Here is a 57671-nt window from a genome sequence, read left to right on the forward strand (position 1 = left end):
AATCTGTTGCTACCGCTGTTTCTGGCTTATCTTGGAAAATAGGATTCCCAATTCTATTCCTAATATATTTCTATTCTCATTACCTATTTGCGAGTAATACTGCCCATATCGGTGCAATGTATCCTGTATTTCTAGCTGTGTCAGTATCTTTAGGAACAAATCCTATTTTTGCAGTTCTCGTTTTAGCATTTTCCAGTAACCTATTTGGTGGTCTTACCCACTACGGTTCAGGTCCCGCCCCTCTGTACTTTGGCTCTCAATTAGTTTCTGTCAAAGAATGGTGGAGATCTGGATTTATTCTTAGTATTGTCAATATTGTCATCTGGGTAGGATTAGGAACTGTTTGGTGGAAAATCCTGGGAATTATCTAATACTATGCAATTGCAACGGGAAATCTTATTAAGATTTCCCGTTGTTTGGAAAATACAACGCAGTTATCCTGCAGTAATAAGTAGGTAGCGTGCGCCGATATGCATTCTCTTTATAAAGATTTGGACACTTTGGTTTCTCCCGATACCCCTCCTTTAGCAAGGGAGTTACAAAAATCTCCTGATATCTTTGCCACTCCTGATATTCGTCTTTGTTCTCGTTCAAAGAGCGAAGTTTCTAAACTATTTCCGAATACCTATAACAACCCCTATCTTAAATTCAGTCATGAAGAAAGAAAGTCTAGCCATCCTATAAAGGTAGGCGTAATGTTGTCTGGTGGGCCAGCGCCAGGGGGGCATAACGTAATCTGGGGATTATTACACAGTATAAAATCTTTTCATCCTGAAAGTACCCTCTTAGGGTTTCTAGATAACGGCACTGGTTTGATTAATAACCGTACAATAGAAATTTCAGATTCTCTGATGAAGCAATTTTGCAATTCAGGGGGCTTCAATTGCATAGGTACGGGAAGAACCAATATAATTACTGAAGATAATAAAGCAGCCTGTTTGAAAACAGTAAAAAAGTTAAATCTCGATGGTTTAGTGATTATTGGAGGAGATGGTTCAAATACAGCAACAGCTATTCTGGCTGAGTATTTTTCAACTCATTATCCCAAAATCAGCGTCGTTGGAGTTCCAAAAACCATAGATGGTGATCTCCAACATCTCTTCTTGGATATTACCTTTGGCTTTGATACAGCAACTAAGTTTTATTCTGCCATTATCAGCAATATTGCCCGGGATGTCTTATCCTGTAAGGCACAATATCATTTTATCAAGCTAATGGGGCGCTCAGCTTCTCATATTGCTTTCGAATGTGCCCTACAAACACACCCAAATATTACTTTGATTGGAGAGGAAATCGCAGATAAAAATATTCCCCTGAATCAGATCATTCATAAAATCTGCAAGATTATCGCAGATCGCGCTGCCATAGGAAAGTATTATGGTGTTGTGCTTATTCCAGAAGGGATAATTGAATTCATCCCCGAGATTAATAATTTAGTTAAAGAAATCGCAAAAATTTCAGGTGCCGATAACAAAATTTCTGCTCTCTCTCTTGAATCACAGAACTTATTGAAGGATTTTCCCGAATCTATTGTTTATCAGCTTTTAAATGACCGTGATGCACACGGTAATGTCTATGTGTCAAAGATCCCTGTCGATAAGCTTCTCATTCATCTTGTAAATAACTATTTAAAGAAACATTTCAAATCTGTACCGTTCAATGCAACATCACATTTTCTTGGCTATGAGGGCAGAACTGGGTTACCTACGAAATTTGATAATACTTACGGCTATAATTTAGGATATGGATCAGGAGTTTTAGTATACAACCGTTGTAATGGCTATCTGACAGCTCTTGAAGGGCTCACAAATATTGTAGAGAAGTGGAAATTACGAGCGATTCCTATTGTACAAATGTTCACTACTCAAGAAAAATCTGACGGAACCATCCAGCCACTCATTAGAAAACATCTAATTGATATCGGTAGCACAGCTTTTCGGAAATTTAAACTGTACAGAAAAATTTGGGCTTTAGAAGATTCCTATCGCTTCACAGGCCCTGTACAAACAGAAGTTCCCCCCGAAGTTCACGCTGACAACTTCCCACCGCTTATGTTTCTTCTCAACCATGAAGAATGGAAAAAACGTTGTTCTATTTGTCTAGAAATTCCTGATGGTAATTACTAAGTCAAATTAAGGGTATTTCTTTTCCACACGAATTCAAATAGTTTTTGCTCGACTATTTTCTTTTCAAAAATTACATTAAAACCTATAGGTCTCCTACATAGGGATAAGAATCAGATGGAAGCTGTCTGCTCAAAACATGAACGACGCACTATACTTAAGATAAATACCCTAAATAATATAACTACTTTCGGTGTTCTTCATACTCCTCTTACTAGATCTTCCTCTTACCCTCTTGTTATTATTCTACATGGCTTAGCTTCTGATAAAGTGGGCTCCTTACGGTCTCATGTAAGAATATCAGAAATGTTAACAAAGCAAGGCATTGCTTCTTTACGTGTTGATCTTCCAGGACATGGAGACTCTGAGGGGCAATTATTTGATTTTGCCTTTGACCAATATACAAGCAGTGTGCTTGATATTATTAATTACGCTTATAACCTTCCTAATATTGATACGGGTAAGATTGGTATTTTTGGATCTTCCTTAGGAGGCACTTTAGCACTTCTGAATATGCCCGCTCTTCCTTACATTAAAGCCTTAGCAGTTTGGGCTCCTACAATTCGTGGTTCATTATGGTTGCAAGAAAATGCAAATACAGCCAATAGTCGTATCTCTCAAAACACCGCCACAGAACAAATTTTCTATTCTGGGATTCCACTAAATAAAACTTTTTGCTCACAATTCATTGAAATGGACATAATCAAAGAGATCAAATTATTTTCGCAATCTCTGTCTATTTTATATATGCAAGGTCTTAATGATCCTGTTGTCTCTGTTCAACATCAGAAGATTTTTTCCGATGCTATGAAAGCAAGACGCCTTCTTCTCGACATTCATAATTACTCTGAAATCGGGCACTCTTTTGCTCAATTTCCTACAGTTTTTTCCGATCTTATTTCTTGGATAACACATCAACTTAACGTTTAGGAAAAATTGTGGAGCTTTTATCCGTAAACAAAAGTTATTTCGAATTACAACGATTACATTATCGTCCTGAGACTTTACAGTTTTTAAATTCTATTTCCTCTCTTCATATTCGGGAAACGTCATCAATATCTTCCATTTCTTCTGATTTAAAATCCCACATTCCTAATCTGTGCGATATTCCGGAAGTTACCATAGAACCTGGTCCGGCTGCATTGTCAGACCCCCTAAGAATTGGGGTCTTGTTATCTGGAGGTCAGGCACCTGGGGGGCACAATGTGGTGATAGGACTATTTGAAGGATTGAAAGCATTTAATGCAAAAACAAAATTATTTGGATTTATCCAAGGTCCCCTAGGCCTAACTAGAGGAATTTATAAGGATCTCGATATTTCCGTCATCTATGACTACTATAATGCTGGCGGATTTGACATGCTTTCCTCTAGCAGAGAAAAAATTAAAACAAAAGAACAAAAAAGCACTATTCTTTCTACTGTCAAAAAGTTACGCCTTAATGGATTGTTGATTATAGGTGGGAATAACTCAAATACAGATACAGCGATGCTGGCTGAGTATTTCCTAAAACATAATTGTAATATTCCCATTATTGGGGTCCCAAAAACAATAGATGGAGATTTAACCAATCGTTGGATAGAAACTTCTTTAGGTTTTCACACATCTTGCAGAGTATATTCTGAAATGATTGGTAATCTTGCAAAGGATACTCTCTCTATCAAAAAATACCATCATTTCATACGTCTCATGGGACAACAAGCATCGTATACAAGCTTAGAATGTGGGTTGCAGACTCTTCCAAATATTACTCTGATTAGCGAGCACATTGCACGAAAACAAATCACCCTGAATACACTTTGCAAAGAAATTGCCTCAGGATTAATACAAAGATACGAATTAGGGAAAAATTATAGCACAATTCTTATTCCAGAAGGCTTGATAGAGTACCTTATTGATACCAAAGCTCTAATATATGAACTGAACATCCTCCTAGCAAATCAATGTTCTCCAGACGAGAATGTACTCGATAAACTATCTCCTGCAGCAGCAACAACATTCCGTTCTTTACCCAGTGATATACAGAGGCAATTACTGATTTCTCGAGATTCTTATGGTAACGTGCGTGTTTCCAAAATTTCTACAGAAGAATTAATTTCCTCTTTAGTCAAGCAAGAGATTGCTGCAAGCGCTCCAAATATGGAATTTCACCCTATTACTCATTTCTTCGGATATGAATCACGCGCTGCATTTCCATCCAATTTTGATTCAAATTATGGTTTAGCCTTAGGGATCACAGCTGCACTATTTTTGGTCAGGAAAAAAACAGGTTATATGATTACAATTCAAAACTTAGCACAGCCCTATGCAATGTGGAAGGGTGCTGGAATACCATTGTACAAAATGATGTGCGTAGAAACTCGCCTAGGAGCAGCAACTCCCGTTATTAAAACGGATTCTGTAGATCCAGAATCAGCGGCAGCACAATACCTACTCAGACTTAAAGATACATGTCTGTATGAAGACGCTTATCAATTCCCTGGTCCACTACAGTACTTTCAGGATACCCGCCTCATAGATCAGAGGCCCCTTACGCTACTCTGGGAATGCAAAAAGAACGCTTAAAAAGAACGAAAAACTTAGACCAATATAGCGGTAGTCGGACTTGAACCAACGACACGCAGATTATGATTCTGCTGCTCTAACCACCTGAGCTATACCGCCACAAAAAAAGAAAATAGCGGGAGAAGGATTCGAACCTCCGACCTTTGGGTTATGAGCCCAACGAGATGACCACTACTCTATCCCGCGATAAGAGAGACAATTTAGCAAATCACTATATTTTTGTACAAGGAATATACGTTTTTAATTTTTCCCAAGTACGATAAAAAGACATTGATTCCTCAGACAAGAAAGCCTTCCCTTTATGGATATAGGCAGCTCTCTCTTCGGGATGATCTAAAAGAAATTCTACTGATTCTCTAATCCTATCTTCATGTAAACGATAACCAGCCCCATAATCTATTAAGCGCATGGCTAACTGAGATTGAGATTGTACATAAGGTCCAAAAAGCAAGGGCACTTCACACTGTAGAGGTTCAAGAAGATTATGCCCACCAACTTTAGGGTCAAAAGTCCCACCAACAAATGCAAGATCTGCTGCACAATATAGGTTTTTTAATAAACCAATCACATCAATGATCAATGAACTGGAATCTGAAAAGGTGTCGCCCTTACTCCATACGCCTGATTTGATATGTTTTTTAGATAAACGCACTAATAACTCTTTTGCTTTCTCTATATGACGAGGAACCCATAAAACCTTAAAATTTCGATTATTAATAGAACTAATAACAGAGGACCAGATATCCATTTCTCGTGGATGGATAGATCCTAAAACTAATAGCTGGTCTTCCGGATGCAACGATAAACGTGAACGCCAATTATTTCTTCTGTCTGTTAAAGATTCTGATTTGGTGAATGTTTTAATATTACCAGTGACAAATAACTTTTCTTTAGAAACACCTAAATGTAAAAAACGAGTCTTATACTTCTCATCTTGAAGCAAAAATCCATCTATAGGCTTGAAATAATTTCTTCCAAAGCGTTTTAAAATTGTGAACCATTTACAAGAAGTTTCAGAGACCTTACCGTTAATCACAACTGCGATTGCACCAATTCGTTTAACCTCTTCAAGAAAATTAAGCCAACAATCTCCTTCAGAGAACACTACTAACTTAGGAGAAATTAGACGAACTACTGGTTTAATAATAATACTTAAATCCAAAGGTAATATGAATGTTGTCGCACCTAAGGGCTGAAAAAGCCTTTTTGCGCTTTCAACACCTGATTCAGAGCACGCTGTAACTACAATATGCCAGTCCGGATACTCTTCATTAAACTTCTCGATAACAGGCTGTAATAAACATACTTCACCAACAGACGCACCATGAAACCAAACAATTGGTCTTGAACTACATATTTTAGGTTTGTCCAAACCAAAACGTACACGAGAAGTACGAATATATTTCCCATGCACGATTACCTTATAGGCTATCCGAGGAAGAGCGACAACAAATGCACAAACAAGAAAAGCATCATACAACCATGTATACAATTGCTTCAGACCTGATTTCCTCATAGCATCACCCAAATTCACTATTTCACTAGGCAATAATCTGAATAACTTTTGTAAAATTTTTACAAGGTTTTTCAAAACAACTTCTCAGGAAGATAAGGAATATTGCCTATTAAAGAACAAAATTCACTAACCTATTAGGGACAAACACTTCTTTTTTTATCTCACTGCTTCCCAGATGCTTAATAACAGATTGCCTGGCTAAGGATAGGATCTCATCCTTAGGAGTGTTCTTATCAACATCTAACTTAGCACGTAATTTACCATTCACTTGCACCACAAAGGTGACTATAGCATCTTCTAAATACTTAGCTTCTACTTTAGGCCAACCTGCCCGATCTATCCCAGGAGTGTGGCCTAATAGCATCCATAATTCTTCACTAATGTGAGGAGCTATCGGCGCTAATGCCCTTACAACAATACACAGAGCTTCTCTGGAGTATACGGGTAGTTTTGCAAAATCATTCAAAAATTCCATAAATGAAGACGGAATAGTATTCAAAGACATCTTTTCTAAATCCTGAGTTACTCTATTAACCAGCTTATATGCCAAAGACAAGGATGGGGTATCATTACTTTCTTGCACACGATTAGATGTGACTAGATCATAGAAGCGGTTCAAAAACCTACGGCAACCGGCAACTCCCTGATTTGACCAGACTTTATTCTTATCTAGCGGGCCAGAAAACATAGCATACATGCGAACTGCATCAGCACCATACTCATCTATTAGAATTTGAGGATCTACTCCATTAAGTTTAGATTTAGACATTTTTTCCTGCCGGACTTCCAAGGCTTCTCCAGTAGAAGCATACCATTCACCGTCTCTTTGCTGAGCATTTTCTGGACGCACATACCCCTTCCCTGGAATACGATAAGAAGTCGATAAAACTAGCCCTTGATTAATCAATTTCTTAAAAGGCTCTGGGGTCGATACTATTCCCGCATCATAAAAAACCCTATGCCAAAAACGGGAATAAAGAAGATGCAAAACTGCATGCTCAGCACCGCCAATATATAAATCCACTGGCATCCAATATCTCTCATTTTCTTCCGACCATGGAGCTTGAGAATTATGTGCATCACAAAAACGCAAATAATACCAACATGAACCTGCCCATTGGGGCATTGTATGCGTTTCACGTTTACCTTCTCGTCCAGTCTTAGAATCCATGATGTGAACCCATTCCTTTACGTGTGCCAAAGGCCCCTCACCAGCTCCTCTTGGACGATAATCTGTAATTTCTGGAGGCAGCAATGGTAGCTCATCATCTTCTAAAGGACGACATGTACCGTCATCAAAATGAATTATAGGAATTGGTTCCCCCCAATAGCGCTGACGAGAAAATAGCCAGTCTCTCAACTTGTAAGCAATCTTACCTTTCCCTAACCCTAAGTTTTCTAAGTAATTTATAACATATGAGGTAGCCTCCTTACCAGACAGCCCGTCTAATAAAAAATCATTATAATTACTGGCGATGCATACTCCAGCTTCGTCAATAACTTTACGAATAGGCAAAGAAAACATCTCGGCAAATTCTCTATCCCTTTCATCATGCCCTGGCACTCCCATAACTACACCAGTGCCATACCCCAAAAGAACATAGTCTGCTATCCAAACAGGAATCTTATCATCTGTGACAGGATGACGCACATAACTTCCTGTAAAGACACCACTTTTTACTCTAACCTCACTAATACGCTCTCGTTCACTCTTAGATAGACTCTCTTGAATATAAGCCTGAACCTCATCTTGTTGTTCTTTAGTAACAAGCCTATCTACTTCTGGATGTTCTGGAGCAATCACTAAAAAAGTCACACCGGCCAAAGTATCAGGGCGTGTGGTAAACACTTCAAGAAATGTGTCCTGATCAATAGGAAATCGAACCTGAGCTCCTTCTGACCTACCTATCCAATTTCTTTGAAGTTGTTTGATACTTTCTGGCCAATCTAGTTCTTCCAGCCCTTCTAAAAGTTTATCGGCATATGCTGTGATCTTAAGAACCCATTGGCGTAGCATGCGTCTTTCTACAGGATATCCTCCCTCTACAGAAAAACCGTTTTCAACCTCTTCATTGGATAATACTGTGCCTAATTCTGGGCAATAATTCACCGCCATATCAGCCATGTAAGCTAAGCCTCTTTCGTATAAATAGAGGAATAATTTTTGAGTCCAACGATAGTATTCAGGATCACTAGTAGCAAACTCCCTATTCTCATCATACGAAAAGCCCATCGCAGAAAGCTGCCTTTTGAAATTGTTTATATTGACTTGAGTGGTTTCTCTCGGATGTGTGCCAGTTTTAATTGCGTACTGCTCAGCGGGCAATCCGAAACTATCCCATCCCATGGGATGTAGAACAGAAAATCCTTTGGCACGCTTATAACGAGCGATAATGTCGGTCGCTGTATAGCCTATTAAGTGCCCAACATGTAAACCAGACCCGGAAGGATAGGGAAACATATCAAGTACGTAGTATTTTGGCTTATGTGAATCTTCTTCTGCTTTAAAACTTTGTTGTTGCTTCCAAAATTCCTGCCATTTCTTTTCTATTAAACTAGGATCGTAACGCATAACACTCTGAAGAATTTAACCAAGATTATAAAAACAAATAGAGAGTCTGACATACTTGCGAACCTAAAGGCAAGGAGTTAATCAAATCCACGAAAAATTCCAAGAAAATATACCCCGAGCAGTACACGAACTGCGTCCGACATGTAACAGGCTAAGAAAGTCATTCGCTCTAATGCGATCCTTGACCTTAGTGTAATAAGTTGATCTAAAAATCGGCTTATTAATTATTTTTTAATTAAATGCACCGAACCATCCAAAATATTGACAAAAAACGTGATTAATTTTAATTTTTCTCAATTGTTTGTATTTTAGGTTTTATAAAAATGCGCAAACTATCCGCATTTGCATTATTTTCTTTTTTACTATCTACTTCTGCAACAGTTGAAGCTTTAAAGGTTCCCGGATTCCCTGAGATTCCCGACTCCCTAATTACAATCAACACCCAAATTTCAGCTACGACTGAGACTCTAACAGCTATCAACCTACGCAGCGGTAACCATAATCTCCTGGGCGTCCTCCATTTACCCACAAGTACTATGCCGAAAGAAGGATTTCCTGCTGTGATCTTATTCCACGGTTTCCGTGGAAGCAAGTTCGGAATCTATAAAAGAATTAGTTCAGCCCTAGCAGCTGCCGGAATTGCTGTCATACGTTTTGATATGGCTGGCTGCGGAGATAGTGAAGGAATTCCAGAAGAAATTCCTATGCATACTTATCTGCAAAATGGAGAAGATATTGTCCATGCTGTTGCAAAGTATCCTGAAATCAATGCTAAACGTATTGGGCTTGCAGGTTTTTCCTTAGGATGCCATACCACTCTACACTTAGCTCGCTTCTATTCTCCTTCTAAATTTTCTTTGCGTGCAATTAGCCTTTGGGCTCCTGTTGCTGACGGAGCAATCTTATTTAAAGAGATATATAAAAATATAAATGGAAGTGTCGACCTAGCGAATAATTTCTTTGGAAAAGACTTTGGGTTTGGCTCTGCTCCCTTGGTTCTATGCTCTGAAGATGTTAGTTATTTCCTTTCTCTACAAGATCATATTGTATTAAACTCTCTCCCCATAAAAGTGCCTATTCTACATTTACAAGGATTGAATGATACTTTAGTCAGTCTTACCCATCAAAGCTTATTTCAGAATACAGCTCCTGGAAATGTTTGTTTTAAATCTTACGAACGAACTGGACACAGTATAGACGGTTCTCCTCATGTGGATACAATCATTCACGATATCGTAAAGCATTTCCAATCTTTTCTTTAATCAGAGAAACCTAGAAACCTTGTTTCAGAGAACATTTGTTGTCTACATTGAAGATTTTGATTGCTCTACACTCAAAGATTTATCTAACCTAGAACTATTATTTAAGCATTACTTTCTTGATTCATTCTGACAAATTCTCCTATACTAGCCTCATTCATGTATCTCACACACAGAGATCATTATGGCAGATGTTTTAGTCATAGGTGCCAATCCAACAGGTCTTATCGTAGCGAATATGCTAATCGATTATGGGATTTCTACCAAAGTGATAGACCATCGGGATAGTCTTGATAGCATATCAGGTACTTCTGTCCTCCCGGTCATATTGTCATCGTCATCTTTGGAACTTCTGGGTACCTCCGGTTTACTAGAAGGATTAGCAGAGAAAAGCCATAAGCTTTTTGGAGCACGCTATCATTGGAAAAAACGTACTCTTTTGTTCAAATTTAACCAGTCTTCTAACTCTAGGTCTCCTTTCTCTCTGGCAACTTCTTACCAAGATTTTAATCAGCATCTTATTACTAAGTTTGAGGAAAAAGGAGGGAGTATAGGTTGGGGGACTCGTCCAGTAACCTTAGTAGAAGATAGTATTTTCATTGAAAGTACATCTTCCTCATCTAATTTTGAAAATCGAGAAATTTATAAGCCTAAATGGATTATAGCCTGTGAACCAGATGCTAATCCAGAGATTAAAGATTTATTTAAGAATCAATTAAGATTAAAGAAAATTTGCAAAGAACTTCTTTTTATTGATTGCGACGAAGGAGAGCCTTTTGAGGAAGGTCATATCCATCTATTGCCCATAACAAAGAATTTTTTGAACTTTGTTTTCTATAATCATAATAAGGGTACAAAACAGTTATGCCTCACTAATACGAATTTCCCACTTTCTACTAAGCTTAAACAAAGGTTACTTTATAATTATAACATAGGCATTTCTGATGACCATTACCACATTAAAACAACCCTCTGCCAATACCCTGCCGATTATCATAATTTCCTTTTCATAGGCAGTATGGCTAATAATCTTACCTTCTCCTATTTAAATGGGATAAACAGCAATGTGCATTCAGCGTTTAATCTAGCTTGGAAATTAATTCCTGTCGTAAAACGAGCGGCTTCGAAGTATTTGATCACAGCAAAAGAAAAGGAGTGCGGAAATATTTTACCACACTTTAGCGAGACGGCACAGAAAAGAACGAGAAGTCTTTTATTTTCGCAATTCTATAAACCAGCACTGCTATATTATTATCTCAAAAATTGTCGTCAGCTTGACATGGAGGAAGGAGGCTATTATTACCCTCCTCATAAAGCTTTGAGATACCAAAGTAGTGATATTATCAAAATCTCGTCTCAAGACAGGGAGATTTCGGGTCCTGCTCCTGGTTCGCGTGCTATCGATGTTCAGTTAGAAGACGGTAGTTTCCTCCTGGATAATCTAAAAAGTGCGAAACACTTGCTACTATTTTTTAAGGATCGCTTAGATTTACAGGAAGCGCTAAAAGAAGAATATGGGGACTGGGTGGAAGTAGTGGTTAACAAAGAATCAAAAGTTCAAAAGTTGTACCATGCCAATCCTGAATCTCTATTCATCATACGCCCAGATCGATATATAGGGTATAGAACACACACATTTAAGCTACACGAGCTGATTTCCTATTTGCTTCGTATCTTTGCTAGCGAACGGATAAAATAATGCATCAGGATGACATAGAATACAGTGCGCGCTGCTATCCTAATGCGATCCTCTGTTTTTCTAGAAGAAGGCTCTCCTGTTCCTTTCCTATAGATTTCAGCCGTTCTTTAAGCTCACCTATACGATTGTCCCAATCAGTTTTATTCTCAGAAAACATCTTATCTTTTTCGTTAAGGATCTGGTCTAAAACTTGTAATTCTCTTTGTTTCTTTTCTAAATTTTGTATGTTCTGAGCATTTATTAAAAATTGAACTCTGCTATTCTGAAGTCGATCTAAAAGAACGTAACGCGGCAACTTCTTGATACTGTTATAGATCTCTTGGAAATCTTCTGTAGTAGAACAATTCGAAGAATCGCTATTATTATCTAAACAAGATCGTAGGTACATCATAAAATCTGAGCAAATCTTCGAATAAGAATGTTTTGCACACTTACGAGATATCCAACGGTCTATTCTCTTTAAAGCTAATTTACACAGATCTTTGCGATTTAAAGATATATTCAAGGAAACGATATTCGATAAGGCATGCTTCTCTCTTATTAAACTAGCAACATTTTGAAAATGCTGTCCTCCTAATACACCATCATAAGTAAGATGTTTTAGATTATCGTGTCGTTCTAGATACCTAGAAAGCAAATTATTGACCCTCTTATAATCATCAGGTGTAACTTCAGAATTCTCAATTTTTTCTAAAAGAAGCCCCGTTTCTTTGAGGATGCTTTCTGCCATCGTTCTCCCAGAATCAGAGAGTTGGGAAGAAGAAAATCTAAGAAATGGGACAACATGAGCCAGGGAATGCAATTTCAATAACTCCTCTGTATGTGATAACTTGCTCTCAATTGTTTGAGTCAAAACCCCACTTCTAGCCTTATCTTGTCGATATTGATTGTACTTTAAATCAGTACCCCCGGTACACATTCCTAATTCCAAAGAATTACGTAGAGCATCAAGTTCTCCTTTTGAAGACAAATCTTTTAACAGATGAGAAAAAGCTTCCTTTGCACTGTCTTTTTCTGTTTTTGAACCGCTATTGTGATAAATTTGACTAGTTAACGTCAAAACTTGTTCAAGAGATGTCGGGTCAACTGATTTTAGTTCTTCAGCTTTTTCAGAAAGAGCTTGGGATAAAATTTCTACAGATCGCTGATTCTCAACAACACTATTTTGCCAATTAGGAAGCGATGAGGACAGGATATCGTCAATACTACTCTTCAAACTAGCTTGATAGTGTTTCTGCTTATAGTATTTAGTTACTTCCTTATTGTAGCTTATAAGTTGTTGAATTATTTTGTGTTCGGAAATAGAGAGTTCAGCTAGGGCATTATCTATTGTTTTGACTTGTTTGCATCTTCTGGCGTCTTCTTGGGAAGTTTCCTTTTTGACAAGTTGCTGTTCTTGAGGACCTTTTTCGTTTCCTGCAGCACCATATGATGAAGAATTCATTAAACGATTGAGTGTACGAGCATCTGAACGTAGATTTGCAATGGTAGCCCTAAAATTCGACTGTTTATCAATCTCTTCAATATCTTCATGTACTGCTCGAGACCAAGCTAATTCCACACCATCTAAGTTGAGTTCACTTTGAATCCTAGACAAATTCTGAATATTCTCTGGCTTAAATCTCTCACTGATAACATTAATCTCTCCAGACATCGCTTTAGCTAACCTAGCAACCTCGACATCCTGTTCTTTTTGACTTATCTTTTTGTTAAAGAACATGGGAATAAATTGAAAAACAACGGCTAAAGCGCATATTCCTATAGGTAACCAAGTAATTTGGACAGAAAGAAGGACAAGACTGATCACTAAGCCGACCAAGCCAAGTAAGACCATTACTAAGTCCCTACTCAATTTCCAATTTCGAGATTGTTTCTCAACATTGGTTAAGAATTGTGATAACTGTTTGTGACGAATCCCTAACGACCTAACTTGAGAAGATTGCGTGGCACGAAGATCTTGGGATAAATTTGTAGCCTGACTTTCATTAAATTCCAATACACTACGATTCTCATTTTGGTTACCTGTCCCTATCTGAGTTTCTTGACTACCTACAGTAAGTACGGCTTTTAAAGAAGATAGGTACTGAGGATCCAGGGTATTCATCGAACTAAACAATGAATTTGCTGCAACACGTACTCTATCCAAATCGATGTTGTTACCATCTCCTATAGCTCTATCAAGACTATTCATACTTTCGACAATAGATGACATTTTCTGCATCACTATTTTAAGTATGGTTGTCGTACTGGAAGGACAATCAGAAGACTGCTTCTTCTCTATCGACTTAGCTAGTTCTGTGGCTTTTTTTATTTTCTTTTTCGCTAAAGTTGATTCCCTGTTAAATAATGTTTGCCAAACTAAAGATTTATGAGAAATCCCTTCCTCTTTGACTTTAACAGATGCCGCCTCAATAGCCACGTGTATCTGTTCTAACTCCTGTAGAAGACGTTGATAATCTTTAGAAAAAGACGTTATTTCTTCTTCTGATGGTAAATTTTGATTTTCTAACAGATTTTTAAATTCAGAATCTAAAAATGCTTTCCTTTCTAAAATAAACTCATAAGTTTGAGACGTGCCAACAGGAGTTGTGCCTAAGGATATTATATCCTTTTGAACTTCTGGAAGTGCTTCGGAAAACTCTTTCAGAAGTAATCTGCTCATTTTTTGATCTTTAAATGTTGAATACTTATCTGACCAATCCACCAAACATTGTTTAGCTTGCTCAAGATATTGAACGAGCTCTTGTTTTTCAGAAAGGATAGCTTCTACTGATTTTGTTGACGACGCTCCCCAATCTTTTTGAGAAAGACGATAGAGCAACATATCAACTTTTGCGCACTCCTGTTTATAACGAAAATCAGGATGGTGAGACGCTGCTCTCTCAATGTCTTGAAGGACATATTTACCTAAGAAAGATGCTGACCTCACTTTGTCCAATAGTTTATCTATAGGACCTAATTTAGCAAGATAACAAACCAACGCTTGTTCAGCTGTATCCGAAACAGAAGAACCTCTTTGTTCATCCTTCCCAAAAATCTTACGTTTCTGTTGATGAATTGCGTTAACAAACTCATGAATATTTTCTTCTATTTTCACAATTTTTCCAGAAGACGATAAAGCTACCTCAACGCAATTCTCAGATACTTTTACGATATTTCTTATAATAGCATTTAGTTTTTCGTTACTGGCATCATGAGTACAGAGTTCATGAGCTAGATGTTTGACAGTTTTCAGGCTATTTAATGTGATATCATCGATTTCTTCTAAATGATTAATCTCAGATAAGAAGATGTCGAATTTCTCACACCAGTTAGCAAAATGCAAGTTACTAACCAGTCTATTTAAATCTTCAAAGATACATAATGACTGATCAATACTAGCAGCTGCTTGCGTAAAATATAACTTCGTATGTGGTGATAAAGTTGAGACCCACCCACAAACTGTAGGACTACTTGCACAAGACGCGTCATACGCCTCTATAATCTTCCGGACTTCTAGACCTACTTGTCCCCCGAATTGACACACACTCATAATAGTCTTGGATAAATCAACAAAGTTGATTAGTCCTTTAGAAGCAATGCTCCCTTCCACATTCTGTAGAGCGGATTTTGCAATATTATCAAGATCTGAGTTTGCTGATTTCCCTTGCAATAATCCAATCTTTGCATTAGAGACACTAGCAATAAACTTTTTCCACTCTGCATCTTCAGAAGAATCTATTCCAAATAGAGCTTCCACTTGATAACGACTGTTCAACTCACCAGATAAATTTAATTTCTCATCAAGAGAAATTCCGCCATCAAAAGTTTTTTTATGCTTATCGGGACATAGTTTTTCTAAGATTAAGTCCCGTGTAGTTTTTGTATTATTTAGAGAAATATCATACTTATAAAGCGCTGATTTTTTAACATCGACATGTTGAGAAAGTAAATGCGAATAATAACGATTAAGCAAACGATATTTTGCTTTTATTTCTTCGTACCGCTGTCGTAGTTTGTTACCAGAAAATCCTATAGCTATACTACTTAATCCGACAACAACAACTGGGACCCATAAAGAGACACCACACACCATGCAAAGTGGTAAAACAAATAGAATTGCCAGCCCTACAATGGTTAAAATGGTAATAGCAACCTTAAAAAGCTTAAGCTTTTTGACGTCAGACTGTTCCATAGAGGAGATCTGCGATTCCACGACTTCTATAAGATCATTATGAGAACTAAACGCTGATCTTATAGACCTGGCTTCACAACTTAAAGGAGCACTGGTATGGATCGACCCACCTGAAAGATCTCCACGATCAACCACTTGTGCTATTGAAGAATTCTCTCCTAAAACAGAAGTCATTTACGCCTCTTCTATAATTTATAGAAGAACATTATAAAGCGAAATAGAATTAATATTAAATAATATAAACTACACGACGAGAGAATTGAGAATTTATATTGTTAAGATTTTATTATCTTATTCTCTGTAAAGAAATTCTAACAATTTGTTTTGATCTATAATTTTTATTCCTAGGTCTTGAGCTTTATTTAATTTTGACCCAGGATCTTTACCAACGACTAGAAAATCCGTATTTTTAGAAACGGAAGATGCTACCCTTCCTCCATGTTTACGAATCTCTGCTTCAATATCAGCTCTCGAAATATTTTCTAAAGAACCTGTGATAACAAATACCTTACCTGAACACTTTGAAATCTCTGTGGTATGCGTTAGTACTTTAACGCCTAACTCTTGTAATCTATGAATTTCTTCCAAGTTTCTAGCATCAGAAAAATACTCCTCTATTGATGAGGCTACTTTCTCACCGATACCTTCAATTGTTAACAGCTCCTCGATAGAAGAGGAAACGACCTTATCAAGATTATGAAAATGTGCAGCCAAGGCAGCAGCTACACCAGCTCCTACAAAAGGAATACCCAGAGCTACAATAAAACGATCAAGAGGTACACTTTTCGATTTTTCGATACTTTTTAGCAATTTTTCAGCCGACTTTTCCTTGTACCCAGATACTTGTAAGAGATCCTCCATTTTTAGCATAAAAATATCAGAACATCTGCTAACTAGTCCCATATCAAATAACTTGGTCACCAACTTATCCCCAAAATGATCAATATCTAAGGCATTCTTCCCAGCAAAAAAACAGACCCTTTCTATTGCACCGGCAAGACATTTAGGATTAGTACAGCGCACAGAAACCCTATCAGATTCTCTTTCTAATAACGACTGACAAACAGGACAAACAGAAGGCATGTGCCAAGGAGAAGTATTCTCGGGACGTTTATCTTTACAAACTCCTACTACTTTGGGGATAATTTCTCCCCCTTTTTCTATATATACTGTATCTCCAATACGAATATCCTTTCTTTGTATTTCTTCCTCGTTATACAAAGAAGCACGAGACACAGTCGTTCCAGATAAAAATACAGGACGGAGTTTTGCAACAGGGGTAAGCACTCCAGTTCTCCCAACATTAATAATAATATCCTCTATAATTGTTTCAGCTCTTTCTGGAGCATACTTATAAGCTAGAGCCCAGCGATAGTGCTTGCTAGTCATTCCCAATACTTTCTGGGCTTCGATGTCGTCTACTTTCACGACAGCACCATCAATCTCCATAGGAAGTTGGTAACGACTATTTTCAATAGTATCGAGCACACGAACAACTTCATGGCAATTTTGGCATAAATGTGGCCTACCGAAAACTGGTAGTCCCCAAGATTCACATAATTTTAAATTAGCATAATGTGAAATCACACCAGTGTTCGTAAAAACACCGTAAATAGAAATATCGAGCTTACGCTTAGCTACTTCTTTTGAAGATAATAGCTTCAAAGTGCCTCCAGCAGCATTTCTAGGATTCGCGAACTGAGATCTTCCTATTTTTTCGCAATAATTATTGATATCCTGAAACGCTATTTTACTAAAAAAAATCTCACCCCGAACTTCTAAAAAATCTGGTGCATTTTCAGACAAACGTAAAGGGAGCGATCTAATAGTTCTTACATTAGTCGTAATATCTTCCCCTTTACGCCCGTTACCTCTGGTAAGCGCTTGCACCAATATTCCTGATTCATAACGAAGAGAAACTGCAATACCGTCAATCTTTAGCTCAACTGTGTATTGCGGAGAATAACCTAACGTTTTCTCAACACGAAATAAAAAATCGTTTAGCTCATCTAAGGAATAAGCATTAGCGATGGAAAGCATAGGCTGAGCATGCTCAACAACTGCAAATTCTCCAGAAATCTGATCCCCTAAACGCTTAGTAGGAGACCACAAAACTTGCCATTCAGGGTGAAGACTTTCCATAAGAAGAAGTTCTTTCATCTTCATATCATAGTCATAATCTGAAATTTTTGGAGCGTGCAAAACATAATAGGAGTAATCATAATCCCCTATTTCCCTACATAAATTCAGATACAGATCTTCGCAATATGTCTCTTTCATAGAATTACTAATCTACCCCTTTAGCACACCGGAAACCATATGTACTGTTAACCGCCCCAGGGTTATTTCTATGACGATGAGCACAGCGAAGATCTTCTTTCAAGCTTTTCCAACATCCTCCTCGTAAAACTCGGTACACTCCCTGAGGAGGCCCTTGAGGAACATCCGGCTCTTGAGCAGAAATCTCATAAAAATCGTATCCATACCAATCCTGGCACCACTCATAAACATTACCTGCCATATCATAAAGACCTAAAGAATTAGCAGGATAGCTCATAACTGGTGTCGTATCTGAACTAAAGAAATTTGCCAAACTCTTATCAATCTCCTCACCACAAGGATAACGTAAACGAGCCTTGCCTCCAGATGCTGCAACTTCCCATTCAGCTTCCGTAGGAAGTCGCTTCCCTATCCAAGCAGCATAACTTGTAGCTCCATACCAAGTTACGCCAACAACAGGATGTTTAGCGTAGCCAGGTTCAATAACTAGCTTCCCTGAACGTCTTTGTATTCTAGAATCACGCAAACGAATTAATTCGTTATAATGTTTATCTTGTTCGCTACCGATACTTTCTAAATATCTAACGAATTGCTCATTAGTAACAGGATGAATATCGAGGAAAAAACTTGGAAGCAATATTTCATGATCAGGTTGTTCATCCCGTTGTCCTTCTTGACCTCCACGAATAAAGCTACCTCCTTCAATAAAGACCATTTCCGTAGACAAAGGTTGTCGATTTGCTTCTTGTTTTTCCTCCTCAATATAACGACTAACCACGGGTTCACGAACCAACAAAGACTGTAAAGCTTCAGAATAACCATCTTCCTTTTCTACAATCTCTTTTGGTCCGTCTATAGAAGTATTCATAGCTTCATCAATTGATTTAGCTTCAACAAGGACAAATTCTAAACGACTAGAATCGGGGGAAGCAAACTCTTCTCCCTGTCTGATAATTGCTTGAGGAATAGGCTGGTCTTCCTGTGGTAGAGTTTCTTCAACTATCACTCTTAATTCTTCCCTACTACACTTAGCTTTAACATTATTGAACTGTTCTCCTAAAGTTTTCTTTACGATTAAAGAAGATAAGGTATTCGCTCTTGACTCAGGAGAATAAGACAAACAAGATAGCAGTAGGTGATCCCAATCGTAATGATAATCAGGGAGAGTTTGAGAAGGCATAGGGAAAATTCCTTTTGGAAATATCCCCATAAGAAGAATATATGCCACTACACCAAAAGCATAAATATCTCGACTTGCTGTTGCCTCTCCTCCCTCTGGAGGTTCAAACATATTCAGATATTGAATTTTCGATAATAAGTTATCTTTATCGCCATCATTCAAATTTATCTTAGTGAGGTAATTACGGAGAAAATGAGCAAACCCTAACTCAGGAAGAGAAATCCTAGGCATATCACCTGAAACATCAATATATATTGATTCAAGGTCTAACCCTCCGTGCACAAGATCGTGGGAATGTGCAAAGTCGAGAACATTGGCTAATTGTCCTAATATATTAACAATTTCTAGTTCTCCTAAATTTTTGCTTCCTAAGTATTGACTCAAACTCAGTATAGGCAATTCTTTTTCTTGAGTGACTAGAAAATACCTTCCCTCAAATTGTGAAACGTTTTCGAAATTTAACAAGCCAAAATGCTGTACTTTCGCTAGTTTTACGATAGTTTCATGAAATACGCTCATGAAACCATCTAAAGATGCTAATTCATCACGCACGACTTTTAAAATATAGCGTTTTTTAATAAATCGGTGTTCTGCAAGAAGATCCTGACTCCATAGAGTTTTACCCAAGTAAGTGACAATTCTATAGTCACCAAAAAATTCATCTTTTAACTCTTCGATACTAACCATAAGAGAACTCCCCGCTTACCTGAGATTATGAAATATCCATATTACTTCGTTCAAAATCGAACATACGGTCACATTCATTCTCAACAAAATAGAAGAAAGAACATAACCACGCCACGAATTACAGAGCAAACTTAAAGTAATAGACCAAGATCTCAATTTATATAGAGAAATATAACAGCTATTTTCCAAACTGACTCTAATCTCGGCATAAGAAACTAACCTAAGGCCACTATAGGCAAAGCTTAGTAATTCTGTCTCTTATTTTTTCAAGCGTTTGAAAAAGAAAACTCTAAACAAGAAATGGAGTGCCAAAAATGTAGAAAAAACTAATAAAAGACCCCAAATAATGGTCTTTGGTATATCTAAGAATCAAAAAAACAAACCGAAGCCTCCCCCTAGAAAAAAACTTTAGCCTTCCCTAAACATCATGAAGAAGGCCAATCAAACAACAAACATAGCACTAGAATTACTACGTAGTGTCAAATAATTAAGGCTTCGACGTTGAACTACCCCATTTAATCAATAGTTTCAACTAGAACATTAAGCATTTGAAGCAGATACCTAACAACCGTCAACTTCATCATGTGATCCAGATGTAGTACTTGACGAAACGTCAACAGCTCCCTCTCCTGTAGCTTTAACAGGTGAAGCACCTGATTCCGCAGCACTTGATGAGACAGTGGCAACTCTTGTTCCCTCGCCTTCAGATGTACCTTGGTTTACAGGAGCAGCAGAGGAGTGCGACTCCGAAACTAGAGATTGAGCTTTACCAATCCCTAACAAACGAATAGACATCATAAGCGACCAAGACATAACAGCAGCTCCCAATACTATAGAGAAAGCACCGGCTAGCATACCTAATTGGCAGCACATACTAATGCATAAGGCACCAACAAGAATTGCTGCAACAGCAAGTACAGCTCCAACAACAGCGAGAACAGATCTACAAGTATCTATACACTTCTTATCCGCACGGAAAGCTGGCACAGCCTCTGTAGACATGTTGCAGGAACCCACCCCAGAAAGTACTTCCCTTATAGAGCTCAATTGTAACATGATAACCTCTAAATCTTTAAAATTTTTGAGAGAAATTTATAGCAAACTATATTTAAAGTACATAGGAACAAAAAAAATCTTTTTATAAAAAACACCCCTACATAAATCTGAGCGCAGGATTTCCTAAGTACATCAAGATAAAGGAAAATAAATACAACTTGTAAGGAGAACAACTTTACGACATTGACTAGGGACACTTGCAAAATATGATTGAAAGAAGTATCCCTGCCTGTCTGTAACAATTAACTAAAATGTCATCAGTTGATGATAACCACGAATACTTTCAAATGCCAGCTTAGACCAAAGTACAGACAATCCCATTAATCCTAAACCAAACACTAATGACCCTAAACCTGCGATTATGATTGCGGAGACAGTTCCAATAGCACAACTAGCTATTCCACAAATAAAAAAGGAAAGTCCTAGGAATGCCGATATTATAGCACCAATAATACGTGATATATTAGAAATTGACTTCATAGATTCTGGCTTAACCTCATACTCCAAAAGGCTCTCAAATCCAAGAGCAGATACAACCGAAACACAATATTCTTTATGTAGTTCTGAAAGCATAATACCACCAAATAGCTAAGCCTCAAAATGTACAGAGGACGAATATAATAAACGACTCAATACGTCGTGTGTTTACTTCCTGGCCATACGAGTCGCGACAAACTCAATACAGCAAAAAATTATTATACAAAGTTTATGTTAATAACCTATAAACCACAATGACAAAGGGTAAAGAATACGGACACATATGAAATATGCGCCAATAAATAGATTCGATAGACAGCGATAAAGAATTTCTAATTTTGAGAAATTAACAGTTAATTATCATCGGATGAATCGCTAAGACAAGAAAGATACTCTTCTTGATTCAGCGAAGAAGAGTAGAGTTTAGGAGAAGAACGTCTACTGGTTGCACTAGAAACAACACGTTTTTCTCCTAATGTCTTCTTTGGAATAACTCGTGCATTCTGATTGATTGACAACATTGAACTACAATGAGAATGACAATCCATAAATAAGTCATCCCATTTCATGACTTGGCTACGCCAGTATCTTTCTCTCTTGATCTCTCTACTTACTAAAACAGCAGAAGCAACAGATGCGATTAAAAGACCAACACCTATAGACAAGACTAACGCGCCCAAAACAGGAGAAAAAGAAAAAGGAACTATACCGGTCAAAAAAACTACAGAAGCCGAAATCGATAACACCCCCACAATAGCCATACTAAGTTCTACTACTGGGGAAGGGACAAGGCTTTTGCGCATCCCCTTTGCCTCGTAAAGAGCCATTCTCCTTTTGTATAAATCACAGAGCCTTTCTTGATTAAGACCAATCTCTTTTTTCATAAAAAACAAAAACAAATAAATATTAATTCGAAGAATTTTAAATTAGAAAAGAGATTATTTCAACTAATTACAATAATTAAGGAGATATGGTAGATATTTTTTTAAAAATCTCTAAAAATAAAGTATATGATTTTCCTTCTCTCCAATTTATATTTAACTCATTCATTAATTCTTGGGCTTTTTTGAAATACTCATCGGCTTTCGCGTAATCATGCCGTTCTAGGTGCATTTTACATAATTTTAAATGCAATACCATATCATCCGGAGACTCTTTAGCACATTGTTCTAACAAAATGATACCTTCGGCAACCTTACCTAAATGAAGAGCTATTGACGCAAGACGTCGTCGACATTCACTGCATTTAGGAGACTGCTTTATGGCTTTTTTAAGTTTCTCATAATAAGCCATAGAATCTGTAAATGAATCACCAGGATAACTAAACAAAAGCGCTAAAGTTGATTTATCAATATTCCCATTAAGATAGTCATACGACACTGATCCTTTCATATTAACCTGAGAAGAATTTTGGAGAAGAATCTTTCCTTCACTTGTTTTCCCATTTAGAATCTTAGCAATTCCTAAAAGCTCTTTAACTTCTTCATCATCGATATATTTTATAGCTTCTGTATAAGCTAATTCAGCATTAGCATATTGGTTTCTTTGTAAAGCAAACGACCCCTGGTTTACAAAAGTTAGTCCAATAAATTCTTTGGGAGAACGAATACGTAAATCTTCTATACTTAAACAATCACAGTAATGATCGGTAGACAGGTGTCTCCCTCCAGCTGTTGTCTCTATGTTAATTTTACCTCCTAAATATCTAAGATAAATATGCCCTGGGGGGGTTACCGCTTCTAAAGGTAAATAAAGACGCTGTGACAGAGAATAGTAAAGCGAGGAAACTCCCAAGCAAACACCAAACTTTTTATCAGTTACAGAAGAAAGAAAGGAAAATTCATCAGAAAACATTTCTTTCTTTGACGGGTAACGTATTCCTTCTTCATAAAAAAGAATCTTATTAATAGCTTCTATAGTGAACCTATGAAACTCCTCTGATCCAGGAATAGCGTGACATTTATCAATGTGACGCAACCTCTGAACGTATATTCTTAAGGCAAGAATATCTAAATATACCGTGTAATAATCTGCTTTGATTTTTGCTTCTTTCTCAGGAAACTCTGCGAAAATAAGAGCTCGAGCTAAATCTTTATCTGGATTCAGATCAGAGTCTCCACAAGCACATGCTAGAGATACTCCCTCTAAAGAATTAAGTTTTTTTATCACATCTATTTCCTCACTGGAAAAATTATACTCAGGATTTTTAGAGTACATAATAGCATGACAAAGTATAGGGACTTCATTACTACTAAGAATAGGGAAAAAGCGTAGTAACTGTTTTTGACTTTCACAGTCACTGTACATTAAAAAATGTGCGCTCAGTCCTTCTAAAGAATACGGGTCTAAATTCCAGAACTTTTCCGTACATTTTACTTTTTTTTCTATTCCCTGCCCTTGAGACGAGATTAACGTTATCTCTAACAGGAATAAACAAACTATAGACATCTTACGAAGATGAGAACCCAATAATCTAATCATAACAGCAGTTGTTTAAGTATTTTTAAAGTCATGAACCATATTCACTAATTTCACAAGCTTGTTCCTCACCAAAATCAAAACATAGACAATTATATAGTAAGAAAACTACCACTTCCTTAATTATATAAAATCGCACAATATTGGCCCTACAGGCGTGTGAGAAGCAAGTTTTCATGAAAAACTGAAGATATTTGTGCACAAGTAAAACTGCAACTTTGATTTACTCGTAAAAGAAGAGCTCGGGATTATGATTAGCCAAGAATTATATCAGAAACTTTCTAAAATTCTGATTCACTACTCTCTAAATGTACAAGCGGAAGATCTTGTGTGGTTGCAAGGAGATGTATCAGGTCTCCCTCTCCTATCTTGTTTATACAAACAACTTATCGATTGTGGAGCTTTTGTTGAATCTAATATTTCTGCAAACTCTTGGACAGAATATTTGGGAAGATATGGAACAGATGAGCAATTATTGTTCTCTTCTCCTAGTGACCAGCTCTTATCAGAAAAATGCAACAAAATGATACGCATCCTTTCCACAACTAATACGCAAATGCTTCATGGTTTACCCTCTTCTAGGCTTGCTTTATTAAACCAAAGGAGAAAAAAAGTCCTAAGTACAATGATGGAACGCTCAGCTTCTAATACTTTAGATTGGGTGCTTTCTATGATGCCATGCTCAGCTTATGCACAAGAAGCTCAGATGGGATTGGAAGCGTTTGAAGAACTATTTTACAAAGCATGTTTTTTGGATGCTCCTGATCCTATCGAAAAATGGAAAGAATTATCTTCTCAACATGAAGCAATGATAAAATTCTTAGAAACAAAAACAGAATTGGTCATTAAAAGCTCTGAAGTTGAGCTAGCTATAAATATCGAAAATATGAAGTGGAAAAATAGTTGCGGCAAAAGAAACTTTCCTGACGGGGAAGTGTTTACAGGCCCCAATTTAAAGTCTTCTTGTGGCGGTATCAATGGTTATGCACGCTTTCCATTCCCCACGATGTTTTCAGGTATCGTAATCGAAGATATTTCATTAAAATTTGAGCAAGGACGTGTTGTGTTTGCTTCAGCAAAAACAAATCAAGATTTGCTACTAGCGATGTTAGATACTGATAAAGGTGCACGATATGTCGGAGAAATTGCCATAGGAACAAATAACGCGCTGAAACAAGTAACAAAAAATATCCTTCTAGATGAAAAAATAGGAAAAACGTTCCATATCGCCTTAGGCGCAGGTTATCCTGAAACAGGAAATACCAATACATCCTCTTTGCATTGGGATCTAATAGGAGACTTACGCCAAGGCAGAATGTTTGCAGACGATATTTGTTTTTATAACGACGGGCAATTTCTTTTCGATGGCTGGCCAAAACTGTAGACAGTTCTAGAAATTAATATTACATAAAACTTTTCTTAATATACCCTTGAGACTTATTTCAGGGGTTAGTTTTGATATGATCATCGACTCTTTTGAATATCAATACTCCTTTCGAAATAGTAAGTGTAATAGCAGTATCGGGCTTAATATCTCCCTTCAACAAAGCCTTAGATAATAAAGTTACTATCTTTTGCTGAATTAATCGCTTTAAGGGTCGGGCTCCAAATGTACTGTCGTATCCCTCTTCGCTAAGATAAAGAACAACAGAATCATCCCAAGTTAGCGTAACCCGTCTTTCTGCCATTCTTTGAGCTACCCTACGCATTTGAATACCCACAATTTTCACAATATCCTCTGTATTCAATGGAACGAAAGGCAAGATATCGTCAATACGATTGATAAATTCAGGACTAAAATACTTTTTCAAAATCGGAGACACAACATTCAGCACCGTATCTTTAGTAACAGAACTACCCTTCTTAGCACAATACGAAGATAATTCTTCGGAACCAATATTCGAAGTCATAATAAATAAGGCGTTCTTACAGTTTACCTTACGTTTCTTGCTATCTGTAAGAATCCCTTCATCAAAAATTTGCAACAAAATATTAAATACTTCTTTGTCTGCTTTTTCAATTTCATCAAAAAGAACTACAGAATAAGGACGACGTCGTAATGCTTCAGACAGACTTCCTCCTTCTTCATAGCCTACATATCCTGGAGGAGAGCCTATAAGTTTAGATACAGAATGTTTTTCCATATATTCAGTCATATCGAAGCGAACCATGGCTTCTTCTTTGTTGAACAGAAGATCAGCCAATGCTTTCGCTAATTCTGTTTTCCCTACCCCAGTAGGGCCTAAGAATAAGAATACCCCCAAAGGACGTTGAGGATCGCTAAGACCAACACGAGCAGCTCGAATAGAATCACTGACAGCAGAGATGGCGAAAGGTTGGCCAACAACACGCTCCTCTAAACACTCCTCTAAAATTAAAAGCTTTTCTGCCTCGCCTTCTAACATTTTTTGCACAGGAATACCTGTCCAATTGGCAACAACTTGAGCTATTAGCCTTTCATCAACTTCTTCCTGAAGAAGACGATTATCTCTTTGATTTAAAGACATTTCATCCTTCTTAATCTCTTCTTCCAAAGCAGGGATAAGACTGTAACGTAATTCCGCAACCCGATTATAGTCTGCGACTCGCTCCGCTTCTTCCTCAGAAAACTTCATATTCTCTAAGGTATTCTTCTTCTCCTTTAATCCTGAAATTAAACGTTTTTCATCATCCCAACGCAAACGCAATACTGCAAGTTCGTCTTTTACTTGATCTATCGACTTCTGCATCTTTTCAGCTTCTTCTTGATAAGAAGGCGCTTTCTCTCTTTTAATAGCCTCTTGCTTCACTATAAGAGCGGCTAATTCTCTTTCTTTTTCGTCAATTGGTAAAGGAAGACTGCCAATCTGCATACGAATTAAACTTGCTGCCTCGTCAATTAAGTCTATAGCTTTATCTGGCAAAAACCTGTCAGTAATGTAGCGATAAGAAAGAAGCACAGCTGCATTTAACGCCCCTTCTGTAATGCGCACCCCATGAAAAATCTCATACTTCTCACGTAAACCTCTAAGGATAAACACAGAATCCTCTAAAGAGGGTTCTGTAACAAAAATAGGCTGAAAACGACGTTCAAGTGCAGCATCTTTTTCAATGTATTTCTGATACTCGTTTAATGTAGTTGCACCGATACAATGAAGACTTCCTCGTGCCAATGCAGGCTTTAGCAGATTAGCCGCATCCATAGCACCATCTGTAGCACCTGCACCTACTAAAGTATGGACCTCATCAATAAACAATATACTATTACCTTCTGCAGCTTCAACATCCTTGAGCACGCTTTTTAACCTTTCCTCAAACTCGCCTCGATACTTAGCTCCGGCAATCAAGGCTCCCATGTCTAAAACGTAAAGCTGTTTATCCTTTAACGATTCTGGAATATCTCCCTGGACAATACGCAAAGCTAATCCTTCAGCAATAGCTGTTTTCCCAACACCTGGTTCTCCAATAAGCATAGGATTGTTTTTAGTTCTGCGAGATAATACTTGAATAGTACGACGAATCTCTTCATCTCTACCAATCACTGGATCCAATTTACCATCTTTAGCCAAAGAAGTTAAATTTTTACAATATTTCTCAAGACCTTGAACATTAGTTTCAGCGCTAGCAGAGTCCATGCGATTCCCTCTTCGTAGTTTGATAATAAGTTGTTTGAGATCATCTAAGGTAATTTTTAACGTCTTTCTCCAAGAAGTAAATGGTTCTTTAGTAGCTTTCCAAAAAGCAAGAAGGACATGATCGCCTGAGAGATATTCATCCCCCAATTCCTTTGCCTCATTTTTAGCACATAAGAGCAAGTTTTGTAGACTAGGGGATACTTTGGGCAATAACTCTCCCTCTACCACTGTAGGCTCTCTAGAAAGAGCATCATCTACTGCGGAAGCTAATAATCCAGGATTACCATGTATGTCCTTGATAACTAGATAAAACAGGGATTCCGTATTGTCTAGTAAACACTTCAAAAAATGATTCTCTGTTACATAGGGATTTTGTTTTGATTTTGCTAACTCAAAAGCTTTTTCTAAAGCTTCCGCAACAGCATCGGATATTTTATCCATAGAAAAATGACCACCACGAAAAACTAGACACAATAATACTAAACGAAAAAAGCGAAACTGAGGCCCACCTAGTCAACAGCCACCCCATACTAGCTACAGCTTTTGTTTAAACATACCGAAAATCTACAGAACTGCAAATAGAAAAACTCCCCCAATAAATCAAATTTTCATTGCAAAACCTTTAATAAGCTTTCTATTAGGACGTTTTGTGCATACTGTAGATGTTCCTGAGAATGTGCCGCACTTATAAAACTTGATTCTACAGGAGAAGGAGATAGATAAACTCCTTTGACAAACACTTCAGAATAAAATCGGCGAAACAATTCAGAATCAGATTGGAGAACTTCTTGTAAGTTTCTAGGAGCTTGGCTTCGAAAAAAGAAAGAAAACATAGATCCTGTCCTGACCAATGAAACCGGTAAATGCTCTGTATCAATGATCTTCTCTATCGGGAGGAAAAAAAACTCAACTAATTCATCCAGCCGGTTATAAAAACCACTTTGAGCACACAACCTTACCGAAGCTCTTCCTGCTGCCATAGCTATAGGATTTCCAGATAACGTGCCGGCCTGAAATACTGAGCCTATAGGTTTAAGGTGTTTCATAATTTTATCCTTACCAAGAAGTGCTGCAACTGGCATTCCTCCGCCAAGGATTTTGCCATAAACAGTTAGATCCGGTATATTTTCAGAATTATTCTTATCAGAAATACCTAAACGAAATCCCGTAACCACCTCGTCCATAATTGATATAGATGAAAAACGACGGCATTCTTCGAAAATACAATCGAGAAATCCCTCATCAGGAAGAACTACCCCCATATTAGCACATACAGGTTCGAAGATAACGCAAGCTACCCTTTCTCCTATTTCTTCCATGACATTCTGCAATGTAATAACGTCATTGTAGGGCAATTCTAGAGTCAAAGGTAGAGAACTTCCAGAATGACTCGAAACAATATCACGAACTATATGCCAATTATTTTGAGTAATGGGAGTACCAGAAAGTAAAACGTCAGAATGTCCGTGATAACAACCTGCAAACTTAATAACTACCTTCCTTTCAGAAAAGGCACAAGCTAGTCTTACAGCCGTCATAGTCGCCTCCGTACCAGAAGACACAAAACGAATCTTATGTTCAGATAAATTCAAAACAGAGAAAAGGTAAGAAGCAAAAGCAATCTCATATTCACAAGTCAATCCATATGAAGTTCCACGCGATACAGAAGAAATAATAGCATCTAAAATTTCTGGATGACAATGCCCATGAATTAACGACCCCCAAGAACCGCAAAAATCAATATATTTAAGATCATTGTGATCAAAAAACAAATCTCTATAAGCTCTCGATATCACCGGAGGAACGATACCTACAGAACAACAGGCTCGAACAGGTGAGTTAACACCTCCAGGAAAGTACTGACATGCTTCCTGATAGGACCAGCTTTTACTTTTAGCGACTGTCATAAATTGGCTACCTCTTATTTGGAATTGGCCATTCTTAACTAGCTACGCATTTAAAATCACTTCTAATCTACAGAAAACATCAATTGTCGATTATGCAAAAAAATGTAAATCATATCTATTACCATAACCACTAGATAAATAAGAGACTTAAGCAATACTTTCGCCTTAATTCTCGTAATTATTATTTTTTCCAACTATCTTCGGTAAGTATTTTCTTAAAGTCAGACACACAAAAACATTTCACTTAAGAGAATTGCAATGCATGTTAATTGCTCTCAAGCTACCAAAATAGCGTTCTCATTACATAACTGTAATACTATTGATCTAAAAGTTAAAATCGCTTTGATAGCTTTATGTTCTATAACAGCAGGACTGATTATTCCTGTAATTATTCTCACCAATTTATACTCTTTTAATCTTATCCCGGTAATTTGCCTATCTAGTTTAATCGGGAGTGTAATAACCTCCTTAGGGATATACTGTGGTTATAAATTACAGACTCGCTCCAATCTTAATCAAATGATACTTAAAAAAATAAACATAAGCTTGCATACATTATTTAACTCTATATTAGAAGAATTTGAAAACTATTCTAACATTAAATTGTCTCAAGACAAAAAGAAAGAGCTTATATTTGTTCGAGAATCTTCTTTATTTTTAAAACAAAGCGATACATTCCAGAAACTCCTTAAAAACATGGAAGATGACTACCTCAAGTTACCAGAAACTAGTGACACAAGTTCAAATAACACACAGATACTCCTAAAAGAAGCGAATAGAACACGATTACGCCTTGAGAAATTACAGCACATTACATCAAGGATGAATAAAAATATTCTAACAAACCGTCACGACTATTTAGACTACAAGACACTATTGAATAGCATCCAATCGATATTTCTCATTTATTTCTCACAAATTTTCGAGGAAAATAAGGAAATAGCTGCCTTTTGTTCCTTTACATCTGAAACTTGCCAAGAATTTCTGAAACAGCCTACAACTCCCTTGTTAGAGGCACTAGAATCCACGAGTACATACTCAAAAAGATCTCTGAAAGATCTGATATTCGAAACACTGGACTCTATCACTATGTGCCAACAATCTCTATCAACCGCAAATCATATTTCTGAAGAAGAGGGGCTAAAAGATACTTTATTACCAGCTATCAAGAAAACAAGAGATAATCTTAACAAACTATGCAAACATGTAAACTACTTAGCAAAAGTGAACAAGGCATCTCAGATTAATATGGAGAATAAAAAACAAATCATTCTTCGTAATCTGTCGGAAAAATTCAATCAGGTTGTCCGATCTATAGGGTGCATAAAAATCCTCTGGCAAAAGCAATCAAAAGCTAATTAAGAAGAAGATTTTCAGGAACTGTAGATAAAGATGCGTACTTCCCGCCTAAATCCTTGAGCACCAAAGACCAAAGATCTTCAGGGTTTGGCGAAAAAACATACTCATACTTCCCTGGAGCTAGAAACCAAATACCATCTAAAAACTCTCTTTCTAACTGGCCTGCTTGCCACCCACTATAGCCAAAGCATAAGTTAATATTTGCTCCACTTTCGTTAGATGCTATCTCTTGAAGAAAAGTTAAATCGCCTCCAAGATAGACTGAAGGGCATATCTCCAATGTTTGTTCAGGGATTTCTGAACAAGAATGTAGAAGCATCATTTGATTAGCTTGCAGAGGTCCTCCCATGCAAAATCTCATATTTTCATTCGATACCTTCTCAACAGAAAAAATATCTTCAGATATCTCTAGACCAAGTGTTTTATTTAAAATCAAACCAAAAGAACCGTTTAAACTATGTTCACATAGTAGAATCACACTACGTGTATAGACTCCTTGATCCATATCAGGAGAAGCTACTAATAAAGCTCCTTTTTCTAAAATTGCGTAAGGGATTCTACTCATATGTACTCACGTTTTCATTTTCATTCCTGATAAGCTGTAACAGCCTCAAATACTGATTGCACACAAAGAATAGGAACTTTCTGTGCTAATGCTAAGGGAATACTGTCGCTAGGACGCGCATCGATATCGACAATATGAACAAACTCCCCTTGTTGCTGTTCTAAAAATAATCGAGTATAAAAAACATTGTCCTTATAATCGTTGATTACCACTCGAAGCGCATGAATATCGAATCCTGAAAAAACAAAATTCAAAACATCGTGAGTTAAAGGGCGTTGCAAAGAAATACCAGAAGAATCTTCCTGATGAAATGCTTGCCCCATAGCGACATGACCATAGATAGCAAATTTTTTTTCCTCCGTCCCTAGGATAATCCCCGCATAGTGACAAAAACTCACCAACTTATAAAAGTTAAGTAAAACTAAAGGGGTATCTTGCAACAACTCTTTTTCTAAGCTCATATGTTAATCAATCTTTTTCTCAGTAATACTACCATCAGCATGTCCAATCCATACTTCAGTGTTTGCTATAACAAACCCGACATCAATTACACCACGAATTTGTAACATCTTTGCTAGATCTTCTTCTGGATTAGGATAAAAATTAGGAGAGTGCACCATATAAATATAGTTGCCATTGTCCGTCACGAAATAATGATTATCATACTGCCGCCTCCAATCTCCTTCATAACCAAGATCTTTTAACCTACTTATGGTAGCCTGACAACCAAATGGGCTAATTTCTACAGGGACACCAAAATTGCCCAAGGTAGAAACAACTTTACTTTCATCAACTAGGATAATAGACCGAAGACTCGATTGAAGCAGTATCTTTTCTCGAAATAACGCACCTCCTCCACCTTTAATCATACGAAGTTGTAGATCAACTTCATCTGCCCCGTCAATCGTGAGATCTAATGAAACGAAAGCCCCCTGTTCCAGCAAAGGAATTCCTAGTTTCTTGGCTAAGCTATGCGACTGAGAGGAAGAGGCTACAGCAGAAATATCCAAATCTTCATGCTGCATTCTTTCACCAAGCAATTGAATGAACTCTCTAGACGTCGACCCGCTTCCCAACCCAAGACACATTCCATTAGAGACAAGCGAGACTGCTGCACACGCTAATCGTTTTTTTATATGCAAGTAATGATCTTCTTTCACAAACTTTCTATAAATCAGGTTTATTTTAAAAAATGCGACACTTTTTTCTTAATTTTGAAAAAAAGATACTCCCATCCTAATATATTTTTTCCAGAAGGTCAAATACCACCACCTAAAAATACCAACAAACTAATCACCAATAAGGCATTAATTTTTATGGAAATCTATTGTCAACATTCTACAAACTGTCATTTTTAATCGTTTCATAATTTGTGATTAGTATGTTGATTGCGGATTTGCTTGCTTATTTAGATACTTTGCTGTCCCCCGCGGAGTTCATCGACTATGCTCCCAATGGGCTACAAATTGGAAAAGAGAGTTCTCCCGTTAACAAGATAGGAGTTGCAGTATCAGCAGATTTAGCAACGATAGAGGCTGCTGTACAAAATGAATTAGACACCCTCATTGTACATCACGGGATTTTTTGGAAGAATATGCCCTATCCTCTAACTAATTCTCTTTACGACAGAGTGTACTGTTTGATCAAGCATAACATACAGCTTCTCGCGTACCATCTACCCTTAGATGCTAATACAAAATTGGGAAATAATTGGAGGGTAGCTTGTGACTTAAAGTGGGAGAATTGTGAAAATTTTGGCAGTACATTTCCTCAACTGGGTGTAAAGGGCCGCTTTCCTAGAATGCATGTTCGTGATTTCATAAGCCTTCTTTCAGATTATTATAATACCCCAGTCAAAGCAGTAGCGCTAGGAGGAGAAGAATACGTGTCTTCGGCTGCCCTTGTCTCGGGAGGAGCGTACAGAGAGATAGTAGAAGCTGCAAAAAATAAAGTGGATTGCTTTATTACTGGCAATTTTGATGAACCAGCATGGTCAATGGCAATTGAAAACAAAGTTAATTTTATTGCTTTTGGGCATACTCAGACAGAAAAAATAGGGCCGATGGCATTGGCATCACACTTAGAAAGCAGCCTACGAATCCCAACCATGTTCTTAGATACTAAAAATCCTTTCTAAGACAAGCTCCCTCATTTTTTCCATGCAGAAAAATTTATGTTCTAAGAATATCTTCCAGATTTTTAAACTGTCTTCTACTTCTTTGTAGAAGCAGTTTGAAATAACAATTACGTCTGGATGGTTTATGAGCATAGAATTGAAGAATCGCAGTATCCCGTTAAGGAAAGATGTCCCTATTGCTGATTGTTGGGATACAACTCCCCTCTATCCAAATAGAGAATCGTGGCAGCAAGATCTTGAAGAATGCAAAGATAAATCAAATGGTATTGCAATTTGGCCTAATTTGTCTTCCTCTCATTATAATTTGGAAGATTCAGCATCTTTACACTCTCTACTAAAGACACTATTACTATTAGAGCGGAAGCTAGACAAGCTATATACTTACGCTCATCTAATACATGATCAAGACATTACTAATTCCGAGGGAATTGCTGATCTAAAATCAGTTACCCATCTGTTCACAAAGTTCGGAGAAGAAGTATCATGGATCCAACCGGCGTTAATCGCACTTCCAGAATCTATCATCAAACAGCACTTGACATCTCCTTTACTTGCTCCTTACCGATTTTATTTAGAAAAAATATTCAGAATGGCTATACATACCGGGACAGCAAGAGAAGAAAAGATTCTAGCCTCAGCTTTCCCTGCTTTAGAAGCAACAAATAAAACCTTCTCTTCATTGAGTGACTCAGAGATTCCATTCGGAGAAGCTATTGATTCTAAAGGAACAAAACATCCGCTATCTCATGCCTTAGCCTCTCTTTACGCACATTCCTCAGATCGCGAATTAAGAAAGAGTTCTTATTTTGCACAATGTCAAAGATATTATGACTACCGCCATACCTTTTCTAATCTTTTAAATGGCAAGATACAAGCACATCTTTTTAATGCAAATGCTAGAAATTATTCCTCATGCTTAGAGGCAGCGTTATTTCATAATAATATTCCTTGCAGCGTATATACAAATTTAATTGCAACGGTCAAACAAAACACTTCACTCATTACAGAATACTTCAATTTAAAAAAGACAGGATTACAATTAAACGAATTTCATTTTTATGATGTCTATGCACCACTATCTGAATCAAAAACATCTAGTTATAGCTATAAAGATGCTGTTCAAATAATTTGTAATGCACTACAACCTCTCGGCTCTGAATATGTTTCTATACTAAGAAACGGACTAACTGAGCAGAGATGGGTTGATAAATACGAAAATTGTAATAAAAGATCCGGTGCCTATTCCTCAGGATGTTATGATAGTTATCCTTATATTCTTTTGAATTATACAGGTTCTCTTTATGATATTTCTGTGATTGCGCACGAGGGTGGTCATAGCATGCATTCTTACTATAGTCGCAAGAATCAGTTATTCCATAATGCCCAATACCCCATTTTTTTGGCCGAGATTGCTTCAACCTTAAATGAAATGCTTCTCATGGATTTCTTACTAAAAAGAAGCGAATCTAAAACGGAAAAAATCACCATTATTACTCAGTGTTTGGACACTATATTCGCCACTTTATTCCGACAAACCTTGTTTGCTGATTTTGAATATCAAATACATTCAGCTGCAGAAAAAGGCATACCTCTTACAGAAGAATTCTTGTCAGAATGCTATAGCAGTTTACAAAACGAGTTTTATGGAAAAGTAGTTACCCCAGACTCGCTATCAGGGATAGAATGGGCTCGGATTCCTCATTTTTACTATAATTTCTATGTTTATCAGTATGCAACAGGAATTGTGGCCGCTCTATGTTTCGCAGAAAAAATTCTCAATAAGGAACCCGATTCTCTTGATCTTTATCTTAAATTTCTAAAAAGTGGTGGGTCTGACTTTCCATTGAACATCCTCAATGATTCTGGATTAAATATGGCCACAACTGATCCAATGAGCAAGGCTTTTTCCTTTATCAAGAAAAAAATTCACGAACTATCTACCTTACTCTAAAAACCCTAAAAAAAATAGCACTTAGACTGCTTAAGTGCTAAAATTATTGCAAAAAAACAAACTCTTTGTTATGTTTCTCGTGAAACGACAAAGTCTCTTAGAACATGAAACATAAGGAGCTTATTATCATGTCCGATCAAGCAACGACTCTCAGAATTAAACCCTTGGGTGACAGAATCTTACTCAAAAGAGAAGAAGAGGATTCTACAGCTCGTGGTGGTATTATTTTGCCAGACACAGCCAAGAAGAAACAAGATAGAGCAGAGGTTCTTGTTCTAGGCACTGGGAAACGAAATAAAGATGGCGAAGTAGAGCCTTTTGAAGTTCAAGTAGGTGATACTGTTTTGATTGACAAATACGCTGGTCAAGAGCTCACTATTGATGGCGAAGAGTACGTCATTGTTCAGGCAAGCGAAATTATGGCAGTCCTCAAGTAGAATATTTACAATTAGATTGCATACAGTTAACGAGAACTAAGGAGCGTCGTGATGGCAGCAAAAAACATTAAATATAACGAAGAAGCTAGAAAAAAAATCCACAGAGGGGTGAAAACTCTTGCTGAAGCTGTTAAAGTAACTTTGGGGCCTAAAGGTCGTCATGTTGTTATTGACAAAAGCTTCGGATCTCCCCAAGTGACTAAAGATGGCGTAACAGTAGCCAAAGAAATTGAGCTCGAAGATAAACATGAAAACATGGGAGCTCAAATGGTAAAAGAAGTTGCCAGCAAAACAGCGGATAAAGCTGGTGATGGAACTACGACAGCAACAGTATTAGCCGAAGCTATTTACAGCGAAGGCTTAAGAAACGTAACAGCTGGCGCAAATCCTATGGATTTAAAAAGAGGTATTGATAAGGCTGTAAAAGTTGTTGTAGATCAACTAAAAAAAATTAGTAAGCCAGTTCAACACCACAAGGAAATTGCCCAAGTGGCTACCATTTCTGCAAACAACGATCCAGAAATTGGGAACCTCATTGCAGAAGCAATGGAAAAAGTAGGTAAGAACGGCTCTATCACTGTAGAAGAAGCTAAAGGCTTTGAAACAGTACTAGATGTTGTTGAAGGAATGAACTTCAATCGTGGTTATTTGTCGAGTTATTTTTCTACCAACCCCGAAACTCAAGAGTGTGTTTTAGAGGATTGTTTGATTCTTATTTATGATAAAAAGATTTCAGGAATCAAAGACTTCCTTCCAGTTCTACAGCAAGTAGCTGAATCTGGTCGTCCTTTGCTCATCATAGCTGAAGATATCGAAGGTGAAGCCTTAGCAACGTTAGTGGTCAATAGACTACGTGGAGGATTCAGAGTATGTGCAGTTAAAGCTCCTGGATTCGGTGACAGAAGAAAAGCAATGTTAGAGGATATTGCTATTTTAACTGGCGGTCAGTTGATTAGCGAAGAATTGGGGATGAAACTCGAGAATACTTCTCTATCCATGCTAGGAAAAGCTAAGAAAGTTATTGTCTCTAAAGAGGACACAACAATCGTGGAAGGCTTAGGAGATAAGACTGATCTCGAAGCTCGTTGCGAAAGCATTAAAAAACAAATCGAGGATAGCACATCCGATTACGATAAAGAAAAATTACAAGAACGTTTAGCAAAACTTTCTGGTGGTGTTGCCGTAATTCGTGTTGGGGCTGCCACTGAAATTGAAATGAAAGAGAAAAAAGATCGTGTTGACGATGCTCAACATGCAACCCTAGCTGCGGTAGAAGAGGGTATTTTACCTGGTGGAGGGACAGCACTAGTACGTTGCATCCCCACTTTGGAGGCATTCTTGCCAATGCTAACAAACGAGGATGAACAAATCGGTGCACGAATTGTTCTAAAAGCACTCTCTGCCCCATTAAAACAAATTGCAGCCAATGCAGGGAAAGAAGGAGCTATCATCTGTCAACAAGTTCTTTCAAGATCTGCCAACGAAGGTTACGATGCCCTACGCGATGCATATACAGATATGATTGAAACAGGCATTCTTGACCCAACAAAGGTTACTCGTTCTGCTTTAGAAAGCGCAGCTTCTGTTGCAGGTCTACTCTTAACAACAGAGGCCCTAATTGCAGATATTCCAGAAGAGAAAACCGCATCTACTCCTGCAATGCCAGGAGCCGGAATGGATTATTAATCTTAAGTGGTTATATTTCTATTCATCGAATCCCTGCTTTTCTCTACATAGAAAGCAGGGATTTTTTCATTTTCTAATATTAGTTTCTTCCTCTATCCTACCCACTAGATTAACTAAACTGTTCAATATACATGTTTAAAATCCTCAAAAATCTTGTTCTATTAGGATGTTGCGTGATTGGTTATTTTTGGATACGCAAAGAAACCTTAGTTGAACGTTGGTTATCATCAAAATTACATACTGAAGTATCCGTAGGCAGCATATCTCCTAGATTATCTGGAATGAAGATTCGACATCTATGTATTTACAATATAGCCCCACATGCAAAACTTCCCTATGCAGCAGAAATTGAGCATATAAACATTCGGTTTTCTTTGATATCGATGCTTTTATCCAAAAAAATAGAGATATCAGATCTACTAATTCACGGAGCAAATTTCTCAGTTTATTCTTATGAAGTGAATTCTCCAAAAACTAACTGGTTTCTTTTATGGAAGAATTTTTTTTCTGAGGAAAATCAAGAACCTTCTTCTCAGATTCTATCAACTAATCCATCAAAATTAGATAACATACCAGTGTTTATCAAAAGGTGCTTGTTTACTAATGCGCGAGTTCATAACGCTAAATCTTCTGATAAAGAGATCTCAGTTTGTGCAATTCCATCTATGGAATTTCATAGCAATTTAACAAAACAGATCGCCTTACCTAATTTAGGCACAGCTATTACATCTCTTCTTTATTTATCAGTGGAAGAAGGATTATACCATGCGAATCTTCCTAGCGATATTGTGAGACCTTTATCGAAGCAGGCTCATTTATTTTTTATTTCCTCACGCCCAAACTTTCAAGAAGATAGACTACTGTTCTCTGAACATTCTCCAAAAGCTAGAGAAGAAATACTTGAGTTTGTCCGAGATCTTTTCTTTCACTAGTCCGAATATCCTCCTTCGAGGATCTCCAAACATACAACTGATTCAAACTAAATTTGATACACCTCACGAGAGGTCATATCAAATGAAAACATATATTCCACACAAAACCTATTGACTTTTTTCACGTTTGTATTAAAATATTGATCATTAGTTGTTCCGGAGTAGCTCAGCGGTAGAGCAGTGGACTGTTAATCCATTGGTCGTTGGTTCGAACCCATCCTCCGGAGTTTATTTTTCTTCGCCTGTTTTTTTGGAGGCACCATGGAAGTTGTCTCTCGTGATGTCGTCAAAACTAGACAGGGTCTCTTATTAGATCAATGTATAAGTGTGTCTTTGCAGTCTTGCAATTTCTTGGCAGCAGTGTGTGTTAGTGTTGCCTTTGGCGTTGTAGTTTTTTTTACTGTAAGTTCTTATAGCCTTGCATGTGCAGGAATTGTCATTCCCCTTTTAATCTTATCCTTGGTGCTCTTGCTGGTAATACAAGCGCTAGCATGTATAGCGGGCTTTTCCCAACATCATGTTCCTGAGAAAACTTTCCTAAAAACACCAGAATTAAATAGTGAACCTATATTAGACAATGATTTGTTAGAAGAACTATCGGAAAGACTTTCTTATGATTCCGAAGTTCGGAAGCTTTCCAATCCTTATATTGGAGAATACCTCACAAATTCTTCCGAATGGGAAAGCTTTTTCATGAAATCTCCAGAATTTTTTCTTCAAAGCACTTTAAACTCTTGGACACTTACCACTAAAGGAAACCGCATTATTCTCACTCACCCCCAAGTAGGATTTCGTCTCACTATTGTAGAAAGAGGTATTGAGATTAATGAAGTTGAAAATGAATCTGTAGGCTACGTATACCAACTTCCAGAACACATTATTGCCAAATGTGATCTAAAAAATGGTCGTGCACATCCTATTCTCATGACTATAAAAAATAGAAATCATTATCTATGTTTTTCGCCTTCTTCTATTCCGCAAATTCCTTGCAGGAATGAAAACGAGATCCTCTACCAATTATTTCACAGTGCATTCTCGCAATATTACATTGTGCTTTCAGAAGCAGTAGCTACCAATGAAGTTATTTCCTTAGAGTTGATTAGGTCTAATACTAAACATCCCTTAGCACGTCCTATAGAACTATTAGCTTTCTTTTGTGCCATAGAACAGCTTAGATTTACTAAAAGAACAAAAATACAGACTACTTCGGTTATTTCCGAAAATCCGCAAGAGGTTGTCCCGTATCTTTTATCGCCTAAAGATTATTGGAAGATACTCGTAGAAAAACAAGGGTATACGTTCCCTATAGCCGCGTCTCCATTTGGTCTACTACCTAATGAAAAAACTGATACCACAGTTCTATTTAGGGATAATAAAGCACGATTTATGGTTACAAAAAACATAACTATAAAAAACATACTGGTTCAGGAACCCTATACGTTGATTGACTTAGTAAAAACATTCTGCTCACAATCATAAAATCTATATGCTGGGACACTCCAATTTTAGCAAATATGAAAAAAGCTCTTTTCTAAACCTATTTAAAACCTGATCATTCTTCTCCAATATCTCTCTAGTTTGAAGTATGTTGTAATCTTTCTTATGACATAAGTGAGGAAGATACTCTATATGCACTCCTGATAAAGTAACGACTCCCCTACCAACCCTCCTAGATATTATAGCTGCTGGATGATCAGGTAGATCTAAATAGTATGCTTCTATACATACTTCTGGGTAATCCCTAGCACTCTCAAAATAACAGCCTCCATTAAATAAAGCATACCCATGCGCTTGAATATTAGGAAAATTTAACATTGCAACCCGCACTCCAGTTGGCTCAGTATAAGAAAACGCAGGCTCCAAATAAGCGGGCCCCACAGCACAGCCAGGGAAAAATCCTAAATCCCTACCATCTACATACATTTTAGAATTAGGTTCTAGGAAACGTAAAGAACTCGCAGCAAAGTAGGCGCCAGCACAGATACCCAAATAACTTCCTCCTTCGCGAACATAGTTATCGATCCTTGCTGTTCCTAAACCATGTAGCTTTTCATAATAAGGGCGATCTGCTCCCCCAGGAATCACTAAAAGAGCTGCTAAATTCTCCCAATACAAATCATAAAGAAGGAAATTTGCATCAATGGTAGTAACTTCCAGATTACTATCGGAAGGAATACTCAGCCTCAACCATCGAACAACATGACGCAAATAATACGAGGAGACCCCAGTATCGCTATAGACATATATCTTTAATCTAGACACACAACTTCCTCTTTGACATACTTCGGATTATAGGCTTTGTTTAGATCCTTAACATATGGGAATACCTGAGATGATCGGAATAATCTCAGAGCATTCTAGAAAGTTAAATCCTTTCACAAAGAACCTCGAACCTTTAAAGGCTTACCATATACTAGGGATTGGGCCTTATTTATTGAGATATCGAAACAAATAATTTGCTCTTAGCATAACAAAGAAAACTATAAACCACACCAACCATAAAAATATGATTTTATGGTAGAATATCTTTACTAAAAAGATACATAACCCTGTAATTTAAGCAACTATGTTTCTAGGCAATACTCAAGCAGGACAAAATCGCAACACAACTGTAGGCATTTTCTATAGCCTTGTGGCATGTCTATATTGGGGAATCGTTTTTGTTATTCCAGATCTGTTAAGTTCTTTTCAGGAACTTGATATCGTCCTTGCTCGATATAGCGTTTTTGGCCTTTTCTCCCTAACTCCCTTACTTTGGAAACGTGAGAATATCTTTAAAAATATTTCTTCTAAAATTTGGAGAAAAAGTCTGCTTTGGGCCTTTCTTATCAATATTATTTACTACCTAGGGATTGCGCTAGCTATTCGTTATTCTGGAGGGTCTGTTACCATTATCATAGCGGGACTTGCACCCATAGCAATTTTATTCCACGCCAACTTTAGAAAAAAAACCGTCTCTAATTCATATCTTGCGTTTATTAGTCTGATCATTTTCTTCGGCGTAGTTCTGACAAATATTTCTGGGTTTCAAGCGGCTACAGAATCTAATCTTTTGCAATACTGTTTTGGTCTATTTTGTGTAACTTTTTCTACGTTAATCTGGGTAGGCTATATTGTATGCAACCATTCCTTCTTAGACACTAACCCTGATGTTTCTCCTGAAACTTGGTGCAAAATGCTCGGGATCAGCTCACTAGTTTTATGCCTTCCACTCATTATCGTCCTTGATACCCTAGGCATCACTAGCGTAGCAAAAAATATTATTGTCCATACACCATCCCATGAACGCTTTCTTTTCGTTATTCTCTGTGCAATAATGGGCATTTTCTCTTCTTCTAAAGCAATCACTGCCTGGAATAAAGCTAGTCTCCATCTGTCTCCCGCTCTTCTTGGAGCCTTACTAATATTTGAGCCTATATTTGGGCTTACCCTGTCCTATTTATATAAAAAGACACTTCCAACTATTCAAGAAAGCTTAGGTATTTTTCTTATGTTAGGTGGTAGTTTGTCATGTTTAATCTTATTCGGTAGGAAAAATATTCATAATTTGGAAGAAAAAAAAGAAACCTCGACCTCCTTGGAGCAGCCATAAATCTAGCCAAATAAGTCTATAGGGATTACCTTAGTACTTTTCTACTTCCTCCTTTTGTAATACTAAAATGCCCAAGCCTCCCTTATGCAAAGAATTTCTGGTATCTTAGGAACTGTCCTATCTACAAACCAAGAATCCGAAGAATCTGTAATAGAATTCGTGACTCCCTATAACAAGGCAACTGTAACTGTCTTAGGTAAAATCCCCAAAAATGCTCTTCAAAGGAAAGAGCTGATTAGCCTTTATGGAGTTTGGTGGAACCATCCCACTTACGGTGAATCTTTTAAGGTTTTTATTTGCGATCCACAAGCAGCACCTCATAATCAGGGTATTATAAATTATCTGTCTTCAAAACTAGTTAAGGGTATAGGAGTTAAAACAACCACAAAGATTCTTAAAGAGTTTGGAGAATGTACAGCGGATATTTTAGATTACTCTCCTGAAAAATTAGACAGTATTCCCGGGATTAGTAAAGCACGTTGCACCAATATATGTAGCCAACTCAACGAACAAAAAAGCCTTAGAACCACTTTGTTATTCCTGCAACAATATGATATCCCTATTCACTATGGAATCCGCATTCATAGAAAATATCAAGATCACTCGATCATGAAGATCTTGCAAGATCCTTTTATCCTAGCTCGTGACGTTGATGGAATAGGCTTTAAAACAGCTGATCTAATAGCAATACAGTTGAGGACCCCGTTAAACTCGCCAAACCGTATAGGCGCTGGAATTTTACACTCCTTAAAAGAGCTGCAAGAAGAGGGCCACACATGTTATGCCCTTGATCCTCTAGTACTAATTGTTCATGATCTTTTAAATCAAGATACTCCAGAACTTTTGGTAACCCGAGAGGAAATCCTAGAACAAATTAACACAATGATTAGAAGTAACTTAATCTGCACCCAGAACATAGATGGTATCACTTACGTCTGGACTAGAAGTTTATTTTTTGCAGAAAAAACCATCGTGTCTGACATAAAAAGAATTCTTTATTCTACGAAAAAACTGCGATCCATAGATGAGGATAAAGCAATTTCTTGGGTAGAAGAAAATCTTAATCTTGATCTGGAACACATTCAAAAACAGGCTGTACGTTCTAGTCTGACAAATAAGCTGCATATCATTACCGGAGGGCCAGGAACAGGTAAAAGTACCATTACAAAGGCAATCTTAAAAATTTATGAAAGGCTAACGCATAAAATTATCTTAGCTGCCCCTACGGGAAAAGCAGCAAAACGTATTACAGAAATTACTAATAAAAATGCAGTCACTATTCATGTTTTGCTACAGTATGACTTTTCTTCCGGTACATTTCGTAAATGCCAAGATAATCCAATTGACTGTGACCTTATTATTATCGATGAATCAGGAATGATGGATACTTATCTTCTTCACCACCTACTCCATGCTCTTCCGGATCATGTAGTTTTAATCCTCATAGGAGATGTTCATCAACTACCTAGTATAGGTCCAGGAAATATCTTAAAAGATCTAATTGATTCACAAAAAATAACAGTGAGTACCTTGAGCAAGGTATTTCGGCAGGTACATGATTCTAATATCATTATCAATGCCCATAAGGTAAACCAGGGAGATTTCCCTATTCTATATGGCAACTCTGGACGTAAGGATTTTTTATTTTTTCAACACGAAGATCCCGAAGAAGCATTAAAAAGGGTTGTATCTTTAGTTACAGAAGTCGTTCCTAAAAAATTCCATATTCAACCCAAAGATATTCAGGTCCTTTCTCCAATGAAAAAAGGCATTTTGGGAATACATAATTTAAACTCTGTTTTAAGAGAGGAATTAAACTCCCAAAAAGTTAGGTTTATTGGAAAGCTGCATTCTTACGCAGTTGGTGATAAAGTCATGCAAATACGTAACAACTATAGGAAAAGAGTATTCAACGGGGATATTGGATATATCACTTCTATTGATTTTGGGAATAAACAAATCTTAGTTAAAATTGAAGACAGACTCGTTAACTTCTTATTTTCTGAATTAGACAATCTTATTTTAGCCTACGCGACATCTGTGCATAAGTACCAAGGAAGCGAAAGCCCATGTGTTATCATTCCCATCCATACTTCTCACTACGTAATGCTGTACAGAAACCTTTTGTATACAGCAATCACTCGTGGAAAAAAGTTGGTCATTTTAGTTGGAACGAAAAAAGCTATTAGTATTGCAGTAAAAAATAACAAAGTCCTTCACCGATCCACCGGATTGGTACACGCTCTAAATTCTTTAGAAAAATACCAAATCGCTTAGAATACTATAGCACCTCTAATCTACTATAGTAAACAATAAGGAGGGGGCTGATAACGAAAACGATTCGTTAGTATAATCCAGATAGTTATCGTGCCAAAGATTTTTGATTTTATGCTTATCCCTATCTATCTGATCAAGATCTAAAGATTTAGGATTAAGCATATGCCATATCTCACAAGCAGAATCAGGAAGTATAGGGTATGAAATTAAGGCTAGTAACTTTTGTACATAACAAGTACAAAATAGTATGGTCTCTACACGAGACAGGTCTCCTGATTTTAACACCTTCCAGGGAGCTTGATCATTAACATAAACGTTCCCTAAAGCAGCTAACTCCATGATAGAAGCGCAAGCTTTGCGTAAACTATACTGACTATAATTTTTATAAATATTCTCGACTATCTCTCTTGCAGATGCAAATAATCGCTTGTCAACATTGTTCAAGTGTTGGCAATGATAGCTGAGATGATGTATTCCATTTTTCTGTGCAAATGCTAAAACTCGGTTTATAAAATTACCAAATTTCCCTACCAGCTCGGAATTACAGCGAGTCTTAAAATCCGAGAAACTAAACTCACTATCTGACGTCTCAGGAGCTGTAGCAGCAAGCACGTAACGTAGTTTGTCTAGGGAATAGGTATCCAAGAAACTATCCATGTCTACGTAATTACCTTCAGATTTACTAAACTGGAATCCCTCTAGCAAGTAAAATTCTGAAGAAACTAGGGAATCGACAATCTTATAGTTAATATTCTGTCCCAGAGTCATCGCAGGGAAAATAGCGGCGTGAAAAGGAACATTATCCTTACCTATGAATTGGACATACTCAGTTTCATTATCCAGCCAAAAAGCTTTCCATGCATCAGGAACGCCCCTGGATGCCGCCCAGTCCATAGTTCCACTAATATAACCAATAGGAGCATCAAACCAAACATAGAAAACTTTACCAGGAATATCTGGAACAGGAACTCCCCAAGATAAATCACGAGTAATTGCACGAGGACGAAGATTTTTTATATAATCAACCACAAAATTCCTTACATGATCTCGCAGAGAGCACTGATGAGCAAAATCTAATAGAGGGTCGATCATTCTCTCAAGATGAAGATAGGCATGCTCGGTATCTCGCAAAACTAAAGAAGATCCCGATAATTTTGAACGCGGCTTGATTAAATCAACAGCATCATAATCTGCTCCACATTTTTGGCATTCATCTCCTCTAGCTCTATCAAAATTACACTTAGGACACGTACCTTCAACATAACGATCAGCCAAAAAACGTTTATCTTCTTCTGAATAGAGTTGTTTTGCAACGTGGTTCTCTATAAGTCCTTTTGATTTAAGATGTTTATAAAAGTCTTGAACAACAGCTTTATGAAAAGGATTAGTGGTGCGTGAGAAAAAATCCACCGAAATGCCTAAACGCTGAAATGTATCCTTATGTATTTTGTGATACATATCAACATACTCTTGATATCCCATACCCGCACGTTCTGCATTCAAAGTAATGGCTATACCATACTCATCAGATCCACAGATATAGAGAACATCATCACCCAACAGTCGACGAAATCTAGCATATACGTCTGCAGGCAAATAAGCTCCTGCAATATGGCCGAAATGTAAGGGGCCGTTGGCATAAGGCAAAGCAGAGGTAATCAAAACACGGGAAACCACTATTTCACATCGCTCCATGTATATGCTGAAGGATCTTTTCTTCTTCCAGAAACAGAAGAACCCTCTCTTCGCTTCTCACCATGAGTAGTAACTGTCGTTTGAAATGTTTCTTCAGAAACGTCAGGCTGTATTCCTTCTCTTTCTAGGATATTCAAAGCTTCAATGGCAACATTAGAAGAACGCACATCTCCCTTAGCTATCTTATTTTTAGCCTGCTTAATCGCATAATTTACCAAACTAAACGGACTTTCAAAAAGTAAGTTTAACTTCTCATTGGTTAAACGGTCTTTATTAGTCATAATACGTTCCTATGTTCTTCTGCTATAAAAATACTTTTTAAAGCCTGGTACGTGAGATCCAAATCGTCGTTTACAAGACAATAATCAAATTCATGCGACGAGGTTTGCTCAACCAGGCTGTGCTGCAAACGCTCTTTTCTTTGTTCGTATTGTTCGGACCCTCGCACATCTAATCTTCGTTCTAGTTCTTCCAAAGAAGGAGGGGAAATAAAAATAGAAACAGCACTTATGGATTTCCTGATAGCCAAGGCTCCTTGCACATCAATGACTGCTACAGCATGTTTACCAGATTCCCAAATTTTTTGAATTTCAGATCGACTTGTCCCATAATACTCGCCAAATAAAAAAACCCATTCCAAAAAATCTTCTTGATCCAATGAGCGTCTAAACTGCTCTTGCGAAACAAAGAGATAATCGATACCAGAAACTTCTCCAATTCTAGGAGATCTAGTGGTTAACGAAAGAGTTTTCTGAAAAGAGTTAGGATACTCCCTTTCCAACATACGCACTAGAGTAGTTTTACCAGTGCCTGCAGGAGCGCTGATAGTAAACAACCTAGGCGCACATACCGGCATGTCTGGGGAAAAAGGGGATAGCACGTGCTTTTTCATACAATATTGGCTGCCTGTTTAACGGGAGAAAAACTCTTTCTATGGCAAGCACAAGGACCAAGAGCGTTTAACATAGATAGATGTAAGCGCGTTCCATAGCCCTTGTGTTTGTCAAAACCATAGTCAGGATATATTAAATGCAACTCACGCATAATATCATCTCGATACTCCTTAGCCAAAATAGACGCTGCCGCAATAGATGCTGATTTTGCATCCCCTTGGATAATTTTTTTAGAAGGGAGTTCATGCTGCAGATCCAAACCATCGACTAGTAAAAACTCTGGTTTCAAAGGTAAATTAGCAACAGCTTCAGCCATGGCCTCCTTAGTGGCTTCTAAGATATTTATCTCATCTATTCTTTCTACAGAAACCACACCGATACCACTATAGACATCAGGATCTCTCAATAAAATCTCCCTAATACGGCGGCGCTGTTTAGGAGTGAGCTTCTTACTATCATCGATCTCCGGGAAAACTTTTCCCCTAGGCAAAATACAAGCACCAGCAACCACTGGGCCCGCAAGAGGACCTCTGCCGACTTCATCAACTCCTGCAACGAAGGAAAAGCCCATAGCAAATACTTCCTCTTCAAAGACCATTTTTTCTGAGAATTTTTGCCGTTCGCTAATCGAATCCATGTCCACGTCCATAGATTGGAAATACTGTTAAGTAAAAGATATAACAATTATTTCTTAGCAGGTCTTGCTCCGATATATTCCTTAACCTTAGCAGCTTTTCCTGTTTTCCCTCTGAGATAGTAAAGACGAGCACGAGCCACTTTACCGCGTTTTACCACTTCAATATTCACAATTTTAGGACTATTGAGTAAAAAGCTTTTCTCCATACCTTCACCGTAAGCAACTCGATGTAAAGAGATGGTTTCTCCAGCCCCTCCTCCTCTACGTGCCATTACAGTACCCTGAAAGACTTGTATACGCTCCTTACCACCTTCTGAAATTTTCGTAGCAACACGAATAGTATCTCCAACGTTAAAGTCTGTAAGATCAGATCTACATTGTTCGTTTTGTAATTCCTGGATTAAGTTCCCCATAATGTTCCACCTAAATTCTCTTTGTCTATTTCATCTTATTACAAGAGATTACCCATACATGACCGTCCAAATCGCGAGCCCAACGAATTAAATCAGTCCCTTGTGAATGATCTTCTACAGTTCCTCCTAACATTTTCCATCTCAACAAAAAGATCAAAAAATCCTTCTCTGTTTGAAGACGTATGGAAAAAACAGAAAGATGCTTAATGGGCCCTAATACCTGCACTAAGTTCAAAGCCACAGAAGGAGTCCCAGGAAGCATAAACCTCTCCCCTTGAGATTGCGACAATCTAAAAGCCTTCTTATAAAACCGCTGTGAACACTTAATATCACCGACTTCTAGAATTACCGAACTTTCTTTTACAGCTTCTGATGCATTTATCTTGCTCGTATGGAAATGTTCCCCATCTCTTTCATAGAGATAACGCACATAAAGATCAGGGCGACGCTGACGAGTTCTTTCCAAACTGATACTCTTCTTCCATAATGAAATAGCCTGATGGTTACCCTGAAGAAGAACTTCAGGAACCTCGCGCCCTTCAAACATACGAGGACGGGTATACTGAGGACCTTCAAGAAGACCATCTTCTAAGGAATCAGCGTCAGCACTCTCTTGTTTTCCCAAAACGCCTGGTACAAACCTAGAGAGAGCGTCTATAACAACCAACGCAGCCAAGCCACCATTCGTTAAAACGTAATCGCCTATGCTAATCTCTTCGTCAACTTCACTTTCTAAAGCCCGCTCATCAACTCCTTCGTAGTGCCCACATAGAAAAACTAAATGAGAATATTGCGCCAACTCGCGACTCTTTTCAGCTGTCAAAAGGGCGCCCTGAGGAGATAAATAGATAACTTTAGAACCATTCTTTCGCACACTTCTTATCGCGCGGACTACGGGCTCAGCCATGAGAAGCATCCCCTTACCAGAAAAAGGAACATCATCTACTTGCTTCCACTTCCCTAACCCAAAATCGCGAATATTTCTAGAACGAATACTTAATACACCTTTATCAATCGCTCTCCCTAAGATACTTGTTTTCAAAGGGCTAGAAAAATACTCAGGGAATAAAGAAAGTATGTCGATCTCCATTCCACAAGCACTCTTACTTAGCAGCGACTTGTGCAGTTTGAGCTCTCTTCAAAGCACGACGCTTACGATATGCTCTTCTCTTCTGGCATAAAGCAGTTCTACGAGCTACCTGCTTAGCAACCAGCTCACTATAAACACCTGGGGCTCCCTGCTTGACCAAAGCAGCCGCTTTTTCTGTTAGTTCTGCCCCTTGATTCACCCAGTAAAAAATTCTTTCGCTTTTCAACTGATAGTTTACTGAGCTATGAGGATCGTACCAGCCTAATAACTCTATATACTTACCATCACGAGGAGACTCGACATCAGCAAGTACTAATCGATAAACAACGTGATTTCTGCGTCCTTGTTGTCTTAAACGGATTTTTAACGCCACAGGTTTCCTCCAGACATTTTCTTTCTCATTTGTTCTATTTTATCTTTCGTCATACCTTTAAAAAACTTTTTGGATTGCATCATCTGTTTGCGGAACTGATTTACATCACCGAGAGTTAACCCACAACCGGAAGCTATCCTCTTCATGCGACTCATACTCAAATCCACTTTCTCCTTTCTTTCTTCAGGAGTCATAGACAAGATAATCGCTTCAGTTTTTTTCATATGTTTTTCAGATTGTTCCATCTCCTGATCAGTAGGTCTAGCCCCTCCTAAACTTGGCATCATGCTCATAAGTTTACGAAGTGGTCCCAGACGACGAAATGCCATCATCTGTTTGTGGTAATCTTCATAAGTGAAGGTAGCAGTCATAAGCTTTTTCCCAAGTTCTTCATTTTCTTCTTCGGAAATACACTCCTGCATCTTCTTTACAAAGTGTACCGTATCACCCATACCAAGGATCCGGTCGGCCATAGACTCAGAGTTAAAAGGACGCAAATCAAGAATTTTCTCTCCGCACCCTTCAAACTTTATTGGTTTAGCTAACAAACTTTTCATTGAAAGAACGGCACCCGCACGAGCATCTCCATCAGTCATAGAAAGCACAACACCCGTAAGATCTAACTTGTCGTCAAATGCCTTTGCTGTTGCGACAACATCTTGTCCCATGGCTAGATTCATAACAAATAATCTCTCACAAGCATGCACACACTTCTGGATTTCAACGAGCTCTTCCATAAGAGCTTCATCAACATGCAAACGTCCGGCTGTATCAATCAAAACTAAGTCATGACCATGAGCTTCAGCATACGCTAAAGCCTCTGCAGCTGTTTTTTTTGGATCTTGAAATTCACTTTCATAAAAATCTGCTTGCGTTTGTGAAATCAAATTTTTTAATTGCTCCACAGCAGCAAAACGTTTCAAATCACAAGAAACAACAAGCACTTTTCGAGCTTTTTTCTCTCGAATTAAATAAGCGGCAAGCTTAGCACACGTTGTCGTTTTTCCAGCCCCTTGTAAACCGCAGAACAGAACTACCGCAGGATTACCCTGAAGGACAAGATCTTCGCGACCATCTCGAAGAAGATCAACTAATTCTTCATGTAAGCAACGAATAAACTGCTGTCCAGGAGAAACATCCTTCCAAATCTCGTTGCCAAGAATCTTTTCACGAACCTTAGCAATAAAAGATTTAACAACATGGTAATTCACATCAGCATCAAGAAGAGCCAATCGCACTTCTCTTATAGATTCACAAATATTCTCTTCGGTAATTCTACGTGAAGAAACCAAAGAAGAAAAAACAGACGATAGTTTTTGTGATAATGAACTGATCATCATTCAGAAAAATCAAGAATAATTGCAAAACGATACAGCATTACATCCATGATTTTCAAGAAAAAAAATCCTATCCAATCCCGATAGATCTTGGTAAACTTCTCCAACAACCCCTAAATCAGAAAAAATTTTTTTAACAATCGCTCCTTGTTTGTAACCGATTTCTAACCAAGCTACTCCTTTAGGACGCAGCACAGAAGAAAGTTGACAAGCGATTCTTTCATAAAATTCAATTCCTTTGGATCCAGCCACCAGAGCTTTCCAGGGCTCGTGACACCGAACTTCAGGGTCTGTATGAAAAATTTCATTCAATGCTAAATAAGGAGGGTTACAAACGAAAGCATCTGCCAAATCAGTGTAAGGAGCAAATAAATCTCCCATTAATACTTCCACCGAAAGCTGATTTTTCTTAGCATTGCATTTTGCTAGTTCAACAGCTTTTGGACAAATATCCGAAAGGACTACGTCTAGGTTGGGACAAGCTTTCTTAATCGCCAACCCCAAACACCCACTACCACAACATACATCATAAAAAAGCTGTATTTCAGGATGCCTTCTGATGTATTGAATAATTCTATCTGCAAGTAGTTCGGTTTCCATCCTAGGTATTAACACGTTAGTGTTGACTTCTAACTCTAACTCTAAAAATCGCACTTCTCCGTGAATATAAGCTAAAGGTACATGGCAGGCACGCTTACCAAGACGGAGCCAGTATTCTGATAACTTGGCTGTGGAAATGGAGATTTCAAAAAGCATACACCTAGAAGCTATGCCCAAGCAATCCATTAACAGATACTCAGCCTCCATCCTAGGATTCGCTATCCCATGATAATCCAGGTACTTTTCTGCCTCACTAAGAATCTTCTTTACTTCCATGCTGTAAACGCTGATGATGAGCATGACTGACCAAAGCCGTGGTAATAGCATCCAAATCACCCTGCATAACTTTATCCAAGTTATAGAGAGTCAATCCAATTCTATGATCAGTTACACGGTTTTGTGGGAAATTATACGTGCGAATCCTCTCAGAACGATCTCCGCTACCAACTTGAGATGATCGCATAGCCGAAGCTTCTTTCTGACGCTTTTGCACTTCCGCATCTCGAATACGCGCTTTTAAAATACGCATTGCCTTGGCCTTATTTTTATGCTGACTACGCTCATCTTGACAACTGACTACGACTCCCGTAGGCAGGTGGGTAATACGAACAGCGGAATCTGTAACATTGACATGCTGCCCTCCAGCACCAGAAGCCCGGAAAGTATCTATTTTTAAATCCTTCTCATCAATAACGATATCTTCTTCTTCCGGAGCTTCGGGCAGCACAGCTACAGTAATAGCCGATGTGTGCACACGACCTTGAGTTTCAGTTTCTGGAACTCTTTGCACCCTATGCGTACCAGCTTCATACTGCAGAAAACGTTTTACCGCCCCTCCAGAAATACCCATGACATACTCTTTATATCCTCCAAGATCTGATTCGGAAACTGAAAGAACCTCGCACTTCCATCCCTTGCTGTTGGCATAAAAATGATACATCCTCACACAGTCACCAACAAACAAAGCAGCTTCATCGCCACCGGTGCCGGCTCTCAATTCCATAATAACATTTAAATCATCATCAGGATCAGGAGGGACTAACAAACTTTCGAGAGTTTTATATAACTTTTCGAGATCTACTTTTTCGTTGGCTATGCCTTCTTCTAACATAGCAATCATTTCAGGATCTTTCTCTAACTGCAAGGCTTTACGATCATCCTGAATTATCTTTTCTAACTGAAGAGATTCCTGGTAGACATTTTTAAGCTCTGTAAGACGTGCATGTTCTTTACTCAAAGCACTGTATTCTTTCGGATCATTGAATATATCAGGACTCGAAATCTGAAGCTCGACTTCTTCTAAACGTTTTAAATACTCGAGGATTTTTTCTTTCATGAATTATTGTTCCCTAATGAGCAACCGGACTTTGTCTTATGATAAACACAAAGCCACCCCACTCTAAACCAAAACAAATCACCTAATCTATCTGTTCGCAAAAGAAGAAAACCAAAGAACCTGAGAGAAAGAAACTCACACCCGAACCTCTAAAACAGACAGAATAAGCACAATCTCGACCAAGTCACGCCAAAAGCCGAACCAAATCTATGCCACTGAAAGTACAAAAAGAGCGGAAGACGACTGACAAGACACTAGACTCGCTGCAAATAAAATCCGACTGCTTTTAGAAACAACAGTCGGAAACGAAGAGTTGTTTATTTTTTCTTTTTGCTTACAGCTCTTTTCTTACTTTTAGAAACAACAGCATCCTCACTAACCTGAGTCTGCTGAACAGGAACTTTTAAGCTACTATAGCGCTTCAAGAACTTATCTACACGACCTTCTGCATCCACAAACTTCTTGCTTCCTGTAAAGAAAGGATGAGAAGAAGATGACACGCTTACATAACATACGGGATACTCTTTTCCCTCAAAGACTTCTGTTTTTTCGCTTTGATATGTAGATCCACAAACAAACTTATAACCCGTAGAAGAATCCACAAATAAAACTTGTCGATACTCAGGATGAGTGTTCTTTTTCATATTGACAACTCCAAAATCACCGTCTTAGTATATAGAAAACACACGACGACACACTAAAGGAAGAGTCTACTGAAACCGACCATGAAAAAGCAAGAAAAAACACTGTTATCAGCTCTGTTTCAAAGGCTTTTTATTATAATAACGGTTTCATTACCCTGTTGTGCTGAAGCAAGTAATTTCTTGACAATTAAAAATCAGGTATTTTTTGCTCACACAGGCGACTACGTAGTATTTGCAAAAGGCTCTCAAAGGTTCTTTCTCGCTGTCAAATCTGTGGACAATACGGGTGCATGGATAGAATTAATAGAATTTCCATCTTTGTGCTATACGGATCGATGTCTACTAGAGAATGGTTCTTGGAAACTTCTTGTCCATCAACTGACTTCGCATAAAAAAGTGTTTTTAATTCACCTCCCCAAAAATGAAGCCCACTCTGTATTCTCTTTAGACCAGGAATCTAATGTTTGGAATTTCACTTCCCCCGGGGCCGCTCCTATTTTTTTAAACACTCTTCTATCACTCGAACTATCTCCAGCACCACAACAACTAATAAAAACACAAGGAAAAGATAGAAGACCCTGGTCACCAACTGTTTCCGTACAAGGGGAAAAGACATCTAATCTCTCCGCTCAAGCATGGCATGCTCTTTGGCCGAAAGGTTCTTCTCTCCTGTCTGACAAAAATGTTTTAATATATTTCACGTCTACAAGTATATCTCCCTTCCCTCTATGGATAAGTATAGAAACATCCAAGGGCCACATTATCGTCAGAGCAATTGAACTAGGAAAGGATATAACATCCCCCTACCCATCAGCTAATCTAACTACGAAAAATCCTTCTAAAACCTGAAAAAGCAGGGGCCTTGCGATTTTGTACCGCATTGGACTATAAAGGATGAACTTGATTTAAAAATAACATATATAATCTTCAGTAGGCATCCCCATGAGGCATCCTCTTTCTTTGAATAAGAGTCGTCAAATTCTTCGCTCCTCTTTTAAGCTGTTCAAAAGCAAGAAACTATCAAAATTACCAGACACACATGTTCGTTTAGGAAAATTACTTGAACAGCTGGAAGATGCCATATTTCAACAAGATCAAGAACTTGCTTCAAGCCTCGCCGAAGAAGTTCAGCAAATATCTAGAGGGATTCCTTTAACTTTTTCAGATAGAGCTCTTGAAGTTATCAAGGCCTTATTATTCGCAGCTACCATAGCCTTTGTCATTCGGCAATTTTGGTTTGAACTTTATGAAGTTCCTACAGGTTCTATGCGACCGACTATCCTCGAACAGGACCGGATTCTCGTATCGAAAACTACATTCGGCTTACACATCCCTTTCAAAGAACAGCCTTGGGGATTTAACCCTAAATCCATTACACGTGGTGGATTGGTTGTGTTTACAGTTGGTAATCTACCCATTCCAGATTCAGACACAAAATATTTTGGCTTTATTCCTGGAAAAAAACGCTATATCAAAAGGTGTATAGGGAAACCCGGTGATACTCTATATTTTTACGGAGGAAAAATATATGGAGTTGATAAGGATGATAAGCCCATCCAATTTCCAACCGAGTATGGATTGAATGAGTTATATCATGTGCCCTATATTTCTTTTGATGGCTCCACAGAAATAACATCGCATGAGAATACGGCTGAAGTATACTTTAAGCAAATGTACCAACCCTGTGGAAAAATTTCCTTACCTCAGACATCTTACGGACAGTTTTTCCATAAAAATTCCTGGACCGATGATACTCCGGATAAATTAAAAGAGCCTCATACTACTCCTGTTAGCTACGCAGACCTGTTTGGAATTGGAAACTATGCCATGGTTAGAATTCTTACTCATAAACAAGCCCTGCTTCTGCACCACATTATAGAACAACCATCATCAGCATATTTAGAAATATGCCATACTCCCAATGTTTCTTATCCTAAACCAACTATACACCGTTACGGACAAACTCTGATACCAGCAATCAGACCGATGACTGCCCTACTCCCTTTACGAAAGGAACATATACATCTGATTCGCAATAACCTCACTACTTCGAGATTTGTTGTCGAAGATGGTTTGGCTTACAAATATCATCCGTTTTCAGCAAGACAATCTCACTCGTCTAAAATATTCGCGCTATCTTTCCCTGATATTCCCAATGGGTGCTATGAATACTGTAAAGGCCAAGCTTACAAAATAGGATTCGGAGGAATACGGCATAAGTTAAAATCCTCACACCCTTTAATGCAGCTAACAGATACGAAAGTTATCGAATTATTCAATTGCGGGATTAATTTTAATTCTATTTTCTCACCAAATAATCCAAAGCAGTCCCCTCTTCCTAATCGGTACGCATTCTATAATCAAGGTAATCTATATATTATGAACGCTCCGGTTTTTATTAAAAATGACCCTTCTTTACAGAAATTTACAGAATTAGAAAAACACAGGCAAAGTGCATCTAGAAATGCTGAACCATACATTGCCTTCATTGATCGCCCTATTCTACCAGATTTAGAACAAGATTTTATTGAGTTTGTTAAAAATTTTGGAATACGCGTACCAGAAGACCATGTATTAGTTTTAGGTGATAATTATGCAATGAGTGCTGATAGCCGAGAATTTGGTTTTGTTCCAGTGAAAAACCTTTTAGGAGCCCCCTTATGGACGTTTTGGCCATTTGGCCATTTCAATCATCTAGCAAGTGTACCTGCACCTACTACATTCCCTGGTTATCTTGTTAACGGGATAGCTATCTGCTTGTTCCTAGGATTGATTGGACGTTGTTACTACCAACGAAAACGTAGATTCTTCCGGAAATACAATTAAAGAGGGTTACTAACACCCTCTTTAATTTCTACCAGTCATAGAAATCTCCATTACAGCAGTCTGCCCATTGATATCCCACTCCTCGCCTATCACATGATCTGTAAACTCATATTGAGTAACCAATGTTTCTTCACAAATATATGAATGATATTGTGAAAATGCATCCTTTACTAATTGTGAAGTACTAATTTTTAAAGAAATACGGTCAGAAACATGAAGTTTCAAATTACGTCGCATTGTATTAACTTTATTTACAATTTCTCTGGCAATAGCTTCTATGACCAATTCATTGGAAAGTTGACAATCTAGTACTACAGTGAACAATGAAGAATTTCTAGCTACATATCCTTCCTGAGTTTGCCAAGAAATGATCACATCATCGAGGTTTAGAACAACTTTTTGACAGTCTAAAGAGATCGTATGAAATTTTTTCTCTAGAAACTCGTGAATCTCATTTTGGGACATTTCATTAAGAAGGGCCTGAACCTGCTTCATTTTAGAACCTACTTTTTTCCCTAAGGAACGAAAATTAGGCTTAATGATTGCAGTAACAAATTCTGGAGCTTCCTTGTAGAGAGTAACCTTCTTAATATTAAGTTCTTCGGATATCAACGACTCGAAATTCAAAATATCATCTAAACGATCTTTAGGCCCGATAATATAAAAATTCGCTAAAGGTTGACGTACCTTTAACTTATGCTCTTTCCTTAACGAGTGACCTAGAGCCACGATATCACGGACGTCACTCATGCGTGTCTCTAAATCCAGACATACCTTAGAGAGGTCAACAAGAGGAAAGTCACATAAATGTACAGACTCCTCCATATCATCCGTTCTAATCTGCTGATAAATATCCTCAGCAATGAATGGGATAAAAGGAGCTATTACCTTACAAAAAACTGTCAAAACTTCATATAAAGTGAAAAAAGCAGCCCTTCTATCAGGCGTATCTTTTGCTTCCCAGAAGCGTCTACGACAACGCCTAATATACCAATTAGTAAGATCGTCTATAAAAATAACAAACGGATTTACTGCAGTATTTAAATTATACACCTCCATGCTACTGCGAACTTTTCCAACCACAGTATAGAGATTAGAAAGAATCCAACGATCTATATCTGTATAGCAGCATTCTTCATAAGATATGCTTGGAGAAAAATTGTAAAGTTCGGCGTACGTTTTATAAAACGATAGAACGTTGGTCAACGGCAAAAGTACCTGCTTTAAAATAGCCTCGACACCTTTATCAGAAAAACGTAAATCTTCAGCCTTAACAACCACACTATTTAGAAGATACAAACGTAA

At 37.8% G+C, this 57671-nt stretch carries 45 protein-coding genes and 3 tRNA genes (2 of these 48 running past the window's edge); 19 read left to right on the forward strand and 29 right to left on the reverse strand.

The genetic code is table 11. The features are described 5' to 3' along the window. From H359_RS03075 to H359_RS03090, 4 genes are all read left to right on the forward strand, one after another. A protein-coding gene (locus tag H359_RS03075) for an anion permease (protein WP_020370215.1) crosses the window boundary here: on the forward strand, positions 1-371 show its 3' portion. The gene continues 1042 nt to the left of window position 1, outside the view; only the last 371 of its 1413 coding nucleotides appear in the window; its start codon lies beyond the left edge, outside the window; it ends in the stop codon at positions 369-371. Between the two features lie 99 nt (positions 372-470). Further along, complete coding sequence (locus tag H359_RS03080) at positions 471-2126, forward strand: diphosphate--fructose-6-phosphate 1-phosphotransferase (protein ID WP_020370216.1); 1656 nt, start codon at positions 471-473, stop codon at positions 2124-2126. A 114-nt stretch (positions 2127-2240) separates the two neighbouring features. Next, positions 2241-3053 carry an alpha/beta hydrolase gene (locus H359_RS03085; protein ID WP_020370217.1) on the forward strand — a complete coding sequence of 271 codons (813 nt, stop codon included), beginning with the start codon at positions 2241-2243 and terminating at the stop codon, positions 3051-3053. 8 nt (positions 3054-3061) lie between these two features. After that, complete coding sequence (locus H359_RS03090; protein ID WP_020370218.1) at positions 3062-4687, forward strand: diphosphate--fructose-6-phosphate 1-phosphotransferase; 1626 nt, start codon at positions 3062-3064, stop codon at positions 4685-4687. Positions 4688-4712: 25 nt separating this feature from the next. Here the strand turns inward: H359_RS03090 and H359_RS03095 are convergent. From H359_RS03095 to leuS, 4 genes are all read right to left on the reverse strand, one after another. Next, positions 4713-4786, reverse strand: a tRNA-Met gene (locus H359_RS03095). Between the two features lie 14 nt (positions 4787-4800). Beyond that, positions 4801-4873 (reverse strand) — tRNA-Met (locus H359_RS03100). Positions 4874-4898: 25 nt separating this feature from the next. Continuing rightward, entirely contained in the window at positions 4899-6203 is a 1305-nt protein-coding gene (gene waaA, locus H359_RS03105; protein WP_020370219.1) for a lipid IV(A) 3-deoxy-D-manno-octulosonic acid transferase, read from the reverse strand. Between the two features lie 109 nt (positions 6204-6312). Next, entirely contained in the window at positions 6313-8775 is a 2463-nt protein-coding gene (gene leuS / locus H359_RS03110; protein WP_021119573.1) for a leucine--tRNA ligase, read from the reverse strand. Positions 8776-9098: 323 nt separating this feature from the next. Here leuS and H359_RS03115 point away from each other — a divergent pair, with 323 nt between their 5' ends. Continuing rightward, positions 9099-10037 (forward strand): alpha/beta hydrolase, encoded by a 939-nt coding sequence (locus H359_RS03115; RefSeq protein ID WP_020370223.1) that lies wholly within the window; start codon positions 9099-9101, stop codon positions 10035-10037. Between the two features lie 181 nt (positions 10038-10218). Continuing rightward, positions 10219-11733 (forward strand): FAD-dependent monooxygenase, encoded by a 1515-nt coding sequence (locus tag H359_RS03120; protein WP_020370224.1) that lies wholly within the window; start codon positions 10219-10221, stop codon positions 11731-11733. Between the two features lie 34 nt (positions 11734-11767). Here H359_RS03120 and H359_RS03125 read toward each other — a convergent pair whose 3' ends face one another. From H359_RS03125 to H359_RS03155, 7 genes are all read right to left on the reverse strand, one after another. Next, entirely contained in the window at positions 11768-16081 is a 4314-nt protein-coding gene (locus tag H359_RS03125; RefSeq protein ID WP_020370225.1) for a hypothetical protein, read from the reverse strand. 117 nt (positions 16082-16198) lie between these two features. Next, positions 16199-18187, reverse strand: a complete 1989-nt coding sequence (gene ligA, locus H359_RS03130; protein WP_020370226.1) for an NAD-dependent DNA ligase LigA — start codon at positions 18185-18187, stop codon at positions 16199-16201. Between the two features lie 7 nt (positions 18188-18194). After that, a complete protein-coding gene (locus H359_RS03135; protein ID WP_020370227.1) occupies positions 18195-20054 on the reverse strand; it encodes an SUMF1/EgtB/PvdO family nonheme iron enzyme in 1860 nt (619 codons plus the stop codon). Positions 20055-20615: 561 nt separating this feature from the next. Then, positions 20616-21110: a hypothetical protein gene (locus H359_RS03140; RefSeq protein ID WP_020370228.1), complete on the reverse strand. Its 495-nt coding sequence runs from the start codon at positions 21108-21110 to the stop codon at positions 20616-20618. A 246-nt stretch (positions 21111-21356) separates the two neighbouring features. Next, positions 21357-21683 carry a hypothetical protein gene (locus tag H359_RS03145; protein ID WP_020370229.1) on the reverse strand — a complete coding sequence of 109 codons (327 nt, stop codon included), beginning with the start codon at positions 21681-21683 and terminating at the stop codon, positions 21357-21359. A gap of 257 nt (positions 21684-21940) precedes the next feature. Next, entirely contained in the window at positions 21941-22471 is a 531-nt protein-coding gene (locus tag H359_RS03150; protein ID WP_040434070.1) for a hypothetical protein, read from the reverse strand. A gap of 76 nt (positions 22472-22547) precedes the next feature. Continuing rightward, positions 22548-24035, reverse strand: coding sequence for a transglutaminase family protein (locus H359_RS03155; protein ID WP_021119563.1), 1488 nt, complete (start codon positions 24033-24035; stop codon positions 22548-22550). A gap of 280 nt (positions 24036-24315) precedes the next feature. Between H359_RS03155 and H359_RS03160 the strand changes: the two genes are divergently transcribed. Continuing rightward, positions 24316-25449 carry an aminopeptidase gene (locus tag H359_RS03160; protein ID WP_020370232.1) on the forward strand — a complete coding sequence of 378 codons (1134 nt, stop codon included), beginning with the start codon at positions 24316-24318 and terminating at the stop codon, positions 25447-25449. Between the two features lie 58 nt (positions 25450-25507). Here H359_RS03160 and H359_RS03165 read toward each other — a convergent pair whose 3' ends face one another. Together H359_RS03165 and H359_RS03170 are read right to left on the reverse strand one after the other, a co-directional pair. Then, positions 25508-28120: an ATP-dependent Clp protease ATP-binding subunit gene (locus tag H359_RS03165; RefSeq protein WP_020370233.1), complete on the reverse strand. Its 2613-nt coding sequence runs from the start codon at positions 28118-28120 to the stop codon at positions 25508-25510. A gap of 167 nt (positions 28121-28287) precedes the next feature. Then, a complete protein-coding gene (locus H359_RS03170) occupies positions 28288-29586 on the reverse strand; it encodes a glutamate-1-semialdehyde 2,1-aminomutase (protein WP_020370234.1) in 1299 nt (432 codons plus the stop codon). A 258-nt stretch (positions 29587-29844) separates the two neighbouring features. Between H359_RS03170 and H359_RS03175 the strand changes: the two genes are divergently transcribed. Further along, positions 29845-30948, forward strand: coding sequence for a hypothetical protein (locus tag H359_RS03175; protein WP_020370235.1), 1104 nt, complete (start codon positions 29845-29847; stop codon positions 30946-30948). Here H359_RS03175 and H359_RS03180 read toward each other — a convergent pair. Genes H359_RS03180 through rpiA form a run of 3 tightly spaced genes read right to left on the reverse strand, consistent with a single transcriptional unit; the run spans position 30941 to position 32670 of the window. Next, positions 30941-31510, reverse strand: coding sequence for a YqgE/AlgH family protein (locus H359_RS03180; RefSeq protein WP_020370236.1), 570 nt, complete (start codon positions 31508-31510; stop codon positions 30941-30943). The two genes, H359_RS03175 and H359_RS03180, sit on opposite strands and share 8 nt — an antisense overlap. Positions 31511-31530: 20 nt before the next feature. Then, entirely contained in the window at positions 31531-31971 is a 441-nt protein-coding gene (locus H359_RS03185) for a bifunctional nuclease family protein (protein WP_020370237.1), read from the reverse strand. A 3-nt stretch (positions 31972-31974) separates the two neighbouring features. Then, positions 31975-32670 (reverse strand): ribose 5-phosphate isomerase A, encoded by a 696-nt coding sequence (gene rpiA / locus H359_RS03190; RefSeq protein ID WP_020370238.1) that lies wholly within the window; start codon positions 32668-32670, stop codon positions 31975-31977. 221 nt (positions 32671-32891) lie between these two features. On the opposite strand from rpiA, the gene H359_RS03195 reads away from it, so the two are divergent. The 7 genes from H359_RS03195 to H359_RS03225 all read left to right on the forward strand — a co-directional run bounded on the left by H359_RS03195 (position 32892) and on the right by H359_RS03225 (position 40132). After that, positions 32892-33647 (forward strand): Nif3-like dinuclear metal center hexameric protein, encoded by a 756-nt coding sequence (locus tag H359_RS03195; RefSeq protein WP_020370239.1) that lies wholly within the window; start codon positions 32892-32894, stop codon positions 33645-33647. A gap of 124 nt (positions 33648-33771) precedes the next feature. Next, positions 33772-35598 (forward strand): oligoendopeptidase F, encoded by a 1827-nt coding sequence (gene pepF / locus H359_RS03200; protein ID WP_020370240.1) that lies wholly within the window; start codon positions 33772-33774, stop codon positions 35596-35598. 128 nt (positions 35599-35726) lie between these two features. Continuing rightward, entirely contained in the window at positions 35727-36035 is a 309-nt protein-coding gene (locus H359_RS03205) for a co-chaperone GroES (protein ID WP_020370241.1), read from the forward strand. 51 nt (positions 36036-36086) lie between these two features. Beyond that, a complete protein-coding gene (gene groL, locus H359_RS03210) occupies positions 36087-37721 on the forward strand; it encodes a chaperonin GroEL (RefSeq protein ID WP_020370242.1) in 1635 nt (544 codons plus the stop codon). Positions 37722-37852: 131 nt separating this feature from the next. Continuing rightward, entirely contained in the window at positions 37853-38653 is an 801-nt protein-coding gene (locus tag H359_RS03215) for an AsmA family protein (protein WP_035392056.1), read from the forward strand. A gap of 155 nt (positions 38654-38808) precedes the next feature. Beyond that, a tRNA-Asn gene (locus tag H359_RS03220) sits at positions 38809-38880 on the forward strand. Between the two features lie 34 nt (positions 38881-38914). Then, a complete protein-coding gene (locus H359_RS03225) occupies positions 38915-40132 on the forward strand; it encodes a hypothetical protein (RefSeq protein ID WP_021119585.1) in 1218 nt (405 codons plus the stop codon). Positions 40133-40135: 3 nt separating this feature from the next. On the opposite strand, the gene H359_RS03230 is transcribed toward H359_RS03225, so the two are convergent. Then, a complete protein-coding gene (locus H359_RS03230) occupies positions 40136-40915 on the reverse strand; it encodes a BPL-N domain-containing protein (protein ID WP_020370247.1) in 780 nt (259 codons plus the stop codon). 304 nt (positions 40916-41219) lie between these two features. Between H359_RS03230 and H359_RS03235 the strand changes: the two genes are divergently transcribed. Then, a complete protein-coding gene (locus H359_RS03235; protein WP_020370248.1) occupies positions 41220-42245 on the forward strand; it encodes a DMT family transporter in 1026 nt (341 codons plus the stop codon). Between the two features lie 84 nt (positions 42246-42329). After that, on the forward strand, positions 42330-44522 hold the full coding sequence (gene recD2 / locus H359_RS03240; protein ID WP_020370249.1) for an SF1B family DNA helicase RecD2: 2193 nt from the start codon (positions 42330-42332) through the stop codon (positions 44520-44522). 15 nt (positions 44523-44537) lie between these two features. Here recD2 and metG read toward each other — a convergent pair whose 3' ends face one another. From metG to H359_RS03295, 11 genes are all read right to left on the reverse strand, one after another. Then, positions 44538-46202 carry a methionine--tRNA ligase gene (gene metG / locus H359_RS03245; RefSeq protein WP_238318212.1) on the reverse strand — a complete coding sequence of 555 codons (1665 nt, stop codon included), beginning with the start codon at positions 46200-46202 and terminating at the stop codon, positions 44538-44540. Beyond that, the gene (locus H359_RS03250) at positions 46199-46498 is read right to left on the reverse strand and encodes a hypothetical protein (RefSeq protein ID WP_020370251.1); all 300 of its coding nucleotides are present in this window, start codon (positions 46496-46498) and stop codon (positions 46199-46201) included. The genes metG and H359_RS03250 overlap by 4 nt, the downstream gene beginning before the upstream one ends. Beyond that, complete coding sequence (gene gmk, locus H359_RS03255) at positions 46495-47109, reverse strand: guanylate kinase (protein ID WP_020370252.1); 615 nt, start codon at positions 47107-47109, stop codon at positions 46495-46497. Before gmk ends, H359_RS03250 begins: the two co-directional genes overlap by 4 nt. Next, positions 47106-47747 (reverse strand): ribonuclease HII, encoded by a 642-nt coding sequence (locus H359_RS03260; protein ID WP_020370253.1) that lies wholly within the window; start codon positions 47745-47747, stop codon positions 47106-47108. Before H359_RS03260 ends, gmk begins: the two co-directional genes overlap by 4 nt. A gap of 47 nt (positions 47748-47794) precedes the next feature. After that, positions 47795-48160 carry a 50S ribosomal protein L19 gene (rplS, locus tag H359_RS03265; protein ID WP_020370254.1) on the reverse strand — a complete coding sequence of 122 codons (366 nt, stop codon included), beginning with the start codon at positions 48158-48160 and terminating at the stop codon, positions 47795-47797. A 25-nt stretch (positions 48161-48185) separates the two neighbouring features. Continuing rightward, positions 48186-49250: a tRNA (guanosine(37)-N1)-methyltransferase TrmD gene (trmD, locus tag H359_RS03270; protein ID WP_020370255.1), complete on the reverse strand. Its 1065-nt coding sequence runs from the start codon at positions 49248-49250 to the stop codon at positions 48186-48188. A gap of 13 nt (positions 49251-49263) precedes the next feature. After that, positions 49264-49623, reverse strand: a complete 360-nt coding sequence (locus tag H359_RS03275) for a 30S ribosomal protein S16 (RefSeq protein ID WP_020370256.1) — start codon at positions 49621-49623, stop codon at positions 49264-49266. Then, positions 49614-50960 (reverse strand): signal recognition particle protein, encoded by a 1347-nt coding sequence (gene ffh / locus H359_RS03280; protein WP_020370257.1) that lies wholly within the window; start codon positions 50958-50960, stop codon positions 49614-49616. The genes H359_RS03275 and ffh overlap by 10 nt, the downstream gene beginning before the upstream one ends. A gap of 12 nt (positions 50961-50972) precedes the next feature. Then, positions 50973-51836: a peptide chain release factor N(5)-glutamine methyltransferase gene (gene prmC / locus H359_RS03285; RefSeq protein WP_035392067.1), complete on the reverse strand. Its 864-nt coding sequence runs from the start codon at positions 51834-51836 to the stop codon at positions 50973-50975. Continuing rightward, entirely contained in the window at positions 51814-52896 is a 1083-nt protein-coding gene (gene prfA, locus H359_RS03290; protein ID WP_020370259.1) for a peptide chain release factor 1, read from the reverse strand. The genes prmC and prfA overlap by 23 nt, the downstream gene beginning before the upstream one ends. A 317-nt stretch (positions 52897-53213) precedes the next feature. Then, on the reverse strand, positions 53214-53540 hold the full coding sequence (locus tag H359_RS03295) for a type B 50S ribosomal protein L31 (protein ID WP_020370260.1): 327 nt from the start codon (positions 53538-53540) through the stop codon (positions 53214-53216). An 81-nt stretch (positions 53541-53621) separates the two neighbouring features. Here H359_RS03295 and H359_RS03300 point away from each other — a divergent pair, with 81 nt between their 5' ends. Both H359_RS03300 and lepB read left to right on the forward strand, forming a co-directional pair. After that, a complete protein-coding gene (locus H359_RS03300; RefSeq protein ID WP_020370261.1) occupies positions 53622-54389 on the forward strand; it encodes a hypothetical protein in 768 nt (255 codons plus the stop codon). Between the two features lie 93 nt (positions 54390-54482). Next, positions 54483-56366, forward strand: a complete 1884-nt coding sequence (lepB, locus tag H359_RS03305) for a signal peptidase I (protein WP_020370262.1) — start codon at positions 54483-54485, stop codon at positions 56364-56366. 21 nt (positions 56367-56387) lie between these two features. Here the strand turns inward: lepB and ileS are convergent, their stop codons facing one another. Further along, a protein-coding gene (gene ileS, locus H359_RS03310) for an isoleucine--tRNA ligase (protein WP_020370263.1) crosses the window boundary here: on the reverse strand, positions 56388-57671 show its 3' portion. It continues 1839 nt past the right edge of the window; the window shows 1284 of its 3123 coding nt (coding positions 1840-3123); its start codon lies off the right edge, out of view; it ends in the stop codon at positions 56388-56390.

The organism is Chlamydia ibidis 10-1398/6 (assembly GCF_000454725.1).
Lineage (GTDB): Bacteria > Chlamydiota > Chlamydiia > Chlamydiales > Chlamydiaceae > Chlamydia > Chlamydia ibidis.

Bases quoted from the DNA above. Each gene is read 5' to 3' on its own strand.
- H359_RS03080 (WP_020370216.1), top strand. From the start codon at position 471: ATGCATTCTCTTTATAAAGATTTGGACACTTTGGTTTCTCCCGATACC.
- H359_RS03085 (WP_020370217.1), top strand. From the start codon at position 2,241: ATGGAAGCTGTCTGCTCAAAACATGAACGACGCACTATACTTAAGATA.
- waaA (WP_020370219.1), bottom strand. From the start codon at position 6,203: ATGAGGAAATCAGGTCTGAAGCAATTGTATACATGGTTGTATGATGCT.
- leuS (WP_021119573.1), bottom strand. From the start codon at position 8,775: ATGCGTTACGATCCTAGTTTAATAGAAAAGAAATGGCAGGAATTTTGG.
- H359_RS03115 (WP_020370223.1), top strand. From the start codon at position 9,099: ATGCGCAAACTATCCGCATTTGCATTATTTTCTTTTTTACTATCTACT.
- H359_RS03120 (WP_020370224.1), top strand. From the start codon at position 10,219: ATGGCAGATGTTTTAGTCATAGGTGCCAATCCAACAGGTCTTATCGTA.
- H359_RS03125 (WP_020370225.1), bottom strand. From the start codon at position 16,081: ATGACTTCTGTTTTAGGAGAGAATTCTTCAATAGCACAAGTGGTTGAT.
- ligA (WP_020370226.1), bottom strand. From the start codon at position 18,187: ATGAAAGAGACATATTGCGAAGATCTGTATCTGAATTTATGTAGGGAA.
- H359_RS03135 (WP_020370227.1), bottom strand. From the start codon at position 20,054: ATGGTTAGTATCGAAGAGTTAAAAGATGAATTTTTTGGTGACTATAGA.
- H359_RS03140 (WP_020370228.1), bottom strand. From the start codon at position 21,110: ATGTTACAATTGAGCTCTATAAGGGAAGTACTTTCTGGGGTGGGTTCC.
- H359_RS03145 (WP_020370229.1), bottom strand. From the start codon at position 21,683: ATGCTTTCAGAACTACATAAAGAATATTGTGTTTCGGTTGTATCTGCT.
- H359_RS03150 (WP_040434070.1), bottom strand. From the start codon at position 22,471: ATGAAAAAAGAGATTGGTCTTAATCAAGAAAGGCTCTGTGATTTATAC.
- H359_RS03155 (WP_021119563.1), bottom strand. From the start codon at position 24,035: ATGTCTATAGTTTGTTTATTCCTGTTAGAGATAACGTTAATCTCGTCT.
- H359_RS03160 (WP_020370232.1), top strand. From the start codon at position 24,316: ATGATTAGCCAAGAATTATATCAGAAACTTTCTAAAATTCTGATTCAC.
- H359_RS03165 (WP_020370233.1), bottom strand. From the start codon at position 28,120: ATGGATAAAATATCCGATGCTGTTGCGGAAGCTTTAGAAAAAGCTTTT.
- H359_RS03170 (WP_020370234.1), bottom strand. From the start codon at position 29,586: ATGACAGTCGCTAAAAGTAAAAGCTGGTCCTATCAGGAAGCATGTCAG.
- H359_RS03175 (WP_020370235.1), top strand. From the start codon at position 29,845: ATGCATGTTAATTGCTCTCAAGCTACCAAAATAGCGTTCTCATTACAT.
- H359_RS03180 (WP_020370236.1), bottom strand. From the start codon at position 31,510: ATGAGTAGAATCCCTTACGCAATTTTAGAAAAAGGAGCTTTATTAGTA.
- H359_RS03185 (WP_020370237.1), bottom strand. From the start codon at position 31,971: ATGAGCTTAGAAAAAGAGTTGTTGCAAGATACCCCTTTAGTTTTACTT.
- H359_RS03195 (WP_020370239.1), top strand. From the start codon at position 32,892: ATGTTGATTGCGGATTTGCTTGCTTATTTAGATACTTTGCTGTCCCCC.
- pepF (WP_020370240.1), top strand. From the start codon at position 33,772: ATGAGCATAGAATTGAAGAATCGCAGTATCCCGTTAAGGAAAGATGTC.
- H359_RS03205 (WP_020370241.1), top strand. From the start codon at position 35,727: ATGTCCGATCAAGCAACGACTCTCAGAATTAAACCCTTGGGTGACAGA.
- groL (WP_020370242.1), top strand. From the start codon at position 36,087: ATGGCAGCAAAAAACATTAAATATAACGAAGAAGCTAGAAAAAAAATC.
- H359_RS03215 (WP_035392056.1), top strand. From the start codon at position 37,853: ATGTTTAAAATCCTCAAAAATCTTGTTCTATTAGGATGTTGCGTGATT.
- H359_RS03225 (WP_021119585.1), top strand. From the start codon at position 38,915: ATGGAAGTTGTCTCTCGTGATGTCGTCAAAACTAGACAGGGTCTCTTA.
- H359_RS03235 (WP_020370248.1), top strand. From the start codon at position 41,220: ATGTTTCTAGGCAATACTCAAGCAGGACAAAATCGCAACACAACTGTA.
- recD2 (WP_020370249.1), top strand. From the start codon at position 42,330: ATGCAAAGAATTTCTGGTATCTTAGGAACTGTCCTATCTACAAACCAA.
- H359_RS03250 (WP_020370251.1), bottom strand. From the start codon at position 46,498: ATGACTAATAAAGACCGTTTAACCAATGAGAAGTTAAACTTACTTTTT.
- gmk (WP_020370252.1), bottom strand. From the start codon at position 47,109: ATGAAAAAGCACGTGCTATCCCCTTTTTCCCCAGACATGCCGGTATGT.
- H359_RS03260 (WP_020370253.1), bottom strand. From the start codon at position 47,747: ATGGATTCGATTAGCGAACGGCAAAAATTCTCAGAAAAAATGGTCTTT.
- rplS (WP_020370254.1), bottom strand. From the start codon at position 48,160: ATGGGGAACTTAATCCAGGAATTACAAAACGAACAATGTAGATCTGAT.
- trmD (WP_020370255.1), bottom strand. From the start codon at position 49,250: ATGGAGATCGACATACTTTCTTTATTCCCTGAGTATTTTTCTAGCCCT.
- ffh (WP_020370257.1), bottom strand. From the start codon at position 50,960: ATGATCAGTTCATTATCACAAAAACTATCGTCTGTTTTTTCTTCTTTG.
- prmC (WP_035392067.1), bottom strand. From the start codon at position 51,836: ATGGAAGTAAAGAAGATTCTTAGTGAGGCAGAAAAGTACCTGGATTAT.
- prfA (WP_020370259.1), bottom strand. From the start codon at position 52,896: ATGAAAGAAAAAATCCTCGAGTATTTAAAACGTTTAGAAGAAGTCGAG.
- H359_RS03295 (WP_020370260.1), bottom strand. From the start codon at position 53,540: ATGAAAAAGAACACTCATCCTGAGTATCGACAAGTTTTATTTGTGGAT.
- H359_RS03300 (WP_020370261.1), top strand. From the start codon at position 53,622: ATGAAAAAGCAAGAAAAAACACTGTTATCAGCTCTGTTTCAAAGGCTT.
- lepB (WP_020370262.1), top strand. From the start codon at position 54,483: ATGAGGCATCCTCTTTCTTTGAATAAGAGTCGTCAAATTCTTCGCTCC.